At 43.0% G+C, this 57,671-nt stretch carries 47 protein-coding genes (1 of these 47 running past the window's edge); 36 read left to right on the forward strand and 11 right to left on the reverse strand.

Features of this window, described 5'->3' with window-relative positions:
* The first annotated feature begins 162 nt into the window (after window positions 1–162).
* From MHH60_RS12530 to MHH60_RS12555, 6 genes are all read left to right on the forward strand, one after another.
* On the forward strand, window positions 163–1,122 hold the full coding sequence (locus tag MHH60_RS12530; RefSeq protein WP_076130774.1) for an ABC transporter permease: 960 nt from the start codon (window positions 163–165) through the stop codon (window positions 1,120–1,122).
* Between the two features lie 17 nt (window positions 1,123–1,139).
* Complete coding sequence (locus MHH60_RS12535; protein ID WP_036685756.1) at window positions 1,140–2,036, forward strand: carbohydrate ABC transporter permease; 897 nt, start codon at window positions 1,140–1,142, stop codon at window positions 2,034–2,036.
* Window positions 2,037–2,127: 91 nt separating this feature from the next.
* Window positions 2,128–3,963: an ABC transporter substrate-binding protein gene (locus MHH60_RS12540; RefSeq protein ID WP_076134268.1), complete on the forward strand. Its 1,836-nt coding sequence runs from the start codon at window positions 2,128–2,130 to the stop codon at window positions 3,961–3,963.
* Between the two features lie 134 nt (window positions 3,964–4,097).
* Window positions 4,098–5,843, forward strand: coding sequence for a sensor histidine kinase (locus MHH60_RS12545; RefSeq protein WP_076134269.1), 1,746 nt, complete (start codon window positions 4,098–4,100; stop codon window positions 5,841–5,843).
* The gene (locus MHH60_RS12550; RefSeq protein WP_076134271.1) at window positions 5,836–7,242 is read left to right on the forward strand and encodes a response regulator transcription factor; all 1,407 of its coding nucleotides are present in this window, start codon (window positions 5,836–5,838) and stop codon (window positions 7,240–7,242) included. The genes MHH60_RS12545 and MHH60_RS12550 overlap by 8 nt, the downstream gene beginning before the upstream one ends.
* Window positions 7,239–8,906 (forward strand): extracellular solute-binding protein, encoded by a 1,668-nt coding sequence (locus MHH60_RS12555; protein WP_076134272.1) that lies wholly within the window; start codon window positions 7,239–7,241, stop codon window positions 8,904–8,906. The genes MHH60_RS12550 and MHH60_RS12555 overlap by 4 nt, the downstream gene beginning before the upstream one ends.
* A gap of 54 nt (window positions 8,907–8,960) precedes the next feature.
* Here the strand turns inward: MHH60_RS12555 and MHH60_RS12560 are convergent, their stop codons facing one another.
* Window positions 8,961–9,380, reverse strand: coding sequence for a MarR family winged helix-turn-helix transcriptional regulator (locus MHH60_RS12560; protein WP_076130769.1), 420 nt, complete (start codon window positions 9,378–9,380; stop codon window positions 8,961–8,963).
* Between the two features lie 164 nt (window positions 9,381–9,544).
* On the opposite strand from MHH60_RS12560, the gene MHH60_RS12565 reads away from it, so the two are divergent.
* On the forward strand, window positions 9,545–11,005 hold the full coding sequence (locus MHH60_RS12565) for an MFS transporter (RefSeq protein ID WP_076134274.1): 1,461 nt from the start codon (window positions 9,545–9,547) through the stop codon (window positions 11,003–11,005).
* 33 nt (window positions 11,006–11,038) lie between these two features.
* Here the strand turns inward: MHH60_RS12565 and MHH60_RS12570 are convergent, their stop codons facing one another.
* Window positions 11,039–12,106, reverse strand: coding sequence for a glycosyltransferase WbsX family protein (locus MHH60_RS12570; RefSeq protein ID WP_076134275.1), 1,068 nt, complete (start codon window positions 12,104–12,106; stop codon window positions 11,039–11,041).
* A 12-nt stretch (window positions 12,107–12,118) separates the two neighbouring features.
* On the reverse strand, window positions 12,119–13,156 hold the full coding sequence (locus tag MHH60_RS12575; RefSeq protein ID WP_076134276.1) for a glycosyltransferase family protein: 1,038 nt from the start codon (window positions 13,154–13,156) through the stop codon (window positions 12,119–12,121).
* 207 nt (window positions 13,157–13,363) lie between these two features.
* Here MHH60_RS12575 and MHH60_RS12580 point away from each other — a divergent pair, with 207 nt between their 5' ends.
* Window positions 13,364–13,774, forward strand: a complete 411-nt coding sequence (locus MHH60_RS12580; RefSeq protein ID WP_232061415.1) for a hypothetical protein — start codon at window positions 13,364–13,366, stop codon at window positions 13,772–13,774.
* Window positions 13,775–13,864: 90 nt separating this feature from the next.
* Here the strand turns inward: MHH60_RS12580 and MHH60_RS12585 are convergent, their stop codons facing one another.
* Window positions 13,865–15,220: a PFL family protein gene (locus MHH60_RS12585; protein WP_248548616.1), complete on the reverse strand. Its 1,356-nt coding sequence runs from the start codon at window positions 15,218–15,220 to the stop codon at window positions 13,865–13,867.
* A 17-nt stretch (window positions 15,221–15,237) separates the two neighbouring features.
* Window positions 15,238–15,507 (reverse strand): ACT domain-containing protein, encoded by a 270-nt coding sequence (locus MHH60_RS12590; protein ID WP_036685776.1) that lies wholly within the window; start codon window positions 15,505–15,507, stop codon window positions 15,238–15,240.
* 218 nt (window positions 15,508–15,725) lie between these two features.
* Here MHH60_RS12590 and MHH60_RS12595 point away from each other — a divergent pair, with 218 nt between their 5' ends.
* The 5 genes from MHH60_RS12595 to cysI all read left to right on the forward strand — a co-directional run bounded on the left by MHH60_RS12595 (window position 15,726) and on the right by cysI (window position 24,899).
* Window positions 15,726–17,357, forward strand: a complete 1,632-nt coding sequence (locus MHH60_RS12595) for a diguanylate cyclase (protein WP_076134278.1) — start codon at window positions 15,726–15,728, stop codon at window positions 17,355–17,357.
* A 61-nt stretch (window positions 17,358–17,418) separates the two neighbouring features.
* The gene (locus MHH60_RS12600; RefSeq protein ID WP_076134279.1) at window positions 17,419–17,799 is read left to right on the forward strand and encodes a response regulator; all 381 of its coding nucleotides are present in this window, start codon (window positions 17,419–17,421) and stop codon (window positions 17,797–17,799) included.
* Complete coding sequence (locus MHH60_RS12605) at window positions 17,777–21,037, forward strand: ATP-binding protein (protein ID WP_076134280.1); 3,261 nt, start codon at window positions 17,777–17,779, stop codon at window positions 21,035–21,037. The genes MHH60_RS12600 and MHH60_RS12605 overlap by 23 nt, the downstream gene beginning before the upstream one ends.
* 234 nt (window positions 21,038–21,271) lie before the next feature.
* Window positions 21,272–23,128 carry an assimilatory sulfite reductase (NADPH) flavoprotein subunit gene (locus MHH60_RS12610; protein WP_076134459.1) on the forward strand — a complete coding sequence of 619 codons (1,857 nt, stop codon included), beginning with the start codon at window positions 21,272–21,274 and terminating at the stop codon, window positions 23,126–23,128.
* Between the two features lie 46 nt (window positions 23,129–23,174).
* Window positions 23,175–24,899, forward strand: coding sequence for an assimilatory sulfite reductase (NADPH) hemoprotein subunit (gene cysI, locus MHH60_RS12615; protein ID WP_076130761.1), 1,725 nt, complete (start codon window positions 23,175–23,177; stop codon window positions 24,897–24,899).
* A gap of 1,326 nt (window positions 24,900–26,225) precedes the next feature.
* On the opposite strand, the gene MHH60_RS12620 is transcribed toward cysI, so the two are convergent.
* Window positions 26,226–27,827, reverse strand: a complete 1,602-nt coding sequence (locus tag MHH60_RS12620) for a cellulase family glycosylhydrolase (protein ID WP_341161137.1) — start codon at window positions 27,825–27,827, stop codon at window positions 26,226–26,228.
* A 398-nt stretch (window positions 27,828–28,225) separates the two neighbouring features.
* Here MHH60_RS12620 and map point away from each other — a divergent pair, with 398 nt between their 5' ends.
* Window positions 28,226–28,972: a type I methionyl aminopeptidase gene (gene map / locus MHH60_RS12625; RefSeq protein ID WP_036685786.1), complete on the forward strand. Its 747-nt coding sequence runs from the start codon at window positions 28,226–28,228 to the stop codon at window positions 28,970–28,972.
* A 54-nt stretch (window positions 28,973–29,026) separates the two neighbouring features.
* On the opposite strand, the gene MHH60_RS12630 is transcribed toward map, so the two are convergent.
* Window positions 29,027–29,431, reverse strand: coding sequence for a CBS domain-containing protein (locus MHH60_RS12630; RefSeq protein ID WP_038572361.1), 405 nt, complete (start codon window positions 29,429–29,431; stop codon window positions 29,027–29,029).
* 178 nt (window positions 29,432–29,609) lie between these two features.
* Between MHH60_RS12630 and MHH60_RS12635 the strand changes: the two genes are divergently transcribed.
* The 6 genes from MHH60_RS12635 (at window position 29,610) to MHH60_RS12660 (ending at window position 35,543) form a co-directional block, all read left to right on the forward strand.
* Window positions 29,610–31,718 (forward strand): methyl-accepting chemotaxis protein, encoded by a 2,109-nt coding sequence (locus tag MHH60_RS12635; protein WP_076134282.1) that lies wholly within the window; start codon window positions 29,610–29,612, stop codon window positions 31,716–31,718.
* A 683-nt stretch (window positions 31,719–32,401) separates the two neighbouring features.
* The gene (locus tag MHH60_RS12640) at window positions 32,402–32,602 is read left to right on the forward strand and encodes a cold-shock protein (RefSeq protein WP_036685790.1); all 201 of its coding nucleotides are present in this window, start codon (window positions 32,402–32,404) and stop codon (window positions 32,600–32,602) included.
* Between the two features lie 64 nt (window positions 32,603–32,666).
* Entirely contained in the window at window positions 32,667–32,894 is a 228-nt protein-coding gene (locus tag MHH60_RS12645) for a hypothetical protein (RefSeq protein ID WP_038572358.1), read from the forward strand.
* Between the two features lie 207 nt (window positions 32,895–33,101).
* A complete protein-coding gene (locus MHH60_RS12650) occupies window positions 33,102–33,911 on the forward strand; it encodes a GNAT family N-acetyltransferase (RefSeq protein WP_076134283.1) in 810 nt (269 codons plus the stop codon).
* An 8-nt stretch (window positions 33,912–33,919) separates the two neighbouring features.
* Window positions 33,920–35,023, forward strand: coding sequence for an LCP family protein (locus MHH60_RS12655; protein ID WP_081388918.1), 1,104 nt, complete (start codon window positions 33,920–33,922; stop codon window positions 35,021–35,023).
* Between the two features lie 37 nt (window positions 35,024–35,060).
* On the forward strand, window positions 35,061–35,543 hold the full coding sequence (locus MHH60_RS12660; protein ID WP_341041329.1) for a DinB family protein: 483 nt from the start codon (window positions 35,061–35,063) through the stop codon (window positions 35,541–35,543).
* On the opposite strand, the gene MHH60_RS12665 is transcribed toward MHH60_RS12660, so the two are convergent.
* A complete protein-coding gene (locus MHH60_RS12665; RefSeq protein WP_036685800.1) occupies window positions 35,540–35,749 on the reverse strand; it encodes a hypothetical protein in 210 nt (69 codons plus the stop codon). The two genes, MHH60_RS12660 and MHH60_RS12665, sit on opposite strands and share 4 nt — an antisense overlap.
* A 280-nt stretch (window positions 35,750–36,029) precedes the next feature.
* On the opposite strand from MHH60_RS12665, the gene MHH60_RS12670 reads away from it, so the two are divergent.
* Complete coding sequence (locus MHH60_RS12670) at window positions 36,030–36,389, forward strand: hypothetical protein (protein WP_076134285.1); 360 nt, start codon at window positions 36,030–36,032, stop codon at window positions 36,387–36,389.
* Window positions 36,390–36,432: 43 nt separating this feature from the next.
* On the opposite strand, the gene MHH60_RS12675 is transcribed toward MHH60_RS12670, so the two are convergent.
* On the reverse strand, window positions 36,433–37,698 hold the full coding sequence (locus MHH60_RS12675) for a serine hydrolase domain-containing protein (RefSeq protein WP_076134286.1): 1,266 nt from the start codon (window positions 37,696–37,698) through the stop codon (window positions 36,433–36,435).
* Between the two features lie 66 nt (window positions 37,699–37,764).
* Between MHH60_RS12675 and MHH60_RS12680 the strand changes: the two genes are divergently transcribed.
* From MHH60_RS12680 to MHH60_RS12695, 4 genes are all read left to right on the forward strand, one after another.
* A complete protein-coding gene (locus MHH60_RS12680; protein WP_076134287.1) occupies window positions 37,765–38,448 on the forward strand; it encodes a response regulator transcription factor in 684 nt (227 codons plus the stop codon).
* 2 nt (window positions 38,449–38,450) lie between these two features.
* Entirely contained in the window at window positions 38,451–39,725 is a 1,275-nt protein-coding gene (locus MHH60_RS12685) for a HAMP domain-containing sensor histidine kinase (RefSeq protein WP_076134288.1), read from the forward strand.
* A 159-nt stretch (window positions 39,726–39,884) separates the two neighbouring features.
* Window positions 39,885–40,658, forward strand: coding sequence for an ABC transporter ATP-binding protein (locus tag MHH60_RS12690; protein WP_076134289.1), 774 nt, complete (start codon window positions 39,885–39,887; stop codon window positions 40,656–40,658).
* Window positions 40,659–40,660: 2 nt separating this feature from the next.
* Entirely contained in the window at window positions 40,661–43,003 is a 2,343-nt protein-coding gene (locus MHH60_RS12695) for an ABC transporter permease (protein ID WP_076134290.1), read from the forward strand.
* Window positions 43,004–43,064: 61 nt separating this feature from the next.
* Here MHH60_RS12695 and MHH60_RS12700 read toward each other — a convergent pair whose 3' ends face one another.
* Window positions 43,065–43,493 (reverse strand): VOC family protein, encoded by a 429-nt coding sequence (locus tag MHH60_RS12700; RefSeq protein WP_076134291.1) that lies wholly within the window; start codon window positions 43,491–43,493, stop codon window positions 43,065–43,067.
* Window positions 43,494–43,900: 407 nt separating this feature from the next.
* Between MHH60_RS12700 and MHH60_RS12705 the strand changes: the two genes are divergently transcribed.
* Window positions 43,901–46,594, forward strand: a complete 2,694-nt coding sequence (locus MHH60_RS12705) for a glycoside hydrolase family 6 protein (protein ID WP_076134292.1) — start codon at window positions 43,901–43,903, stop codon at window positions 46,592–46,594.
* A 58-nt stretch (window positions 46,595–46,652) separates the two neighbouring features.
* Here the strand turns inward: MHH60_RS12705 and MHH60_RS12710 are convergent, their stop codons facing one another.
* Window positions 46,653–47,048 (reverse strand): DUF2871 domain-containing protein, encoded by a 396-nt coding sequence (locus MHH60_RS12710; protein ID WP_076129897.1) that lies wholly within the window; start codon window positions 47,046–47,048, stop codon window positions 46,653–46,655.
* Between the two features lie 186 nt (window positions 47,049–47,234).
* Between MHH60_RS12710 and MHH60_RS12715 the strand changes: the two genes are divergently transcribed.
* The 10 genes from MHH60_RS12715 to MHH60_RS12760 all read left to right on the forward strand — a co-directional run.
* Window positions 47,235–47,789 (forward strand): GNAT family N-acetyltransferase, encoded by a 555-nt coding sequence (locus MHH60_RS12715; protein ID WP_076134293.1) that lies wholly within the window; start codon window positions 47,235–47,237, stop codon window positions 47,787–47,789.
* Window positions 47,790–47,935: 146 nt separating this feature from the next.
* Window positions 47,936–48,598 carry an MgtC/SapB family protein gene (locus MHH60_RS12720; protein WP_094903188.1) on the forward strand — a complete coding sequence of 221 codons (663 nt, stop codon included), beginning with the start codon at window positions 47,936–47,938 and terminating at the stop codon, window positions 48,596–48,598.
* A 460-nt stretch (window positions 48,599–49,058) separates the two neighbouring features.
* A complete protein-coding gene (locus MHH60_RS12725; protein WP_256715079.1) occupies window positions 49,059–50,222 on the forward strand; it encodes an ROK family transcriptional regulator in 1,164 nt (387 codons plus the stop codon).
* Between the two features lie 28 nt (window positions 50,223–50,250).
* Window positions 50,251–51,255: an asparaginase gene (locus MHH60_RS12730; protein ID WP_076134295.1), complete on the forward strand. Its 1,005-nt coding sequence runs from the start codon at window positions 50,251–50,253 to the stop codon at window positions 51,253–51,255.
* An 88-nt stretch (window positions 51,256–51,343) separates the two neighbouring features.
* Window positions 51,344–52,948 (forward strand): glutathione ABC transporter substrate-binding protein, encoded by a 1,605-nt coding sequence (locus tag MHH60_RS12735; protein WP_076134296.1) that lies wholly within the window; start codon window positions 51,344–51,346, stop codon window positions 52,946–52,948.
* Between the two features lie 112 nt (window positions 52,949–53,060).
* On the forward strand, window positions 53,061–53,984 hold the full coding sequence (locus MHH60_RS12740) for an ABC transporter permease subunit (RefSeq protein ID WP_036689023.1): 924 nt from the start codon (window positions 53,061–53,063) through the stop codon (window positions 53,982–53,984).
* A gap of 66 nt (window positions 53,985–54,050) precedes the next feature.
* Entirely contained in the window at window positions 54,051–54,962 is a 912-nt protein-coding gene (locus MHH60_RS12745; protein ID WP_076134297.1) for an ABC transporter permease, read from the forward strand.
* A 13-nt stretch (window positions 54,963–54,975) separates the two neighbouring features.
* Window positions 54,976–55,977 (forward strand): ABC transporter ATP-binding protein, encoded by a 1,002-nt coding sequence (locus MHH60_RS12750; RefSeq protein WP_076129893.1) that lies wholly within the window; start codon window positions 54,976–54,978, stop codon window positions 55,975–55,977.
* Window positions 55,974–56,966, forward strand: coding sequence for an ABC transporter ATP-binding protein (locus MHH60_RS12755; RefSeq protein WP_111504797.1), 993 nt, complete (start codon window positions 55,974–55,976; stop codon window positions 56,964–56,966). Before MHH60_RS12750 ends, MHH60_RS12755 begins: the two co-directional genes overlap by 4 nt.
* Before the next feature lie 41 nt (window positions 56,967–57,007).
* A protein-coding gene (locus tag MHH60_RS12760; RefSeq protein ID WP_076134299.1) for a leucyl aminopeptidase family protein crosses the window boundary here: on the forward strand, window positions 57,008–57,671 show its beginning. It continues 776 nt past the right edge of the window; only the first 664 of its 1,440 coding nucleotides appear in the window; it begins with the start codon at window positions 57,008–57,010; its stop codon lies beyond the right edge, outside the window.

A 57,671-nucleotide genomic window follows, 5' to 3' on the forward strand; every position in this document is an offset into this window, starting at 1 on the left:
GACCCACAGCGATTAGGTAGAAAATGGTCGAAATATATGCGAATTTGGTTCACAAGCATCAGACGGTTCTCCAGTGAGGCCGTTCTGTGTTCTATCTCGTCATACGTAAAGGTTCTGATACTATGAAAACGTAATCAAAATCTGGGTATAGGAGATTCCGACATGGGGGTACCTTCTGGTGAATTACTTCCCAGCGTCGATCCGGTTCATCGATCCCGCTGGAAGATGAAGAACAAACATAAATTGTTCTTCATGGCTTTTCCGTTTCTTGTTGTCACCTTTATTTTCTATTATCTGCCGATCAGCGGATGGATTTATGCATTTTATGATTTCATTCCCGGAATACCGTTGTCTGACACGCCATATGTCGGGTTGAAATGGTTCAAGACGATTGTATCCAATCCAACACAGACCGCAGAGGTTGTGCGCGTGCTGAAGAACACTCTTGCCATGAGTTCACTTGGACTAATTACCTCGATATTTCCAGTGATCTTTGCGATTTTTCTGACCGAGATTAAGTCAGGTTGGTATCGCAAGATGGTGCAGACGCTAACCACGATTCCGAACTTTATCAGCTGGATTCTGGTATATGCATTGGCTTTCTCGTTGTTCTCCGTTGATAACGGGGTCATCACACACATTTTAGTGCAGCTTGGAATCGTTGATGAGGGTTATAACTTTTTAGCCTCCAGCTCGAATATTTGGGTCACGATGATCATTTGGTATTGGTGGAAATCGTTAGGCTGGGGTGCCATTCTCTATCTTGCTGCAATCGCAGGCATTGATCAGGAGTTGTATGAAGCCGTAGAGGTGGATGGTGCAAGCCGGTTCCGTAAAATCTGGCATATTACCATTCCGGGTCTTATCCCAACCTTCTTTGTCCTACTGCTGCTCTCCATAGGTAACCTGGTCAATAACGGGATGGAGCAGTACTTTGCCTTTCAAAATGCGATGAATAAAGATTCCATAGAAGTGCTGGATCTTTATGTATACAATATTGCGTTCGCTAACAACTTTCCGTTTGCCACAGCTGTCAGTATGCTGAAGTCGGTCGTCAGTGTAATTCTACTGTTCGCGGCAAACACATTATCCAAGATGGTGCGTGACGAATCTATCATTTAAGGCAGGGGTGATCCCATTTGAGAAAGAAAAAACTAACTTCTGGAGAATTAATCTTTCAAATTATTATCTACACACTCTTTGGATTGTTCACCCTGTCATGCATTTATCCATTCTACTATTTGTTCATTAATACGATCAGTTCGAATGATCTTAGCGCAGCAGGGTATATCAAATTTTATCCAAGGCAGATCCATTTTGATAATTATAGTAAGGTTCTAAGAATCAGTGGTTTAGGTCATGCGGCGACAGTCTCTATTTATAGAACAGTTGTAGGTACTTTGCTCACCGTTGGATCTTCGGCATTCCTTGGGTACTTGTTCACCAAAAAGGAGATGTGGGGCCGGAGTATTTGGTACCGCAGTGTTGTAGTTACGATGTATTTCAGCGCAGGGCTGATCCCATGGTATATCACCATGCATAACTTGCATCTGACTAATAACTACCTGGCTTATATTTTGCCAACCATTATTACTCCTTTTAATATCATTTTGGTCAAAACCTTCGTCGAGGCTATTCCGCCCTCACTTGAGGAGTCGGCGTCAATGGATGGAGCAGGGTACTTCCGGGTGTTCTGGAGTATCATTGTTCCTCTTACAACGCCTATCTTGGCTACGATTACGATTTTCTCAGCGGTGAATCAGTGGAATGCCTTTATTGATACGGCATTTCTGATGACAGATACGAAATACTTTACGCTCCAGTTCTTATTATGGCGTTATTTGAACGAATCCAGCTCACTCGCAGCCTTAATACGTAATTCGCCAGATATGGCCGCTAGTGCAGCGAATATGCAGACTCCAACCTCTGTGCGGATGACTGTAACGATGATCGTCGTATTGCCGATTTTGATCGTGTATCCGTTCTTCCAACGCTTTTTTGTCAAAGGAATTATGATCGGTGCGGTTAAAGGCTGATGGGTGGCCACTTTGGACCAGAACTGGGTTTTCCTCTGCTATAAGCAGAGTTGAACTATAAGTGAAGAGATGAAAGGGAGGGTATAAAGCAATGAGATTAAGAAGAGCATCGCTTGTCATGCTATCCGTAATCCTGGTCTTCGTTCTTGCAGCATGTGGCGGGGGGAATAATTCGGCTAACTCGGGCAAAAACACGAGCACAGAGAAACCTACGTCGGCTGCCACGAATGCCCCGGCGGAAGAGACAGCAGCACCGGATGACGGAGCGCTTGATCATTCCAAGCCGCTGAAGCTGACTGTATTCTCAACAACCGCTAACTATGTCGGTCCACAGACCGGATGGTTTGCAAAAATCATCAAGGATAAGTTCAACATCGAAATGGACATTGTAGCTTCAAACCTGACTGGTGGAGATACCAAAATCTCTGCAATGATGGCTTCCGGAGATCTTGGAGATATCATCATTTTCGGTGACGACAAGAACCACTATCCAAACGCCATCAAAGGAAAGCTGCTCTTGGACTGGACACAGGACGGTCTTTTGGACAATTACGGAAAAGACATTTCCAGCACTTTTCCAAAAGCTATTGAGAAAGCAAAGGTAGCTTTTGGCGGTGGATCATCAGTCTTTGGTATGGGGAACAGCGTAGCTTCTAACCCATCCGGACCTTCTGAAGGAAAAGATATGACTTGGGGTCCAGATCTGCGCTTTGATCTTTACCAACAAATTGGAGCGCCAGAAATTACAAAGATTGAAGATTATCTGCCTGTGCTGAAAAAAATGCAAGAGCTCGAGCCTAAGAACGAACAAGGCAAAAAAACCTATGCTTTCTCGATGTGGTCTGATTGGGATGGCAACTATAAAATGACATTGGCTAAACAGTTCGCAAACATGATGGGCTATGACGAAATTCCTGATACTGCTGTGTATGTTAAGGCAGATGAAGAAAAGTATTATGACTTCTTATCTGAAGATAGCTGGTACATGAAATCTCTCAAACTGTATTTTGAAGCTAACCAAATGGGTCTGGTTGATCCGGACTCTATGACGCAAAAATTTGACGATGTTGTAGCAAAATACAAAGATGGTCGTCTATTGTTCTCTTGGTTCCCATGGCTTGGAGCTGCTAACTACAATACACCAGAAAGAACAGCCGAAGGTAAAGGTTTTGCGCTGGTTCCGTTCAAAGATGAATTGATGTATTCCACAGGCTTCAATGTTTACGGTGGTAACGGTATTATTGCAATCGGCGCAAAAGCTAAGGAACCTGCTAGAATAATGGAATTCATTAACTGGATGTACACACCGGAAGGTGCAATGATTTCTGCAGGAAGTGGAACAGCAGTACCTAACGGACCTCAAGGTCTGACTTGGGATATTGATGCAAACGGCAAACCTGCAGTGACTGATTTTGGTTGGAAAGCTTATACTGATCAACAGAATACTCAAGTTCCTGCTGAATACGGCGGGGGTGACTACTACTATGGCTCCAATCAAATGAACTTCTCGTTTGTGGTTCCGGCGATGGTGAATCCAGAGAATAGTGAGCCATTCGATCATAATCTGTGGACAACAACCCTAGAGCGTAACCCTTCCAAGCTTGATAGTGACTGGAGAGCGAAAATGGGCGTTCTGACTCCTAAGGAGTATTTTGAGAAAAACAATCTATTGGCTGTAGCACCACAAGGTTTCACTGGCAAAGAGCCATTAACCATGGATAAAACAGTGGAACAAAAGAATAAACAAATCGGTACGGTTATTCAACAGATTTCCTGGAAAATGGTCTTTGCTAAAGATCAAGCGGAATACGATAAGTTGAATAAAGAAATGCATGATAAGGTAAATGGTCTTGGGTATTCCGAAGTTATGGATTTCTCGATTAAAAAGGCTGAGGAATTGTTCGAGGCCCGTAAAAGCGTTAAATAAACACGGCTAGTAACTATAAAATAAGGCGGGGCGGCGTGGAGGCTGTTCTGCCTTATTCTATTCAATTAAGGATAAATGTGGTATTCTCACATTAATATAAAACGCTTTCAGATAGAAAGAAGAGGATAATCCAGATGGTAAGAGTACCCCTGCGGAGTCATACTCCAGCTGTCAAATCCTTACGCAATACCTTATTTATCTATCTAGTAATCGGAACACTACTTCCGCTTCTCTTAGTAGGATTCGTAACCTACACCTCTATTTACTCCATCCTTTCAGGTAAAATTGGCAACGGGATCAGCGCTAGTCTAAGGCAGGAAGCCTCAAGCCTGGAGAATGCCATCGACAATATGGATTTTGCCTCCAAACAGTTTGCTTTGGACGGTCAGATTGTGCAGGAGATGTCCTCATTTATTCAGGAAAAACAAATTTTTCGCAAATCGCAAATGATGAATTCCATCAACCAGAAGATCAATCTAGTCAATTTTACGAACCCTTATATTGGACTTACAGCCTACATTATGCCGGACAGCGATGATCCCGTTCTGTTCACCAACATGAGCGCACGCAGAAATTTTGATATCAGTACATTGCCGTCCTTTATGCGATATAACGGGGCTGACTATTATGGACCACATCCCACTATGTACGCTGTTGGTGATAATCTCGTGTTCTCGGAGCAGCGGATTGTCCGTGTGCCGGGCCAGCATAAGCTATATATTTATTTGGAGACAAATTATAGTTTGTTTCGCAAAATCTTTAATCAGGAGTCCTACGGGATGAAAGTAAATCATCTGCTGGTCAATCAGCAAGGTAATAGTACAAAAGTGATCGATGGCAAACTTCCGCTAAGTATTATTAAAGCTGCGGGAAGCAACTCCAATCTCACCCATGAAACGCTAAGCGGATATCATCTGTTTCGTTACGCGAGTCCTCAGGGCTGGAAACTTATTGCCGTTGTGAAAAAATCCGAATTCAACAGTGAAATTTATTCTTGGTTTTTTAAAATGATCTTACTTGCCTTTTCCACCCTTCTTTTTGCCGGATTTCTGGCTTGGATCATCTGGAGGAAAATTTATGGTCCGTTGCGTAAGGTCAACCTTGAAATCAACCGAATGGCGGAAAATGTTACCGCTCCGGTAGCCTATACGAATGTAGAAGAATTTGATTTCGTGCTTACCAACTTTCAGCAGATGAAAAAACAGGTGAATGAGCTGATTGTTGCGGTTGCCCATAATGAGAAACAGAAAAGCCAATTTGAGATTGAGAAGTTGCTCAGCCAGATCAATCCTCATTTTTTGCATAATACCTTAAATACGGTACAGTGGATGGCCCGGCTAAACGGCCAGAAGGAGATCGACAAGCTGGTCACTCTTCTTGTAAAGGTGCTGCATTATAATCTGGGCAAGCAAAGCATCATTGTTACCATTGGCGAGGAAATTGAAGCGATTCGAAATTATATGGAGCTGCAGCGTATCCGTTATGATTATGAATTTGAATTTAACGTTGAAGCTGATGAGGATGTATTGTCTGTGGCTGTCCCGAGATTTTTACTTCAGCCTCTGGTGGAGAACTCGATTTATCATGGATTAAGCGATAATGGCAAGGTAGATGTTGAGATAACGAAACATGGTGAAGGAGAAGTTCAGTTATGTGTAAAAGATAACGGCGCTGGGATGGATGCAGATACATTAGATCAGCTTTTGTCTGATGATGGAGCGAAAAAACGGGGACTTGGAATTGGTTTTTCATATGTGAACCGGATGCTTAGAACCTATTATGGAGAACAAATGAAGCTAGAGATGTTTAGTAAGCCAGGAGAAGGTACGGTTGTATCCATTGTGATTCCGAGGAAAGGTAAGGAGGACTTCGATGATTAAGGCTGTAGTTGTCGATGACGAGAGACTCGTGCGGAAAGGCTTCATATCCCTGATCGATTGGTCATCCTTAGGGATTGTTATAGTTGGGGAGGCAGGTGATGGTAAATCTGCTTTGGAGCTGCTTCAACAGCAGGAAGTAGATTTATTATTTGTGGATTTGACCATGCCGGGTATTTCAGGCTTCGAGCTCATTAAAATGGTTAGACAACGTTTCGCAGGTATTCGCTGTGTTGTCCTTACTTGTCATCATGAATTTGACTATGTTCAGGAGGCTATGCGTTTAGGAGCCGTTGACTATATTGTAAAAACACTGCTTGAGATGGAAAATGCAGATGAAACTATCAGACGTCTTGTTGATCGCATTAAATGGGAGGACAATACTCGGGATGCTCTGGTTCGTGGGGAAAGTAAACGTATGGCTGCTGATAAGGCTCTGCTGTATTTGCCACTAAATCCTCAGTGCAATGAAGAAGAATTATTTCAGCTGTCCAGCGTGAAAAATAATCCGCTTATTACTTTTCATGAGATGTGGATGTCACCCTTATTGCATCGTTTCTCAATAGATGAGAGCAAACGTGAACTAAAGATCCAGCTATCCGGACGATGGCAGACCGCGCTGATCAGTGGATTGAGAGATCAACCGTTACAGGAATTAGAGGAACAGCTCACTGCGAAATTACGCCGTATTCTATTTTATCATCCAGAACCTGAGGATTTGACCTCATTGAAATATGAAGACATAAAGAAGGAACCAGGGGCTCCCTATTCAAAACAAGAGGCGGATAATTTGCTGGAGCAAGTACAGAATTTGAAGTGGACAATTGATGGAAAGGAGTGGGAGAAATTTGTAGCAAACATACTTCAGCAGAAACCCTGTTCTGATCAGTTTCTGGCGTTTGCACACTCTCTAATACAAAGCTGGAGTTCTTTACTATTAAAGCCTGAAGATGCTGCTCAACTGGAAAAGGACATTTCCCATAATCTGAACTGGTGCCATTGGAAGAACTGGCTGCGGCGATTTTCTGATCATGTGGGACGAAGAATGCTGGAGCTTGGATTAACTAAAGAGGTTATGTCCTGTCTTATTCGTGCAGTTCGTTATATGCAGAGCCATGCAGGTGACAAAATCAATCAGAGCGACGTAGCAGCCGTCATTAATATGAGCCGTGGTTATTTCAGCCAATGTTTCGCTCGTTTTGCCGGAGAGACATTTGGTGAATGTTTACGGGGAATGCGGCTGGAGCTTGCTAAATCACTGCTGCTGGAGACTACACTTCCGGTCTGTGAGATTGCCTCGCGGTCCGGTTTTGAGGATGATCGTTATTTCAGCAGATTGTTCAGAGAACGTATTGGTAAATTACCAAGTGAATTCCGTGCGGAGGGGAAAAACCAAATATGAAATTTTGGAAATCTATCCTCCTAGTGTTTATGGTCATCGGAATGACATCATGTCGTGACAATATCGGTACTGTAGATTCGGTTGCAAGCCCTCAGGCAGGAGATGAAGATACTTCTATCGCTTATAGCAAATACGAGGATCCGATTGTGATTCGAGTGGGATTTAAGGTTCCCGACTCGCGACTTAATACAGGTGACAGCAATGATAACAATCCAATCACCCGTTATTTAGAGAGTATTACGAATATCAAAGTGGTTCACTCGTGGGAAGCGAAGGGTGAGGATGCTTTTACGCAAAAGGTACAGCTTGCCATTGATAGCAACGATTTGCCTGATGCCATGGTTGTGGATCGGGATCAACTGAAGAAATTAATTGATAATGATATGATTGAAGATTTGACAGAGACTTATAAAATATATGGTTCTGAACTTATCAAGGATATGTACAATTCTACAAAGGGTGAGGCATTAGAGGACGCTTCCCGCGATGGTAAATTATATGGATTACCGAATGTAGCTATTGATGCAGACTCTCCCGTGCTGCTCTGGGTACGTCAGGATTGGCTGGAGAAGCTGGAGCTGCGGCCTCCACAAACTTTTGAAGACATCGAGAAAATTGCCAAAGCTTTTATTGAAAAAGACCCTGATGGAAATGGAAAAAGAGATACTGTCGGTCTAAGCGGCTATAAAAATATCGTATATGGAACTAAACCATTAGTTAATGGTCTGGATGCTGTGTTTAGTGCATTTCACGCTTTCCCCACGAATTGGATTAAGGATAACAACGGCAATATCGTGTATGGCTCCATTACACCAGAGACCAAACAAGCGCTTGCTAAACTTGCTGATTGGTATAAACGCGGGTTGCTGGATCCGGACTTTGCACTCTATAAGGAAACTCAGGAGCCAATTATTACAGGTAAATCCGGAATGTTTTTTGGTCCTTGGTGGATGCCTTATTATCCTTTGTCAGAGGCAGTAGCTTTGGATACGAAGGCAGAATGGAGAGCATATGCAGCTCCAGTTGACGACTCCGGTAAGTTTGTCGCTCATTTGGCGCCGGTAACAGATCGATATCTTGTTGTGCGTAAAGGGTTTGAACATCCTGAGGCTGTCATCAAGCAATTAAACGTGTTTACAAGACTCGAAAGAAGACAGGACCCTAATCAAGAGGAGGTAAAAAAGCTGGGTGATTTCTCTGCGCAGACAGGCATTCAGCTGCGTGCTTATTATCCGTTCGATCTTCTGATAGATTATAGGGATGCGATTGAGAAACATTATGCTGATATCCAGCAGGCTTTGCACGGAAAGATAGACCCGGATACATTAAATTCTGATACCCGGCTCATTTATGATCAATGGGTAGCGGAGACAGAGCAGCCCAAAAAAGATCTTGAAGGCTGGAAAGCAGCGAATGCGTATAAATACGGAGTAGCTGTGTTAACCTCAACTGCTATAGAGGGAGTGCGTGGGGTCTTTTATGGGAACACCAGACTAATGAAGACCAAATGGCCGGATCTGCAGAATCTGGAGAATGAGACGTTCTTAAATATCATCGTGGGTGATTCACCGCTTAGTGATTTTGATGCGTTTGTAGCTAAATGGAAGAGTATGGGCGGGGAAGAGATTACGGAAGAAGTTACTGAGCTTGTAAAGCAAAAGTAAACGTGGGATGCCTCAACAGCCAAGTGGCTTTGGGACATCCTTTTTTCTTGTGTTCTATTCTTCGTTTTTGCTGATCTTTTGCAGCAGGAAATGTAGTTGCTCTACTTCTTCATCGGTTAAATGGCCAACAAGGCTTTTATTAAATTCATCTAAGATGGACTGTAAAACTGGGAAGAAATCAATGGCTTTCGGGGTAGGATATAGAAGGTGAGAGCGTCGATCATTAGGATCGTCTTTGCGCTCGATATATCCCGAATTCTCTAATTGCTTCACAGAACGTGCTGTAGTTGCTTTATCGAACTTCAATTCGGCAGTTAACTGATCCTGAGTAATGCCTGGCCGAGAAAGAATCAATTTAAGAAAACTATGCTGTCCACCACTACCGATTCCATAGGGGACAAATTGCTTAACCAGTTTCTTTTGATTTTGACGGTGAAGATGGGAAATTAGCTTCCCGATAGGCTCTCTTGCCAATATAGACACCTCTTTGGGTTATATGTTCGCTCATTTGTTGCCTTGAAATAAAGTGTACAATAAAGTCGTTGCGCACGCAACTAAATTGTTGTACACTGGGTATGGCGAGTTTGGTTGCGTGCGCAACTAAACAGTGATTATTAATATTTAATGAGGTGTTAGTTATGAGTTCTGTAAGTGCAACCTACCAGGAGGATAAAGAAATTCAGAAGAAGCGCTGGATGATCTTAATTGTTCTGAATATTTTTACGTTTATGTCCACCCTTGATGGTAGTATTGTCAATATTGCTCTGCCTGAGCTATCCAAACAACTGAAGCTGCCCATGGCGCAAATCGAATGGGTAACAACAGGTTATTTAATGGCGATCTGTGCGGCGATCCTTTTCTTCGGCAAGCTTGGAGATATCGTAGGAAAGATTCGAATTTTTAAGATTGGCACGATTATATTTGTTATTGGATCTATGCTGTGTGGGCTTAGCGTAAGCTTACCAGCCTTAATTGCTTCGCGTGTTATTCAAGCCTTAGGTGCTTCGATGACCATGGCGAACAGTCAGGGAATTGTAACGGATATCTTTCCTGCCACGGAGCGTGGTAAAGCCCTTGGTTTCATTGGTACATTCGTGTCTCTGGGAAGTATAGCCGGTCCAAGTCTAGGCGGGATTATGGTTTCCACCTTAGGCTGGGAGTATATCTTTTGGGTAAACGTCCCTATTGGCCTGATCGCTATATTTTTTGGCTGGAAGGTATTGCCTAAGGATTTAACGAGAGTGAAATCTTCGATTGATGTGCCGGGCAGTTTACTGTTCGCTGTCTTTATTATTACTTTGTTCGCAGGATTATTACTAGGTCAACAGCTTGGATATGGTAACAGCTTAATTGTTACATCAATAATTGTTGCTGTAGTCAGCTTCGTTGCTTTCATATGGATGGAGCTTCGCAGAAAAGAACCGCTGTTGCAACTGTCATTATTTAAGAATCCGTTGTTTTCTTTAAGTATCTTATGTGGTTTTCTCGTATTTACAGCGAATTTCTGCTTCAATATTATCGCGCCGTTTTATGCACAGAACATGCTTAATTTATCGCCATTCTATGCAGGTTTCTTGTTGATGCTGTTGCCGATATGCATGGTAGTCGTGGCTCCAATGAGTGGTGCGCTATCGGATAAAATAGGCTCGGAATTTTTGACTTTTGCAGGGCTGGTGGTCATGGTTATCGCGCAGTTCGGATTAGCTCAGCTTCATGTAGGAAGCTCTGTTGTGCTGGTAGGTGTGTGGATCGCTATGCTGGGTATAGGAAGTGGTCTATTTCAATCGCCGAACAATTCGCTTGTCATGTCTAAGGTACCAAGAACACAGCTTGGTTCTGCGGGTAGTGTCAATTCGTTAGTTCGTAATGTTGGTATGGTTGTCGGCATAACAATTGCTACTACAATTCTTTTTCAAGTGATGAGCACTAGAGCAGGTTATCGGGTGACAGGGTTAGTTCCCGGTCGGCCAGAGTTATTTATCGAGGGTATGCATGTAGTGTTTGTAACCTCGGCATCGATATGTTTAGTGGCTGCTTTATTAACTGGCTGGAGATTGGTGAGTGCAAGAAGCGCCAGAGTGCAGTCATCGGAAAGATAACATAGAATGAAAAAGATCCTTCTGGCGCTACGGCTAAGAAGGATCTTCTTTGTGATGAAATTGCAGGGCTTCCTTAACGGCCTGCAAGTATTGATATTGATAACGCACATCCGGTTCTAGGTAGGCACCTTCAGCCCATTCATTCCAGGCATTGATATAAATATATTCACTTTTGAACATTTTTTTGGCGCGCTCAATTTGTCGTGAAAGGTATTGGCCGAATTTTTGCGGATTAGCGCCTAAGGTGCTTTGTCCGGCAGCGCCTTTACGTGGTGTGTTATCCCAGTTGACAAAGGCTCCCGGATATATGATTTCTCCGTCCCTATGGGGTGTACGCTCCAACATGGATTCCCATAACTCGTCATAATCAATTACGATATGCTTCTGATCCTCCACCTGCTTTGAGCTCCATAAATGCTTAACCCCGCCATGTGCGAATGTGTAATGCGGCTCAAATTCCAGACTGGCATCGAATCCTTGCTCTTTCTTTAGGGGGAAACCGCCCAGTGTCCGGACCAGATGAAGTCCTTTAAGTCCGTTCTGCAGAGCCAATTCGCGCCAATATTGAAGCATTTCTTCACAGTGCGGGATACTAGCAGATCGATAAATGATAAAGACAGGCTTATCCTCCACCCGGATATATCGATCATCTTTGAAGGCTTCCAGCAAAGCATAAAAGTGCATTCGCCAATCGCGTTCTTCTCCGTATTCCTGTGGCATCAGGACATCCTCTTCGGTGCCATCCCAGCTACGTGTCCAGGGTTCGTTAGCCCAAGAAAGGCAAAAGGGGAAGTCAGGCTCTTTGCTCGCAAGAATCTGTTGAACCGGTTGTTCCAGTAGTCGCCTGCCATTAAACCAATAGTGATAATAACAAAAACCGTAAATGCCATGAGCCTTTGCAGTCTCCACCTGCCACTGTTTCACTTTAGGTTCCGTTAAATCATAGTAATTATTATTTAATGGCTTCTTGGGTTGATCATGTTCAGGATAAAGAGCTGTAGCCTTCCTGACATTTGTCCATTCTGTAAAACCCTCACCCCACCAGGAATCGTTCTCAGAGATCTGATGAAACTGAGGCAATAAAAAAGCAATGCATTTCAAGTCAGGTCCCCCCTATGGTTCCTTGAATATTTTTCTCAGCAGCAACTTTCCTTGCTGAATATAGGAATGGTTATACTTTAGTTCCTTTAAAGCACGAGAGGCAAAGATTCTTCTTTCTTCACTATGTGAAAAATAGTGCTTAAAGCTATCGGAGAGCTCTTTGAAGTTCTGGAAACGAATGAGATCTTCTTCTGCAATTCGGTAATTATGAAGATGGGGATGATCCTCCACTAACTGAAATACACCGCAAGCGGTAACCTCCATAATCTGCTGCACAGAACCAGTGCAATTGATGACGATTTTTGCTCCATTATAATAGCTGGACATCTCTTTACTATGGGTGATATCAATGAAATTTCTGGGGGGTTCCCAACCACGCCCGGCGATCATTACCTTAAGGCCTTGAAATAGGTCTGAATACGCCAAGGTGTAAAGCATACTATCGATTTGAAAATCGCCGAGAATGAGTACGTCACTCTGATAACAGTTCTCCACACGTCTTGGATAATAGAGATCCGTATCCGCAGCATATGGGAGATAGCTGGAATGTTTGCCCCATAAACCTTGATAATAGATTAGATTAGCAATGTTCTGTGTAAAAATATAATCGAATAACAATGCCAGATTACGTTCTGTTGGAGTAAGACAAGCAGCATCTGCCATCCATACCGCTTTGGGAACGTTGGAAGCCTTCAGAGCAGGGAGGTTCTCCTCCGGAAATAGAGTCTCCGATCCTAGAGCTAATATTAGATCAGGTTGAAAATGGGCTAAATATTCCTCCAGATTATGCTGGAATTTAATAGCAAGTACTTCTTTGACCAAATGCCTTAGATGATCCTTAAAAAGTCGTACATTAGGCATTTTATCACTTGCCACTGTAGGAACCAGCAGCAATATTCTTAATTGCTTGAGTTCCCGTTGCAGAGGTTCCGCTCTATAAGAGTTCATCTCTAGGATGAGGTTATGGTGTTGCAATGGATTAACTTGGCTGATGGTGACTTCGTGACTTGAAGGCCTTTCAGGAGTGAGCCTATTAGCTGTCTTCTTCATAATTCCTCCTGTATTCTGTGGAGCCAGTCGTCCGCTCTAGCACCGAGTCTTGCTAATCATTATATGTGTAGGGGGTTATTTTGACTTTAGGTATAAGACCATTAATCAGAGTCTCGAAGATAAAAAGCGGATTTAGTGAAAGCTGTATATCTATCTATGACAGAGCTGGCTTGTTTAACATAAGATATACTATAAAACCTGAAAGGGATGATCGCCTTGCCAACCTTCGATAACGTTCTAGTTACAGGAAGTCAGACCATTCAAAATGATCTGCACGTTAATGGAAATGAGACTATCGATTCGAATCTGCATTTGAATGGTAGTCAGACTATAATGGGAAGCCTAAATGTGAACGGCAGCGAATCCATACTCGGACATCTGGGGGTAACCGGTGAAATTAGCGGGGCAGGCACCATCAGAGCTGCAACCCGGTTGATTGCTACGAACCAAGCAACATTGCCACCAGGCGCTCCTACCAGTCTGCAACAGGTTCGATACTTTTCTGTAGGTGCTGTAGGTCAGACTGGTCTCGTGCTGAAGGGCACGGATGGAAATGATTATGTATTATTTATCGATTTGACCGGCGGAACACCTAATATCGGTATCCAACGGGCTTAATCAAGAGAAACAAACATTCTCAGCATCAGATTAATAAAAAAACAGCAAGTCTCCTAAGTGCAAATAGGGACTTGCTGTTTGAGGTTTCTATTAATTCTTAAAGCTATGAATTGGAGCTGGGATTCGTCCGCCACGATTAACGAAGTTTGCGCAGTTGAAGCCGTTTACTGCCATAACTGGTGCATATCCGAGCAGACCGCCAAATTCGACCATTTCACCAACGTCCTTGCCGATTACTGGAATCACGCGAACCGCAGTGGTTTTGTTATTCACCATGCCGATAGCCGCTTCATCGGCGATGATGCCGGAAATAGTCTCCTTGGTGGTGCTTCCTGGGATAGCTATCATATCCAGTCCTACGGAACACACACAGGTCATAGCTTCCAGCTTCTCTAGTGTAAGGGCACCCCGCTGAACCGCTTGAATCATGCCGTGATCTTCACTGACCGGAATAAAGGCTCCACTAAGCCCACCTACATAGGAGGAGGCCATTACGCCACCTTTTTTAACATTGTCATTTAGGATCGCCAGAGCAGCGGTTGTTCCCGGAGCGCCAGCTTCCTCCAGACCCATGACTTGAAAGATTTCGGCAATGGAATCACCGATTTCTGGAGTAGGAGCTAAGGATAGATCGATAATCCCAAAAGGAACATTCATCCGTTTGGAAGCCTCTTGAGCAACTAGCTGACCGACACGTGTGACTTTGAAGGCTGTCCGTTTAATGGTTTCACATAAGGTTTCAAAATCCTGCCCTCTAACCTCTTCAAGCGCACGTTTGATTACACCAGGACCGCTGACGCCAACGTTGATGACACATTCCCGCTCTCCAACCCCGTGAAATGCTCCGGCCATAAAAGGGTTGTCCTCAACTGCATTACAGAAGACTACCAGCTTGGCGCAGCCGATGGAATCCCGATCCTTGGTACGTTCCGCAGTTTGGATAATGATGTCGCCCATTAATTTCACAGCGTCCATGTTGATTCCACTTCTGGAGGAACCGACATTGACCGAGGAGCAGACTCGTTCAGTGACTGCCAATGCTTCAGGAATACTGTCAATCAAAATACGATCGCCTTTGGTGCAGCCTTTTTGTACAAGTGCAGAGAAGCCGCCGATAAAGTTAACGCCTACCTCTTTTGCAGCCTTGTCCAGGATTTCAGCAACAGGTACATAGGTATCTGTCTTCACCGCACCAGCGGCAATAGCGATGGGTGTGACAGAGATCCGTTTGTTAACAATAGGAACCCCAAATTGTCTTTCCAGATCTTCACCCGTCTTTACGAGCTTTTCAGCGGATCTGGTGATTTTGTCATATACATTTTGATTAAAGGTGCGCATATCCGTGTGGGCACAATCCATGAGGCTGATCCCCATCGTTATGGTACGCACATCCAGATTCATTTCACGAATCATCTTATTCGTTTCTTGTACTTCCACTAGTGATATCATGGTCAGCCATCCTCCTAGATTCGGTGCATAATATTAAAAATATCCTCATGCTGAAGCTTGATTTCCACGCCAATCGATTCGCCAAGCAAATGTAATTCCTCTACAATATTCTCAAAAGCTTTAGTTGAGCTAGAAATGTCTACAATCATCATCATGTTAAAATAATCTTGAACAATCGTCTGCGAAATATCCAGAATGTTCAAATTGTGTTCGGCTAGATATGTACATACTTTAGCAATAATCCCTACTTTATCTTTTCCCAATACAGTAATAATTCCCTTCATGAATACAGCCTCCCTTTGTATTTATTGATTTCACCGTGTATACGGAAATGAACCATTCCAACTATTATTGCAAATGATGAAACAAGCTTCAACCAAAGGTTTTTTGTCAGTTTGATTAAATATTTATTTTGACAGCTGAAATTATAGAAAATTCATTTGACAGCCTATAAAAAATGTGATGAACTGAGAGTTTGATATGATAGTCTGAAGGAGTAAATATGACTACACAAAAATATAAAGACATGGTTGAGCAAAGAACGAAGATGACCCTCCAGGAATGGACGGAACAGGCGGAAGTGAAGGAAAAGGACATTTATCGTTTTTTGCATAATTTAAAAGGCACTGCTGGAACTGTCGGATTACCAGATGTCGAACAATTTGCCGAGGATACGCTGCCCTATTTCATGGAAAGCAGTCTTAAGAGTTGGTCGGTCGAGGAATGGGGGGATTATTTATATCCACTGATTCCATTGTTTAATGTCCATTCATTGGCAGCTTCAAGCTCTGTTAAAGCATTGGATAAAAAGGGACCCGCTGAGACGCTCACGCAGAATGATATTCTTCTTATCGATGACGATGTAGAGCTAGTTGCTTATCTGAAAGAGTCATTGGAGAAGCAGAATTACTATGTAAGCATTGCCTTATCTGCTGAACGGGGACTCAAAATCTTTTATGAAACAAAACCAGATCTCATTCTGCTGGATATTCTTTTACCGGATAAAAGCGGGATTGAGGTGTTGAACCAAATTATCGGCAAGGCCAAAAAAGAACGAATTCCCATTATCATTATTAGCGGGGAGTACTCCAAAGCGACGCAAATGCAGGCGTATTCGTTAGGTGTGATGGATTTTTTACCGAAGCCTGTAGATATTGATTTATTTCTGGTATTGATCAAAAATCGCTTTCAGCTCAAGAGAGAATGGCAGGAGTCCATCATCGTGGATGATTTGACCGGCGCATTCAATCGCAAACACTTTAATCAAGTTATGAAGCAGCTGATTGGTGATTTTAAGCGGACCAACCGCGTATTTTCGTTAGCGCTGATTGATTTGGATTATTTTAAAAACGTTAATGATACATATGGTCACCTAATCGGAGACGAAGTTCTGCAGGGCTTTTCAGAGCTTGTGAAGAATTCCATCCGTCTGGAGGATACCTTTTGCCGTTATGGGGGAGAAGAGTTTGCAGTGTTCTTACCTCACACGGATGCGGAATCTGCAATGTTGGTTATACAGCGTATTCAAGAGCGGTTTGCGGCGACTGACTTTTTTGCAAAAAATGAAATCTTTCATGTGACTATCTCTAGCGGGATTTCTGAGGTAACAGATGCCGAGAATATAGCCGATAAATTGATTGAGGAAGCAGATCAGGCTCTTTATGCCAGTAAGCATGCTGGAAGGAATCAGACAACGCTTTATTCGGATCATTTATCCACTACTAAAAAGCATTCGGTTCTGAATGTGATTGTTGTAGATGATGATACGCTAATTCGGAGAATTGTGACAAGTCAGTTCGCCATTTGGGAGCCGGATAATATTGCTGAGGTGAAGGTCAGCAGCTATGCGAATGGGCTTGATTTCCTGCAATCGGATTGGTATGCCGTGGATGAGAAGTATATTATTTTGCTGGATGGTGTGATGCCTGATCTGGATGGAGTAGAAGTTCTGGAAAGAATCCGCAAAACGTATCCGGAAGTAAATATATTAGTGATCATGTTGACGGGAAGAAATAATCAGGCGGATATTGTACATGCCCTGCAGATGGGTGCCGATGATTATGTAGTGAAACCGGTCCATATGCCTGAGTTATTGTCGAGGATAGAGCGGTTGGCTCATAGATTTTTGTTCTAATTGGGTTCTGAAAATGTTGTGAGCACCAGGAGAGATCTAAAGCGGAGGGAACTAGGCAGCTATGCAAAAGGTAATGGTAGTGGATGATGAAGAAGTATTAAGAATGTTAATCGTAGACACCTTAGAAGATTTGGAAGACGTGGAGATCCACACTGCCGAGAACGGATTAGAGGCGCTTTCAAAATTGTCACAGGATTATTATGATTTGGTGATATTGGATTATATGATGCCTGAAATGACAGGGATTGAAGTCCTAGGCCAACTGGATGATGAGAAAAAGAAGGCTACAGCTATTTTAATGTTAACAGCCAAAGCCCAAGATGTAGACCGTCTTCGAGCGGTAGATGCAGGCGCACGTTATTTTATGCCGAAACCTTTTAGTCCGATGGAACTCTTACAGATTGTGGAGGGGATCCTAAGTGACAAAGGGAAGCAGCTCTAATCACAGTATCAAAAATAGGTATTTTCGTATCATCGCCTTGGTTTTTTCGCTAATCATTATTATGGGATCTGTATTTTTGTTTTTCATAAACAATGAGCAGAACAAATTAAGTAGAGACCGTGAAAATCTGCAGAATAAGGCGGACACGATTAACGAATTGGCGACTGCATTAAATGAGGTTTTTTTCCGAGCGAGGGGATTCAGCGCACTTAAGAGTGACAATGAATTAGAGCTCTTAAACTTAGGACTTGTTAACTTTGATAAGATTCTGGATACCTATTCTAATCTCAGTTTATCTCCGGAAGAAGCCTTGTTTAGGGATGGTTTGAAAGCATTTTATGTTCAGTACAAAACTAAAGTTTTGCCGGAAGCGATTCGGTTTGTCGAAGCAGATGATTATGTGTCTTTGAGAGCTCTATCCGCAGATGGGAACACGAAATCAGTGAATGATTTTTTAACGTATACAAAAGAGTACAAGCAACGATCCGATGCCGCATTAAATACTATGGCTATGGATTACATCAAACGTGCCAATGAATTTACCTTTATCGCATTTTTTTTCAGCACGATTATTCTGCTAATCTTCACCTTTATGATCTGGCGGATTCTGAAGAACCTAATAGATCCTATTCTGAAGCTGGAAGGGGCAACCCATTCTCTGGCTGCAGGAGAAGAAATTCTTCTGGGCAAACTTAAGAATCAAGATGAAATTGGCCGACTTTATGATGCTTTTCTTAATATGGCTAGAAGTATTCAAGATAAAGAAGAAGAATTGATGATGCAGAATGAAGAGCTGCATGCGCAGCAGGATGAACTTCAGGATCAGCAATATAGGCTGCAGCGCTCGCTTAGTGAAATTGAGAGTATGATGAAAGCCTTGGATCAATCGTCTGCCGTCGGAATTCTTACTGCTAAAGGTGTCTTTACCTACGCGAATGATAATTTAAGTGGATATACCCGCTATAAAAAGTCTGAGATTATCGGTTACACCTATAAGTTATTTGAACTTTATAATATCTCTGATGAGGGTTATCAGAAAATCTTTAACAAATTAAATACAGGCGGAGTGTGGAACAATGAGCTGCAGATTCTGGCCAAAGACGGATTGCCCATCTGGCTGCATCTGACGATTGTGCCGTACCTGAATGAAGAGGGTGTGATTTATCAATACATCCTTATTGCGAACGATATCACCTCAATGAAGAGCGTGCAGCAGGAACTAGCCGAAACGTTAAAAAATACGGAACAGACCAAGATGATGCTAGAGCTAAATAATCAGCTGAATCATGATATTACTTATACTTTGGATAAGCATGAATTTGCCGATAAGTTTATTGCGTTTATGCATCGCCTGTATGCCTTTGATTCGAGTTTCTTCTTGCTTGTGAAAGATAATATCGCGGCTGTGAAAGGTATTCCGCAAGAGAATGTGGAGCGTTATCTTGATCATGAGAATAATGAGATGTTATATCGCTTGCAAGCGGAAAAAACGTACCTAATCAAGCGTCTGGCCACACAATCAGAGCAAGGGATTTCTGCAAGTGAGGTTTATGTTTATGACTTCTACACTACTGTTGTGAACGCAGAGGATGAGATTCTTGCAGTGTTCTGTGGCAGCCGGGTTGGTCATTCCTTCAGCAAAGAAGAGATTAATGAGGTTCAAGGGATGATGAACCGCGTAGCGCTGGCGATTGAACGTTTATTCATGTATGAAGAGATTGAACATGGCCGAAAGCTGAATCGGGACATCGTAAATAATGTGAACGAGGGTATACAATTTGTGAATACAGAAGGTATGCTCCTGCAGATGAATAAAGCGTTGAGTAACATTTTTAATTATGAGTGGACAGAAGGAACTTTGATTCCCCGACAGAAATGGTTGGATTATTTCATTGAGCACTCGAATGAGAATCATGAACTGCGGATGTTTTTTGAAAAAGCGATTGCTGAGGATGCTCTGGAATCCAGCAGCATGCAATACTCCATTGGAACTGAATCGATGAAGCATATTGATGTGTATGCGATCCCTGTATTCCGTCGCGAGCTGCGTATTGGTACATTGTTTGTCTACAGAGATATCACTAGAGAATATGAGCTGGACCTTATGAAATCTGATCTTGTCAGTACGGTAAGTCATGAGCTAAGAACACCGCTATCGAGTGTACTTGGTTTCACAGAACTGTTATTGTCTAAGACCATGAAGCCTGAGAAGCAGCTTAAATATCTGGAGACGATTCATAAAGAAGCTAAACGACTGACGGAGCTCATTAATGATTTTCTTGATTTGCAGAGAATGGAGTCAGGTAAGCAGCAATATATCACGGAGCACTTGAATCTCAGTGAAATTGTATTAGGTGTAATTGATCAATATAAACTGAGCAGTACCCATCATGTACTCCTAGTGGATGAGGCTTTAAATGCGGATGTTGATGTGGACAAGGATAAGATTGTCCAAGTTCTGACGAATCTGTTAAGTAATGCGATTAAATTCTCGCCTGATAACAATGAAGTTAAAGTACTGCTGCATAACGAGTCGGATAGAATTATTGTACGTATCCAGGATAATGGTCTTGGCATTCCTAAGGATCAAATAGGACAGCTATTCCAAAAATTCAGAAGAGTGGATAATAGCGCCTCTAAAAGAATTGGAGGAACAGGACTCGGGCTTGCCATCTGTAAGGAGATTATTGAGAAGCAAAAGGGAAATATCGGTATAGATTCCGTTGAAGGAGAGGGCACTACCGTCTGGTTTAGCCTCCCTATCCTCCATGCGGAAGCGAGCCGGCAACAGGATGAGCTTAATAAATGGAGCACCGATAAAGAGCTTAAGCCTAATGTAATGATCGTTGAAGATGATTACAGTCTTTCATTGCTTTTATCAGAAGAGCTTAAAGGGAAAGGCTTCCGAGTTACCCATCATTACCATCCACAGCAAGCTTTTGATCAGGCCTTGAAAACCCCATTTGTGGCGATTGTGGTAGATTTGATGTTGGGTGAAGAGCTGGATGGCTGGGATTTGATCCGAATGCTTAAAGAAGATCCAAGAACTGAAAATATACCTATCGTTATTTCTTCTGCTCTGGATCAATCGGATAAGAACCAATTAAACGATGTAATTCAAAAATATTTAACTAAACCTTATCCGCCCGGCGAGCTGTCGAATACGCTTGAGGAGATAGTGAAGATTAAGACGGGGATCGGCGAGGTGTTATTTCCCGAAAGTAAGCAAAAATTATAGCTTTTATTTATCACAATATTTTATAAATAGTATCACTTTTTATAATGAAACCGATCAAAACAGGTTAAATCATACTGTTTTGATCGGTTTTTACGTACTTTATAGATACTTTTTCAATAAATTACAATTATTAGGGTAAATCGACATCATTGATCGTTTACAATTATTGTGATAGCCTGATTTCATGAGGTACGGATCATCAGAAGATTTCATGTTTAGGAGAGGTGGATATTGTTGCAACTACAGGTAACGAACAGTCCTTTTAACGAGAGCCAAGTCGAGCTACTCAATCGTCTTCTACCATCCTTAACGGAGACACAGCAAATATGGCTTAGTGGTTATTTGTCAGCCATGGGCCTTACTACTGCATCATCGGCAGGTGCCGAGGTTCAATTAGTACAATCAAATACGATAGGAAATGTGGAAGGTAGTGCCGTTAGTCAACCTGTAGCTTCACGGGAAGTGACTGTGTTGTTTGGGTCCCAGACAGGGAACTGCCAACGGCTGGCTGGGAGCTTGTCCCGCAAGCTGGAGGAGCAAGGATTTCAGGTCACACTTACTGCGATGAACAGCTTTAAGCCCAATGCGCTTAAGAAGGTTGAGAACCTCCTATTGCTGGTCAGTACACACGGTGAAGGCGAGCCGCCAGATAATGCACGGATGTTCCATGAATTTCTCTATAGCAAAAGAGCTCCTCAATTAGAGAATCTGAAGTTCTCAGTGCTGGCACTGGGGGATACCTCCTATGAATTCTTTTGTCAGACCGGCAAGGACTTCGATCAGCGGCTTGAGGAACTTGGCGGCAAGCGGTTAAGTCCACGTGTGGATTGCGATCTTGATTATGATGATTCGGTTACCGAGTGGTTTGAAGGTGTGATTGGTGCCTTGAATGCACATTTAAATGCTCCGGCCATTGCGGCAAAAGCGGTTCAAGCTGCGGAAGACGCAGATTCTCAGGAGCCTTTGTATACCCGCAACAATCCTTTTAAAGCGGAAGTATTGGAGAATCTAAATCTGAACGGACGTGGTTCCGACCGGGAGACCCGCCATTTGGAGCTATCCCTAGAAGGCTCGAACATACAATTTGAACCAGGGGATGCGCTGGGTGTCTATCCGGAGAATCATCCTGAATTGGTAGACGCTATTATTCATACTATGGGCTGGAATCCTAATGATATTGTTCCATTTAATAAAAAAGGGGAAGACGGCACCTTACGTGAGGCCCTTCTTCACCACTATGAAATCACTGTATTGACCAAACCGTTACTTGAACAAGCGGCGAAGGTATCTTCTTCTAACCAATTAAGTGATCTATTGTCGCCAGAACGCGCGCAACAGCTTAAGGAATATATTCAAGGCCGCGATCTGCTCGATTTGGTTCAGGACTTCTCTCCCTGGGAGGGTTCGGCCAGTAGTTTTGTGACTATTTTGCGCAAGCTTCCGGCACGACTCTATTCAATTGCCAGCAGCTATAAAGCTAATCCAGATGAGGTTCATTTAACGGTTAGAGCTGTACGTTATGAGGCATATGGCCGTGAGCGTTATGGGGTCTGCTCGGTACATTGTGCTGAAAGAGTCCAGCCGGGAGATACGTTGCCCATCTACATTCAACATAATCCGAACTTTAAGCTTCCGACGAATCCTGATGCGCCGATCATTATGATTGGACCGGGCACAGGTGTTGCACCCTTCCGCTCTTTCCTGGAGGAACGTGGCGAGCTTGGGGCGGAAGGTAAATCATGGCTGTTCTACGGAGATCGGCATTTTGTGACGGACTTCCTCTATCAGACGGACTGGCAGAGAATGCTTAAAGACGGCTTGTTAACTAAGCTGGATGTTGCTTTCTCCCGTGATACCGAAGAGAAAGTATATGTTCAGCATCGCATTCTGGAAAAGAGCCGCGAGGTCTACGAATGGCTGCAAGCGGGAGCTCATATTTACATTTGCGGAGACGAGAAGCATATGGCACATGATGTTCATTCTGCTCTGATTACTGTCATCCAGCATGAGGGTGGTCTGAGTCCTGAAGAAGCGGGAGCTTATTTGGATAATATGCAGCAGGCGCAGCGCTACCAACGTGATGTTTACTAAGCGATAGAGTGAAGTTATCGAATGACTTCGGGGGGAGATAACAACAATGGCAAACAATGAAAAGGTTAAGCCGATCGGCGGACCTCCAAGCGATGTTGAGCACATTAAGCAAGAGAGTAACTATCTGCGGGGCGCGCTTGTTGAGACATTAAGCAATCCGATTACCGGAGGTTTGCCGGAAGATGATAATCGGCTGCTGAAATTTCACGGAAGCTATATGCAGGACGATCGGGATTTACGCAACGAGCGCGAACGGCAAAAGCTGGAGCCTGCATTCCAGTTCATGCTTCGTGTAGTTGCCCCAGGCGGGGTAGCGACACCAGAGCAGTGGCTAGTGATGGATGATCTGGCACAAAAATACGGCAATGGAACCTTACGTTTGACTACCAGACAGGCGTTTCAAATGCATGGGGTACTCAAATGGAATCTTAAGAAAACCATTCGCAGCATTAATGATACGCTGATGACGACGCTGGCAGCTTGCGGCGATGTTAACCGTAACGTAATGAGCAATCCGAATCCTTACCAGTCGGAGGTGCATGCAGAGGTCTACGAATGGGCGCGCAAAGTAAGTGATCACTTATCACCACGTACGCCTGCTTACCATGAAATCTGGTTGGACGGTGAGAAGGTAGTAGATAGCTTAGGCGAACGTGCGGAAGTAGAACCGATCTATGGTCCGGTATATTTACCGCGTAAATTCAAGATTGGCCTAGCGGTGCCACCTTCTAATGATGTGGATGTATTCTCGCAAGATCTGGGTTTTATCGCTATTCTGGAAAATGAGAAGCTAGTCGGCTTCAACGTTTCTGTCGGCGGCGGTATGGGGATGACTCATGGCGATACCAGTACTTATCCTCAGTTGGGACGTATAATTGGTTTTTGCCGTCCGGAACAGTTGATTGATGTGGCAGAAAAGACCGTAACGATCCAGCGGGATTATGGCAATCGCTCTGTCCGCAAAAATGCACGGTTCAAATATACGATTGACCGCCACGGTCTGGAATGGTTCGTAGACGAACTGCATGAAAGACTCGGATGGCAGCTTGAAGCAGCACGTGATTATCATTTTGATCACAACGGAGACCGTTACGGCTGGGTGAAGGGTACCAACGGAAAATGGAACCTGACACTTTATATTCAAAGCGGACGGATTCATGACCAAGAAGGATACACCTTGATGACTGGCTTGCGGGAGATTGCTAAAATTCATACTGGAGATTTCCGGCTAACGCCGAATCAGAATCTAACGATTGCCAACGTCACTACTGCCAAAAAACGCAAAGTAGCTGAGCTGGCTAAACAGCATGGACTAACAGATGGAGCACATCTTTCTGCATTGCGGCGCAGCTCCATGTCCTGTGTAGCACTGCCAACCTGCGGACTTGCGATGGCTGAAGCGGAACGCTACCTGCCTTCATTGATAGATAAGCTGGAGCTTGTTATAGATAAAGCTGGTTTGCGTGACGAGGAAATTGTGATCCGAATGACCGGCTGCCCTAATGGATGTGCTAGACCGGCGCTGGGTGAAATCTCGTTTATCGGCAAGGCTCCTGGCAGATACAATATGTATTTAGGAGCAGGCTTTACGGGTGATCGCCTCAATAAAATGTATAAAGAAAACATAGATGAGAAAGAGATCCTAGAGACGCTTGAACCTATTCTTCACCGATATGCCAAAGAACGTCAACAAGGCGAGCATTTTGGAGATTTCGTGATCCGTGCAGATTATGTTAAAGCCGTTACCTCTGGGCTTAATTTCCATGACTAAATGAAAGTAGATTTAAAAATGTCCCGGGGCCAGTTGGATGGCTGCCGGGATTTTTGTGGTTTGGGTGTAGTTAGATGCGCAAGGGGCGTGTCGTACACAAAATGCTCCAGAGGTAAAGAACGGTAGACAAGAGTAAATGAGCAGCAGATAAGCAGCAGATAAGCGCATACGAGTAGTGGATGAGTAGCAGATGATCGCAGATGAGCAGTAGATGTTCGATAGTAGAGTAGTAGATGAGCAGCAGATGAGCAGCAGATGAGCGCTGACGAGCGACAGTAGACTAACATGGTGACGGACTCAGGAGCCCTTATTTCCTGAAATCTTGCCAATTTGCAGAGTATTCGGACTCCAGCGCCGTAACGGTATAAAAAGAGATATAAATAGACCCTTTTCAGAGGAATAGTGTCTCTCCAGTCCGAAAGTTGCTCAAAACGGCTTAAATCGCACAAATAGCATCATCTGAGTCCGAAAATCACAACAAAGCGCTCAAAAGGTAAAGAACGGCAGATGAGCAGTAGATGAGCGCGACGAGCGGCAGTAGACTAACAAGGTGACGGACTCAGGAGCCCTTATTTCCTGAAATCTTGCCTAATTGCAGAGTGTTCGGACACCAGCGCCGTTAAGGGTATGAAAAGAGGCAGAAATAGGCCTTTTTCAGAGGAATAAGGTCTCTCCAGTCCGAAAGTTATTCAAAACGGCTTAAATTGCACAAATAGCGTCATCTGAGTCCGAAAATCACGACAAAGCACTCAAAAGGTAAAGAACGGCAGATGAGCGCAGACAAGCGGCAGTAGACTAACATTAGAGTAGTGAAAGAGTCATATTAGATAGTGGGACAGTGTGATATTAGCGCATTAGGAACAATTGTAGAGTAATACGCAGAACAGCAGGAGCAATAGTGAAGTAACGCAGAACAGCCAAATAAAAGTGAAGCAACCGACTAGCGGAACAATAGACGAGCGACAGTAGACAAACATCAGAGTGGTGAAAGGGTCGAATTAAATCGATAGTAAAATAACATTAGATGGTGACAGAGTAAAATTAGATTAGATCAGTAGGAGCAATAGTGGAGTAGTACGCAGAACAGCCAAACAAAAGAGCAGCAACCGACTAGCGGAACAATAGACGAGCAGCAGTAAACTAACATCAAAGTAGTAACAGTTCAGCAGCAGACTAACAGCAGTAGATCACCGTTGACTGACAAATCTAGCAGCAGCCTTTATTTGATCTACAATAATCTAGTAAGAGCCCAACATTTGCGCTACAACAGATCCCATTTAAAAACCAGCAAGTCTCCAATTCCGGGAGGCTCGCTGGTTTATGTTTTTAAGGAGCGATACCGGAGATCAGTACATCGTTTTGATACAGGGTTACTTTGTTCCAAGTGCTGAAGGAAACTTTGGTTGGATCGAACGAATAGTCATTTGCTTCATTGAAGTTAGACCAGTCGCTTTTGTGCACGCGTAATTGGATTTCTCCTGACTGCCCACCGGCAGGTATGGAGCCCGCGCTAGCATTGAAAGTAAGCTCAACGTAAGAGTCGGCGTTCGTCCCACTTGTGGACCCGAGGGAAACCGATATATTAGAAGCACCGACCTGTGCCCAATCGATCACACCATTGAGGGAGGCACTTCCATCTTTAGTAAAGTAATAACGAATTTTCAGTCCATTTAAATTGACTGCCGTTGTTCCATTGTTATAGATGTTGAAGTAGGGCTTGATTGAGTTATCTGTAGCATTGGTATCTGCAGCACGGTAGTAAAGTGCCAGATTACTGGTTGGCGAGCCGGTAGGAGTGGCTGTTGGTGTTGGTGTAGCTGTAGGTGTAGGTGTAGGTGTAGGTGTAGGTGTAGGTGTAGGTGTAGGTGTAGGTGTAGGTGTAGGTGTAGTGCCACCATCCGGCACAGGTTGGTAACCAGGTGTTGTGTAAATTTTATTAAGCACAGAGGTTGCTAAGGTTCCGTTTGCTCCATTAACGACTGTATTTCCCCAGTTGCTGAGTGTTCCTGCTGGACCGCTGGCTAGATCCAGATATTCAACGCCTCCGCCATTACCATACCAGGACCAGGCGAGCCAGCCCACCTTTTTTTCCTTAGTGTAGCTCATAATGGTGGCTTCATCGACATCTCCACCCGTGTGCTTGTCACCGAATTCGCCGATAATTACAGGGGCTCCAATAGCCAAGGCACTATCGATATTACTCTTAACTGTAGCAGCATTACCTCCAGCATATTCGTACATATGAATAGAGAAAATGGTATTTTTTAAAGTATCTGAATTAAATACAGCCTGACCACTAGTGAAAATAGATTGTGGGTATTGACCCCATCCCGCTGCATCTACAACTAAAGTGTTCTTAATGCCCGCATTTCTTAACGCAGGAATTGCCGCTTGGTATCCACTAGCCCATGTTGCAGTGTTCCAAGAACCGTACCATTCATTAGCAATATTCACAATGACACGATCTTCTTTACCGATCAAAGCATCCTTGATGCTGATCCAATAGTTTACTGCAGCATTAAGGTCAGAGGTGTTGTCTGAGCCCGTAGCATCATGCACTTCTAGCATGGCAATCATTTTATACTGATCACAAAGCTTTAGAATATTTTGGACATCAGCTAAAGTATCGAGAGACCACTTGCTGCCATTAGAAAGTACAATTCTGACGGTATTGGAGCCAGTCGCTGCGATGGCCGGTATTGCAGTAGCCAGATCGTTTTTGTACCAAGTGTGTGCATGATTCACCCCACGCATTACAAAAGGACTGCCAGTAGCATCGTATAAAGTGGTACCGCTTACATAAAAACCTTTAACAGAAGTGTTTGCTGCCGCTACCTGCTGTTGAGGTAAAGATATAGAAAGAGTAAGGATACTAATTAATACTAACAAACTGATTTTCCGGAACGAAAAATGCTTTCTGAATTTCATCAACATTTCCTCCTTAATCAAATAGGGTTGCTTCTTTGATTATGCGTATCCTCCAGGTGGTTGCAGTAAATGCACTCAATTACAGGCATGTATCACCTCCTCAGTTATTTTGAATATAACATATAAAGGAATTTTTAGGAATAATAAATAATTTAACGATAACAATAATTTTATTTTTCAATAAATAAATGAGTGAAATTGCCAATAAAGCACTCGCCTTTAATCTAACATTCTCATAAAAAAAATGATTTTTTTAGATTCAGGAAGGAAAATATAAATTTTTTCGCCTAATGATTTGGATTTCTCGCGATTTTCTTTCATAATATAAAGGGTAAACTAAATACAAAAGAAGAACCGTTGCCCGAGAGCGATGTGTTCTGTACAGAAGAGGCGATATTATGATTATCATGAAAACGATGGAAGAGATCGAAAAAATGCGTGCGGCGGGAAAAATTCTCGCTGAATGTCATCGTCAAATTGCGCAAATTTTGCAGCCTGGTATTACGACCTGGGAAATTGATGAATTTGCAGAAAAATTTATATTGTCTCAAGGAGCTACTCCTGAGCAAAAAGGATATAATGGGTACCCGTACGCAACCTGTGCATCTGTAAATGATGTAATATGCCACGGATTTCCGAAAAAAGAGCCGCTAAAAGACGGGGATATCGTAACCATTGACATGGTTGTTAACTTAAACGGCTGGTTGGCAGATTCGGCCTGGTCTTACGGGATTGGCAATATTAGTGAACAGGCGACCAAACTTCTAGACACTACTAAGGAATCGTTATTCCGTGGAATCGAGCAGGCGGTTGCAGGCAACCGTATCGGGGATGTTGCGCATGCCATCCAAGTTTATGCAGAGTCTAACGGATTTTCTGTAGTACGTGATTTTATTGGCCACGGGATCGGTTCAGAAATGCATGAAGCTCCGGAAGTGCCTCACTATGGTCCAGCAGGGAGAGGGCCTCGTCTTAAAGAGGGGATGGTATTTACCATTGAGCCCATGCTGAACACAGGCAGTTACAGAACAAAAATTGATGCGGATGGTTGGACTGCGCGTACCATTGACGGTGGATTGTCAGCACAATATGAGCATACTTTGGCGATTACCCCACAAGGAACGATTATCCTGACTGAACTATAATTTTGGTGAAAAATAAAATGACCAGTCTCCGTATTGGAGATTGGTCATTTTTTATTAATCCGTAATGTTGCGAGTGTAATATTCAATGATATCTTTTCTCCTAATAATTCCAACAAATACACCCTCATTATCAATCACAGGAACGAAATTCTGATCCGCAGCGAGCGTCAGCATATCCTCCATTTCTGCATTAATGAGAACACTTTCGTTATGAACATGCTTTTGGATGTCGCTTACTGGAACTTCCCCTATATTGTCAAAGGTTAAATCTGCTGTGTTTTTCAGCTTCCACAATAGATCACCCTCCGAAAGTGTTCCTACATATTTTCCTTCATTATCAATAATAGGGATAGCTGTGTAATGGTGCTGTTCTAATTGTTCTAAGGCTTCCAGCATGGATAGTGAGTTAGTGATATAGGCGACTTGATCTTTTGGCAACAAAAAAGAGGATATTTCCATTGGCATGAACTCCTTTGTATTATGTTATTTTTTGATTAGGCTACTTTTATTTAAACATACTTTTGGAATGGATAGAATTTTAAATTTTCATCCCTTGAATTATAGGTAATAAGTCCTATTGAATAGAGGTCGTATTTTGTCGATTAAAGATATATTATCCTAGAGTGGAGTTGTTCAGATGGCATTGTATCGAAGGCTTTCATTAACGTTTAAGTTTGTTATGGTGGTAAGTTTAGTAATTATTGTGATCTTTTTCTTTAGTTTAGTCGCAAACCTGGCTAATCTGCGTAGTGTGAGCATATCCAACGGTGAACTTCAGGCAGAGGTCGCAGGAAAAAGTTATGCGGAGACCATTCAGAATAGAATGATAGACATTCAGTCGACGGGTGAAGCGCTTGCTGAAGTACTACTTGAATCAAGAGAACGTCAAACCTTGGACCGTGAAGATGTTGTTTCTACAATGAAAACTATGCTTGAGCACAGACCAGAAATTTTTGGGATGAGTATATTATGGGAACCCAATGCTTTTGATCAGAACGATCAGGCTAATATAAATAAGATGCCATATGATGATGGTACGGGGCGTTTTATTCCTTATGTCTTTAGAAATCAAGGTGCAATAAAGGTTGAACCCTTAAAGAATTATGATGTAGAGGGTGCGGGTGATTATTACCTTTTACCAAAAAAAGAGAAAAAACCGGTCTATATTGAACCCTATTCCTATGAGACAACTGGTGGAGCTATAGAGATGATTTCGGTCATGCTGCCAATTTTGGATAAAACGGGTGTATTTCTGGGAACTGTAGGGTTCGATGTTTCGTTAACCCAATTGCAGGAAGAAGCCGTTAATTATAAACCTCTGGGAGGTTATGTTTCTTTAATCACTGGTAATGGCAAATATGCAGCCAACCCAAATGATCCTCAAAGTGTACTCAAAGAATTTGGTGATACAGAAGATAAAACAGTACTGTGGAAGCGTGTGAAGAATGGGGAGGCCAAACTGGGATACACGATAAATTCTAAGGGAGAAGACGTGCTGCGGACTTTTGTTCCGATACCAATGCCTGGAAGTGACCAGGTCTGGTACACACAGACAGCGATCTCTAAGGATGTTATCATGGCTGATTATGAACAAGCTAAAACAGAATTTTTTATCATTATGATTATTGGGATTTTGATTTTAGCTGTTATTGTTGGTCTTCAACTATGGTTGATGGTAGTTAAACCGCTTCGCTTGTTATCTGAGAAACTGCAGCTGATGTCTCAGGGTGATTTGACTCAAACCCTGCAGGTTCGAAATGATGATGAATTCGGCAAAATGGCTACACATTTTAATCATATGACCCATAAGCTTCGAGAAATGTTTGGACTTGTCGCTGATTTATCAATGTCCGTGGGAGCTACCTCTGAAGAGCTGACAGCTAACGCTGAGCAGACTGGGAAAGCTGCTGAACAAATTGCTGTGGCAATTGGACGAGTAGCCGAAGGAGCGCAGCTGCAGAATGATTATGCGGGTGATTCTTCAATGGCGATGAGCGAGCTGAATGTTGGAGTGCAACGGATCGCTGACTCTTCGTCATCGGTATCTGCATCTGCAGATGAAGTTACCGATCAGACGAAAAAGGGCAGTGCGCAGCTGCAAATGGCAGTGAACCAAATGTCAGAGTTAAAGCTGTCTGTGGATGAGACGAGTCTGGCGATCGAACGTTTAGGTGAACGCTCTGCTCAGATCAGCGGGATTATCGGCTTGATTTCGAACATAAGTAAACAGACCAATCTGTTGGCACTAAATGCGGCTATTGAGGCGTCCAGAGTGGGTGAACATGGCCGAGGTTTTGCTGTAGTGGCCTCAGAAATTCGCATGCTGGCAGATCAGACTAAAAAAGCTGCCGAACAAGTTACTGCTTTGGTTGAAGATGTGGTGCAAGATACTAATCAAGCTTCACAAGCAATGGCTGTCGGCAATGAAAAAGTAATTCTTGGTGTGCAGAGTGTATCTGATAGTGATCTTTTATTTACGTCGATTCTGACAGAGATGACACAGGTAACCGACCAGATCCAAGAGGTGTCAGCAGCGGCACAGCAGATGACCGCGGGTACGGAGCAAATTTCAGTTACGGTTAAACAATTAGCCGATCTTGCTTCGGAAGCTTCCTCTGACTCCCAAAGTGTAGCAGCAGCCTCTGAGGAGCAGCTTGCTTCTATGGAAGAGATCTCAGCCTCGTCGGAGTCACTCAGCTCAATGGTGCAAGACCTGTTGGATAAATTATCTTACTTTAAAATTTAATTTCCCTTTTCAAATTTTAGAAAAGGGCTGTCCTCTAAGCTATGAAAATGACTGCTGTGTCGAAAGCAAATGCTTTGTCACTGGAAAATACGCTTAGTAACCTACTAACGGACACAGTGGTCCTTAAACGTAGGATTATCCGATATGGGGAATGTTATCGGACTCCAGTGCAGCTATTGGCCCGAAAAATGCTTAATATGAGCCTCTTTCCAAGGTATAGCGTCACTGGAGTCCGAAATCTAGCTGTAATGGATAAAAACATGTGAATAACGTCTACTGAGTCCGAAAATCCCGTAGGATAATGAATGTGTAGTCGTAGCAGGCCGCGAATGACCAAAAAACGCCGAACAGCGATTCTTCGATAACAGAAGAATCGCTGTTTTGTTGATTTTAGGATATTGAAAGTGAGGAGGTCAGTCTCCGCTCGTAGAATCACTTATGGCACAGCTCCTTCTTACCTCCCATTTTCTTCATAATGCAGTAGAGTATCTATTTGGTGTTAGCTGTGTTATAATCAATCTATCGAAAGTATTTACCTGGCGAATTCACATAGCGTAGAGGGTTATTCTTTAGACGTTAATAACCTTGTACCATATGTGAATTTTTATTTTTTTAGAGATTTTGCAAGAGATTTTTTGAGGATAAGAATAACATGTAAATAAAAATAAGGTGGTAATTATATTATGCAAACAGGAACAGTGAAATGGTTTAACGCAGACAAAGGTTTTGGTTTTATCGAGGTTGAAGGTGGAGAAGATGTATTCGTACATTTCAGCGCAATTACTGGTGACGGATTCAAGTCCCTGGATGAAGGACAACGTGTGGAATTTAACGTAGTTCAAGGCAATCGTGGTCAACAAGCGGAGAATGTTGTAAAACTGTAAGTAGTAAAATGAATCCCCAAACGTATCGTTTGGGGATTTTTTTATAGAAAGGTGGCGGATGTAAATGCAGGTGTTTGAAGACTGGAATTTAAAAGTTAAGAAAACCTTTAACGCTACAAGTAACAAGGAAGTATTGACGGTGTCTGAAGCGGGAAGCTTGCTCGGGCTGTCTAAAGACCAAATGAAAAGTTATGTAGATCAGCATAAGTTGACTAAAGTTCCGATCATGAGAAGTGTCGTCAGATATCTTTTACTGAAGAGTGAGATCGATATGATTGTGAAAAAAACCTAAGATCAGCATTAATAAATAGGGTAGACCAATCCTTGATAGGATATGGTCTTTTTTTGTCTCACAAATTTCTTATAAATAGAAACTTATCGACCCTAAGATCGTCTATAATAATGGGATATTTTAGGTAACGGTGTCATCCAGTAAAAAATATCCTCACATACTGGTGGTTATCTATCAAAACATTACGTGATATCTAAGGAGAAAATTATGAAACGACTAGAGAGTAAAGACTATTACAAAGCTATTGAGCCTTTAGGAAAAGTGAAAATAAATACGATGTTTGCTGAGTCAGTGGTGCAGCAAGTCATACCTGGCAGCGTATATGTTGACGATATCGTTAACCCGCGTGCTTTTTACATTGCACACCCTTGTGGAATGTCTTTATTAATTGGAGAGTCGGATAATGAAGAGTTTAAGCGCGATCTTTTTGATTACATAACCAATAAAAATATGATTCGGCATCATCAAGAATTTCTGCAGGCTGATCCAGCGGGAGGCTGGCCGGAAGTTATCGCTCATTGGAGTGAACAGGAAATGCTCCATAGAAATACAAGGGTCAACTTCAGCTTTAACCGCGAGCGATATCTGAACCAGAAAGCTTCTTATCTTAACCAAGATCTTGAAGTGGTGCGAATGAACAAAGAACGGTTTTTGGCGGCAACAGGAGGTGTCAATCCTAAGGCGTTTTGGAGGAATGAAGAGCAATTTCTTGCCGAGGGGCTGGGCTTCAATATTCTTGACGCTGGGGAAATTGCCTCTACGGCATTTTCGGGTTTTGTTAATGAGCATCAACTGGAAATAGGCATAGAAACCTCAGAAGCACATCGGGGTAAGGGCTATGCCTACGCTGTCTGTTCAGCCTTAATCGAATACTGTCTAGAACATCAGCTTGAGCCGGTGTGGGCGTGTCGTCTGGATAACGAGGGTTCTTTCAACTTAGCGCATAGATTAGGCTTTGAGACAACCTACATGATTCCCTATTACCGGCTGGTAGAATCCGTCATCAGGAAGGGTTAAGGATCCGAATGAAAAATAAACAGACTACCCATTCAGCTTCTTCATTTTCTTTAAGTAGAATTGAGAAAAAAAAGGTGAAGAAGAAAACTAAGACCAGCAAGAAAAAAAAGATCTGGCTATTTACGCTTGCTATCGTACTTATTGCTGGGCTAGGATCTTATGTTTTTCGTAAAGAACTGCTGATTTTCGGATTTAATAACGTTGTGGCTCCGACTATTGAACACACGCTTGATGGATCATACGTTCCTTTAGAAAATAATGAAAACGCTGAAGCTCCCGGATTACAACCAATGGCGAATAACAAGGATCGTCCATTTTCTATCCTCTTACTGGGTACTGATCAGCGGGGAAAAGAGAACGGCCTTTCTGATTCGATTATATATACTGTGATCCGGCCAGTTGATCATAAAGTATTGTTCGTGTCGATCCCTCGTGATTCCTATGCAGAAATTATTGGAGCGGAAAAGGTTAAAGGAGCTAGGAAAGAAACCAAGATTAATGCAGCTCATTCCTATGGCGGTCCTCAGATGAGTGTAGACACCGTTAAAAATTTATTAAACGCGCCTATCGAATATTACGCTACTATTAATTTCAACGGCCTTGTGGGCGTTACAGATGCTCTAGGGGGTGTTGAACTTCCGATTACCAAGGTGATTGAGAACAAGAGCCCGGATCATGAGAAATTAAGAATTGAACCGAACAAACCGATTTATTCTGGCGCTGAAGCATTAATGTATGTAAGATACCGGGAGGATTCTGATTTTAAACGAACGGAGCGGCAGCGGATCTTTTTGAAATCTGCGCTTGAACGGATGAAGAGAGTAGATAATATCCTTAATATACAGAAAATCATCGAAATAGCAGGAAGTAATTTCCAAACCAATATGAAGTCAGACTTTATTCTTGATTTGGCGAAAAGAGTAATTCTTGAAGGGGGTACTCCTGAGATCACAAGCCATATGTTGCAGGGTGAAGGCAGACGGAAGGATCAATGGTATTACATGCTTGACGAAAATGATGTGAAGCGTACCCATGAGTTGATTGAGATTTGGCTGAATCCTGACTCTACTGATACGGATCTGGCCGCAGCTTCTGCGGATGACGCAGCATAGATGTTGTGACTGAATTATTTTATTTTTCATGTGGAGGTTGATCTCTCTGGCTGCAAGAACAAATGAGCAAATGTTACTCGAATTTAAGTCCCTCATCCCATTCGTAGAATCTTTAGGGGAAGTGTCAGACAAATATTGGAATCAGCCTATTGCAGCTGGTAAATGGACTGTAAAGGATATCATCTGTCATCTCATGTTATGGGATAAATATTTTTATGAAGGTGCGATTAAGAAAATAATTCTCCGGGAACCGATCACAACCAAGCATTTGGATTTTAACAAGTTTAATGCTAATGCTGTAGAATATGCTAAATTATTATCTGAACAAACATTAATTGAACAATTTGTACGTTATAGAACTAAAATCATAGATGCAGCTGCAGGCTTAACGGAAGATGAATTCAATCAGGAATATAAGGATGGAGACCGCAAAAAATTCAGCGTTCGCAAGTACCTGAGAAGTTTTATCCCACATGATAAGCATCATAAAAAACAGATTGAGCAGTTCTTAAAACCTTAAACCTTGGCGCGATTTTGAACTAACTTCATGGATTGGCGTATGAGGATAGGACCAAACATGCTTCCGGCAGAGGCGGCAATTAAGGAATGGAAGGGGAATTTTATAGCAAAATAAAAGACCCATCCAGCAACAATATCAATAAGGATGAACTTCTTGATCTCGGATAATGGAATGGTCACGAAGACAATGGATTGTTTGTTTCTCACAGCAATGACCTCCTAATTTTAAGAAAACATCTTATAAATCCACTGTTCATTCTATTTTGGAACTAAGATGTCCCATTCCGTCTAAATCTACAATCGAATCGTAAAAAAAGGAAGTATGCCTTGCGGATCTTTTTCGCAAAGTGTACTTCCTTTTTTGTATGTGAGGATATTATCTGACTAATATTTGGCAGGGTATGGAAAGTCACAGAAGATATATTCAATCACTAGTACAATGTAAGCGTTATCTTTTTGTGAAAATATATCCTAAAGGAGCTAAGCTATGAGAGTGAAGAGACTATCTTTTAACCAGCTTGTGTTTATCTGTTTAGGTTTTCAATACTTGTTAATGCGTTTGTTCTCTGCCGGCGAGGCGATCGTTATCACATCGATAGAGCTAGTAATATATATTGTTTATACTGTCGCCACCCTTGTCGGATTGTTTATCCGGAGCAGACGAATTGATAGTGAAGCTGTATCCGGGTTGTCGTCGTTATTTTTCAGCGTGTTATGGACGGTGTCTTTGTTCTCACAATTTCGGAAAGAAAGTTATCCAAATGCTTTAACAATCATTAATTCGCTGGGGGTATCTGCAGCGGTAATCGTGATGCTCACGCAATTTATAATTTTGGCCAAGGCTTAGGCCTTAGCTGAAAAAAGGCAGGTGCCCAGTAGCTATTTTATGGCTATTGCGGCACTTGTTTGTTTTTTTTCATCCCCAGAAATGAAAGCTCACCCTGTTCATTCCGTTTAAATTCAAATTTACTGTCATGCTTGGTATGATGGAATCTTGTTTCTGAGATAGGGTAGAACGGTGTAACCTCTTCATCATTCCAGACAAAATAATAGTCCTGGCCCCTACGCTCCACGCTCGCTTTGCAGCCAAATCCCTCATAGGTCCCCATATATTCAGCATACATGCTATCATCAAGTGGAAAAGCTTGCGGGAATATCGGAATTTCGGCGGGCTCACCGAATACTAATCCAGATAGAGATTCCGTTAACTTGGTAATGGGGACACAATCATAATTGGTCAACATGATGACGGTTGTCTGCTCTTCTGGATATCTGTGCATTTCACTTCGGAAGCCGCGGTAAGCGCCACCATGATTCATTCTTTTGCGATCATAACGTTCGTCTAAGAACCAACCAAATCGATATTTGAGATTACTTGAATGAAAAGCCATCTCCAGAGTATCGTGGGATACTAATTGATCGGAGTATAAAGCTTGATCCCACAGGAAAAGATCAGCAGCCGTCGAATACATGGCACCTGCTGACAAAATAGAACTCATATTTATGTATTCTCCCTGAGTATACTCTCCCCATGAGGAATGATAAGGTGAGGCTAATTTTGAAATGATTTGCTGATTGTTATAAACTCCTGTATTTACCATGCCAAGAGGCTGTAATATAAAAGTAGTGATATAATCTTCAAATGTCATGCCAGTAATCTTTTCAATGATCATTCCTAATAAATAATAACCCGAATTATTATAGGAAAACGATGTGCCAGGCATAAATGCAGGTGGTTGACTCACAAATAGCTGTAACATCTCCAGTGGAGTCAGCTTCAGCTTATTTAATTTTTGATTATATTCGGGTAGAGAAGTGTAGTTGGCTATACCCGAGGTATGTCCCAGCAGATGAAGGATGGTCATCCCCTCGAATGCATGCTGTTCAGGAAGATATTTTAGGATCGGATCTTCCAGTCGCAGACGTTTTTGTTCTTTTAGCATCAGAATCGCCATGCCAGTGAATGACTTGGTTAACGACCAGATTCGAAATTTGGTATCTATAGCGTTCGGAACCTGATGTTCAAGATTCGCATATCCATATGCTTTTTGTAGCTTGATTTCTCCATGCTGAGCTATCAAGACTGTGCCGCTCAATGGCCAGCTTAGTTCGTATTTATCTAAAAATTGCTCCAGACGCTGGGATTGTTTATCCACAGGTAACCCCTCCTTAAAGGCATATTCTAACATAATACTAAATTCTGTTGAAGCGGAGAGAAATCCATGAGATATGATTGTTTAATTATTGATGATGAAACTGAACTTGCGGAGACCACCTGCGAATATTTTAATTTGTTCGATGTTCAAACCGCGTTTGTTACAAGCGCAGATGCCTGCCGGAGCTTTTTGCGTGAGCATCAGGTCTCAATGTTATTGCTTGATATTAATTTAGGCGGTGAATCCGGCTTCCAGTTATGCAAAGAGCTGCGTCAGACGATGGGGATTCCCATCTTGTTTATTAGTGCCCGCTCCAGTGAAGATGATGTATTGATTGCTCTTGATATCGGAGGAGATGACTATATTCATAAGCCGTATACCCTGAGAGTGCTGCTAGCAAAAGTGAAGGCGGTGCTTAAACGCCACAATAACGAAGTTATAGCTGAGGCAGCTAGCCTCCAAGCCGGGCCTATCCAGATAGACCCCGAACTTAGGAGGGCAAGCCTTAATGGCGTAGCTCTCAAGCTGAAAACGATGGAATATAAATTGCTCAGCTATTTGATTCAGCAGAAAAATAGGGTAATCCCCAAAGAAGAGTTATTTACAGAGGTATGGGGAGATGTTTTTGCGGGGGATGGCACCTTAAATGTACATATCCGTCATCTACGCGAGAAAATTGAGCAGAATCCTAATGATCCTCAGTACATCCGTACAGTATGGGGCATCGGTTATGCTTTTGAGGACAAATAGTTATGACAAAAAAACTGCTGTTGGCCCTTCTGCTTACTATATTTGCCGCAAGTTTAACGCTCACATTCCTAATTCTTAATTTGCAGGTGGAGACAGGAACAGATAGAGTGGCTATCAATACCATTGTGAAACTCACGGAACAGAACTGGGACAAGCTTGATCCGAAGCTATACAAGGAAAGTCCATATGAATTTGCCATTATCGATACCGCGGGAGTACTTAAATATCAGACAGGAAATGCGATTTCCGTTACCGTTAACGAAGCCATCAACAATCGGGATACTCTAGTGGACGTTTTTGTTCAGGATAAGATGGTGGGTAAGGTGATTATTAATAATGATTACCGTGCGATTTTTATACATATGAAAAAACAATTTATACAAGTTTCTATTGTGATGCTGCTTCTGCTTTCGGCTCTAGGCATCCTCTATATTTGGTTCCTGAATCGATCGGTTCTCCGTCCGTTTCGCAAAATGCAGCTATTCGCGAAGCATATCGCCAGAGGTGATCTGGAAGTGCCGCTGGAGATGGATCGTAACCATCTGTTTGGTGCTTTTACCGAAAGCTTTGATATGATGCGGGAAGAGCTTGCAGCGGCTAGACACAGCGAATATTTGGCGAATAAAAGTAAAAAGGAACTGGTTGCTAGTCTCAGTCATGACATTAAAACACCAGTTGCTTCTTTAAAGGCGATCACGGAACTGATGTTATTAAGCGCAAGGGATGAGAAGACTAGCAGACAGCTTAACACTTTGTACTCCAAAGCAGATCAGATTGATCGTCTGGTGACCGATATGTTCCATTCGACCTTGGAGGAACTAAATGAACTTAAAGTCAGCTTAACGGAGGAGCAAAGCCACCTGCTGATCCAAATTATAAATAATGTAAATTTCTATGAACGGATTTCAACAGCCTCTGTGCCTGACTGTATCATTACGGTGGACCCCTTGCGGCTGCAGCAGGTGATCGATAATGTTGTGAATAATTCCTACAAATATGCCTACACAGACACACCCATAGATATTAAGTTCGAGATCACGGATCATTATCTGGAGGTAGATATTCTGGACTATGGCCCCGGGGTTCCTGAAGAGGAGCTGCCTTTAGTATTCAATAAATTTTTTCGGGGCGGTCTGGCCGTGAGCCAGAATGGTGCGGGTCTAGGCCTGTACATTTCCCGTTATATGATGCAAAAAATGCAAGGCGACATTCTGTGCTCCAATCGGGAGGACGGATTTACAGTCAAACTGCTAATTCCTTTAGCAGGACAGAATTAAGAATTAGCTAAGGATTGCACAAAGACATGTTAAGAACATTTAACGTACGATAAGGTTGCAATTACGAATGAGCTTGTGATTGCAGCCATTATATTTTGCGTGGAGCTATGATTTTTTTTAGCGCAATTAATGAGCATGAATGTAAATGGAGTGTTCAACATGAGCGAAGTGAATAATAAAGTGCTGATGCAGACTAATAAGCTTGGAAAAACCTTCTCCCATGGAGGAACTCAGCAGCATGTTTTGAAAAATCTGGATCTGACCTTATATCATGGTGATTTTACGATTATCATGGGCAGCTCTGGTTCTGGTAAATCAACACTGCTGTATGCCATTTCGGGTATGGATAAGCCAACGCTTGGAGAGGTTCTATTTGAAGGTCAGGATATCACAGCCATGAGTAATGATCAGCTTGCGATATTCCGGCGGAAGAATTGTGGGTTTGTGTTTCAGCAGATTCATCTGCTGGATACGATGAGTGTCCTCGACAATGTATTATCAAGTGCTTTTCTTGTACAAAAGGATAGAGCAGGGGCTGTAAAAAAAGCCAAAAAGCTACTCTCAGACGTAGGTCTGGATGACTCTGTCTGGGGCAAGTTTCCGGCGCAAATCTCAGGTGGCGAAGCTCAGCGGGCGGGTATTATCCGGGCATTGATCAACAGTCCAAAAGCGGTTTTCGCCGATGAGCCGACGGGTGCGTTAAATAGTTCAGCAGGAATAGGTGTACTGCGCGTCCTTACTGAGGTGAATAGGCAAGGGCAAAGTATAATTATGGTTACTCATGATCTTAAAACCGCGTTGCGTGGAAATCGGATATTGTATTTGCAGGATGGAGTCATCGTGGGAGATTTGCGTCTTACCCCTTATAGCGAAGATAACGGACCTGAACGGCAGCAGCAATTACAGTCCTTTCTAACCGAATTGGGGTGGTAGGGATGAGTAGCTTAATAGGAAAATTAGCTTGGTCTAATATTCGTAAAAGAAAAAGTGCCACGGTTACGCTCTTCATTCTTATCATGATAGCTGTGCTGCTGCTGAACATTGGCCTTACGGTCAGTTTGAAGCTCAATTCCTTCCAGCAAGAAAAAATGACTGAATTAAGGACTCCAGAATTAAGTGCATTTTTCCCGAAAGATGATTATCTAGAAGGATATGAGGAGCTTGTGGATAGTTATTCATATACAGATTCCTGGGAGAATGAAGCAGCAATTCTGTTAGCAGACGCTAAAATGAAGTACGGACAAACGGACACTACGGTAGCTTTTATAATTCTTAACATGGATACACCACGGACCAAGGGACTGTTCAAGACAACGACTCCGCTAGGATCTAAGGATGCGAATATGATCTATCTGCCTTATTTGTTCCATGTTGGATCGGGGTATAACCTGGGGGATACTTTTACTTTTGTATACGATAATAACTCATTTTCTTATACCATAGGTGGCTTTATTGAGGAGCCATTGTTAGGGACGTTAACTAATGGAGCTTTAAAAGTTTTTTTGACTGATGAAGGTTATAAACAGTTGGAGGAACGTCTTGGAACTGAAGCTCAATACAGCTTTCTATCAGCAGATTTAACCGATCCTTCAAAGGGTGTAAAGCTGGAACAAATGCTTAGTGAGCGGATTTTTGCCTCAGGAAGTACGGATCAATTTCAAGTCATGCGGGCAGAGGTTGGTCTCGAAGGGAACCGTGTTTTTGTTAATCTTTTAGCAGCCATTCTAATTGTGTTTGCACTGATTATGGTTCTAATCTCGCTGATTGTCATCAGGTTTCAAATATTGGGGCATATTGAAGACAATTTAACGAACATCGGTATTTTAAAAGCTAACGGTTATACTTCATGGCAGATTAAAAATGCGCTTCTGCTACAGTTCACCTCAGTTTCCATCATTGCAGCTATACCGGGAGGCGGGTTATCTGGGCTGGTTATGCCGTTGGTAGGGAATATGATTTCGTCTTCAATCGGACTTCTGTGGCCAATATCCTTTGAAGGGGTCAGTGCAGTGCTTAGTTTGGTTATTGTCTCTGGACTAGTGCTACTTGTTACCTATCTGTCGAGCCGGCGAATTCGGAACATTACTCCGATTACAGCTCTGCAGAGCGGAATCCTCACTCACAATTTCAAGCGGAACCCAATTCCACTCGAAACATCCCGAATGAATCTGCAATTCAGCTTAAGCCTTAAAGCTCTAGCAAGGCAGGCGAAACAAAATATGATGATCGTATTGATCGTTGCCGGATTAACCTTTTCTAGTATTTTTTGCTCTATATTGAATTTTAACTTTAAGGGAGATACCTCCGCCGTTATAGAATTGTTAGGTATAGAACATAGCGATTTCATGTTGTTACCTAAGAGCGGAGATCTCCAGCAGGGGATGTTTGCAGACTTAGAAGCCATGCCAGAGGTCAAAAAATTGACCGTATTGGATAGTATGGTCGCTTCGATTAAAGATACCAGCTTTATGCTCCGGGTATCTGACGATTATACCAAGCTGGAGACACAAACCATATACAAAGGGCGAGAGCCTATTTATGATAATGAAATTGCCATTTCCGGTGTTATTGCAAAATTGGAAAATACAGAAATAGGCGACGAGGTCCCGATTACGTTTAATGGTGTGACGGAGAATTATTTGGTCACTGGTTTAAGCCAGCAGATTAGCCAACTTGGAATGGTGGCAAGCATGACCGGCGATGGAATGAGAAGACTTCAACCGGAGTACACCGCTCAATCCATAAATGTGTATCTGAAAGAGGGAGAAAGTTCCAATGCCTTTACGAAGGATCTGGAAACACGCTTCCCTAAGCAATGGAACATTACTAATGTTCGAGAAACGTTTGATAATACGCTCAGTACATTCACTGCCGCAGTATCTTCTATGACTGCAGTCATTACTGTGGTGACGATTATAGTAGTCAGTCTGATTTTGTATTTAGTGATTAAGACTTTGATTCTGAAGCGGAAGCGTGAGTTCGGCATTCTTAAAGGAATGGGTTATACCACTTTTAATCTGATGACGCAGATTACCTTTAGTCTTTTTCCGGTGATTGTGGTTGGAGTAGCTTTGGGGAGCATAGGGGGGTATTTTTTCTCAGACTCAGCGTTTGTACTATTGCTCTCGAGTTTAGGGATTTATAATGTCCAACTGGCGGTTAGTTTGCCTCAAGTATTGCTATTGTGTGCAGCCATTCTAGTAGTCGCTTATGCGGTGTCTATGCTTGTTGCCCGGCGAATTCGGAAGGTTAGTGTGTACGATCTGATTATGGACTAATTTAAGCGGAAAACAAAAAAACAACGAGCAGGAGGTTAGTTACTCCATGCCCGTTGTTTTTTTACATATTCATTCGTCCGTCATCATAATTGAATTGCCAGTCGATGCCGAATTTATCTTTTAGACTACCATAACAAGAGCTCCAGAAGGTTTCTTGCAGTTCCATAACTATTTTACCGCCCTCTTGAAGCTTATCGAAATATTTCTTTATGTTATCTATATCCTTACTAACTACGGAAAGACTAATATTGTTTCCTTCGATAAAAGGCATGCCTGGAAAAACATCAGAAAACATTACATTACTGCCTTCAATATTCAAACGGGTGTGCATAACCAAATCTTTAGCTTCCTCAGGAAGAGTGAAATTGGGATCGGGTGGTGTTTCACCAAAGGTCATGATTTGTGGACGTTCAGTGCCAAACACCTCTGCGTAAAACTCTGCTGCGTCACGACAATTCCCATTAAAATTAAGATAAACATCGATAGACATTTTTTTCACTCCTTAAAGGTTTGTTAGCATTACCTCGAAAATACTTAAAATTCAAAATACCTTGTTACTTCCACATTGTATCATTTACCAGTTTATAAACAAATATTCTTATAGTCTCATTATTAAACTTTTATTTCTTCTACTATCTTCTAATTAAAAATAGGATATGGTAGTATTCAAGAAAAGGGATAATTTTCTATAAATTAAATAAAATTATATTTATGTTAAATAATTAGGATATTTAGGCTCTTGTTAGATCTTTAACACGGAGAGGAGGTGATGGTGAGTGCGGGTAAGGCATAGAGGAGGTGACCATTCTTTAAAGGAGTGAATACTGCAATTGTAGCATCGCGTGGCTATTAATAAATTATTTACGAATTTATTTAATTGTCGAAAGGAGAATAATAATGACAAAAGCACTAAGGAAGCAAATCTTGTTATTGCTTACGATCATGGCTTTAGTTATCACCGGATATGCTCCTTCTACCACGTATGCCAGTGAGGCACATGTTGACAATCCGTTTGTAGGAGCTACAGCATATGTTAATCCTGATTATGCCGCACTGATTGATACCTCTATTGCTCAGGTTACCGATAGTACTTTAGTTTCTAAGATGGAGACGATTAAAAAATATCCGACAGCCGTATGGCTGGATCGAATTGCTGCAATTTATGGCGGGACAGAAAACGGAGGCAGAAAAAGTCTTGAGGAAACATTAGATTCCGTTCTCGCGCAAAAGCAACCGAACACGCCGATTACAGCCACATTCGTAATTTATGATATGCCTGGGCGGGATTGCCACGCTTTGGCCTCCAATGGCGAGCTGCCACTGACAGCAGCGGGTTTGACCACCTACAAATCAGATTATGTTGACGTAATCGCCAGTATTTTTGCAAAGCCCAAATATAGTGACATTCGAATAGTGACTATCGTAGAGCCGGATTCGCTTCCTAATCTAGTTACCAATCTCAGCACACCACAGTGTGCTCAAGCTAACTCCACGAATATTTACCGTGATGCTACACGTTACACTTTAAATGCTCTCCATGCCATTCCAAATGTGTATACTTACATGGATATTGGTCACTCTGGCTGGCTCGGATGGGATACTAACCGTGGCCCCGCTATCGACCTCTTTACTTCGGTTGTGTCAGGCACTACAGCTGGACTTGCTAGTGTCGATGGATTCATTACGAATACAGCCAATACCACTCCACTAGTAGAACCTAATCTTCCAGATCCGAATCTTACGATAGGCAGCCAGCAGCTTCGTTCTGCAAGTTATTATGAATGGAATCCGTATTTTGATGAAGCTGATTTCACAGCAGCTTTGTATTCAGGTTTTGTAGCAAAAGGTTGGCCGTCCACGATCGGCTTCCTTATTGATACTTCCCGTAACGGGTGGGGAGGACCTAATCGTCCGACTAGTGCAAGCGGAACAACCGTTAACGCTTATGCGGATTCCGGTCGGATTGATAAACGTCTCCATCGCGGCAATTGGTGTAATGCCAGCGGTGCCGGAATTGGAGAAGTTCCACAAGCAGCACCCGCAGGTTATGCAGCCTCACATTTGGATGCATTCGTCTGGGTGAAACCACCGGGAGAATCTGACGGCTCCAGCAGTGCTATTCCAAATAATGAAGGCAAGGGCTTTGACAGAATGTGTGATCCGACTTATACCAGCTCAAGCGGCACACTGACCGGTGCATTACCTAATGCGCCTGTATCAGGCCACTGGTTCCATGATCAATTTGTTCAGCTGGTACAAAATGCTTACCCTGTAATTCCTCTGAGTAACGGAGGGGGCACTGTAGTTCCAGCGGCACCTACTAACTTGGTAGCAACAGCGGGAGATGCAAAAGTAAGCCTGAGCTGGACGGCATCCAGCAGTGCGACTAGTTACACTGTGAAACGAGCGACGACAAGCGGAGGGCCGTACACCACTGTAGCAACCGGGCTAACGGCAACAAGCTACACCAACACCGCCCTAACGAACGGAACAACCTATCATTATGTTGTAAGCGCAACCAATAGTGCGGGAGAGAGTATGAATTCGGGACAAGCGAGTGCGACCCCAGCGGCGGTGGCGACAGTTCCAGTGGCACCAACCAACTTGGTAGCGACTGCAGGAGATGCGAAAGTAAGCCTGAGCTGGAGCGCATCCAGTGGTGCGACTAGCTACACTGTGAAAAGTGCAACCACAAGCGGAGGGCCGTACACCACTGTAGCGACAGGGCTAACGGCAACGAGCTACACCAACACGGGCTTAACGAACGGAACAGCCTATTACTATGTTGTAAGCGCAACCAATAGTGTAGGAGAGAGTGTGAATTCGGGACAAGCAAGTGCGACCCCAGCAGCGGTGGCAACTGTTCCGGTGGCACCAACTAACTTGGTAGCGACAGCAGGAGATGCGAAAGTAAGCCTGAGCTGGAGCGCATCCAGTGGTGCGACTAGTTACACTGTGAAAAGTGCAACCACAAGCGGAGGGCCGTATACCACTGTAGCGACAGGGCTAACGGCAACGAGCTACACCAACACAGGCTTAACGAACGGAACAGCCTATTACTACGTTGTAAGCGCAACCAACAGTGTAGGAGAAAGTGTGAATTCGGCACAAGCAAGTGCTATTCCACAAGCTCCAGCAGCAACTAGTCTGACGTTGCAGTATCGGGCGGGAGATACTAATGCGACAGACAATCAGATCAAACCTTATTTTAATATTAAAAATAACGGCACAACCGCAGTGAACTTAAGCGATCTTAAAATCCGTTATTATTTCACTAAAGATAGTAATCAGACGTTAAACAGCGCAATTGACTGGGCACAAGTTGGCAACAATAATATTCAAGTAGCCTTTGCAGACTACACAGGCACGAATGCAGACACTTACGTTGAGCTTTCGTTTACTTCTGCAGCTGGTGCTATTCCAGCTGGAGGCCAGTCCGGAGATATTCAGCTCAGAATATATAAATCCGATTGGACTAATTTTAACGAAGCCAATGACTACTCCTTTGATGCTACTAAAACTGCTTATACTAACTGGGATAAAGTGACGCTTTATCAAAGTGATGCTCTCGTATGGGGGATTGCTCCGTAACGGAGAGCAGGGGATATTTAAAAGAGCCGCTGGAGTGATCCTGGCGGCTCTTTCTGTATTATTTAATTCGTTTACCGAGTAGCACAAGCAGCCAGATGATTCCAGCCCCAACAATGGCGTGACCAAGACCCGCAATATGGGGCAGGAAGCTAATATCACTGCCGTTAATTTGCAGCATTCCACGTGTAGCCATTGCACCAATCGTGATTAAAAGACCAATGTTATAGACAATGTACCATGCACCAAAGGATTTAGCTTCATGGATATTAAATAACTTGTCTAAGATCATAGCAATAATAAAGAAAAAGAATCCTAAGACTAGAATGTGAGTGTGAAGTGCAACTAATATAGTATCTCCTGTGAAATCATTCATTTTAGTAATCTCGCGATAGGCCACTCCGGCTATCAAACCAAGAATTGCATAGAAAAAAGACGTGTAATACAATTTTTTCATCAGAATATCTCCTTTGTAGTTATCGTTATGATTGAAGTGTATCAAGCGATTAAGAACGCAATATGAACAAATGATTACAAGGTGAAAAAAATCACTAGTTTATAAAATACATTATATCCTAAAGGAAGTTTCACTTTCCACGACGAACTGTACTACTAGAGAAATGAGAGGAGACTTAAGTAAAATATGAACGATAACGTTGAAGAATTTCCTGTGCTCGAAACAGACCGCTTTATTTTGAGAAGAATTACAATGGATGATGCTAAAGAAATATATGATTATTTTTCAAAAGATGAAGTGACCCAGTATTATGATCTGGATAGCTTTACCGATATACAGCAAGCGATCAACCTTATCGAAAGATGGGATGAACGTTTCAAAGGCAAACAAAGCATTCGCTGGGGAATAGCCAGGCGTGAGGATAATATAATGATTGGTTCATGTGGATATCATAACTGGGCGCACAGAAATTTCAAAGCAGAGATTGGGTATGAATTATCTCCACTTTATTGGCGGCAGGGTGTGATGACGGAAGTTCTGACAGCTATTCTTGCGTATGGTTTTGAGCATATGAAGCTCCATCGAATTGAGGCGTTTTATGATCCGGCTAATATTGCCTCCAAGAAGTCGCTTTTGAAAGCGGGCTTTAAGTATGAGGGGTTGTTACGCGAATCTTTTTTTGAAAAAGGTAGATTTGTAGATGCGGAGATTTGCTCTTTGTTAGCTTCCGATACGAACTAAGAAGTGTAAAATTAATAAAAGCAAGTTAACCATAATGCGAGAGGACGTATTATGGTTTTTTGTTTGTGATACAATAAATAGATTATCGAATTTATCCTACGTGGTACTAATCCAACATACATATCATGATGAAAGAAGGTGAAGGTATGGAGTTTGAGTATTTGCTTCGTGTAATTGGCGCGGGAATTTGTGGCGTATTAGTTGGATATGAACGCAAAAGCCGGATGAAAGAAGCTGGAGTTAGAACACATTTTGTTGTAGCCTTAGGTGCCGCACTCATGATGGTCATCTCCAAATATGGGTTTCAGGACCAAGCGGATTGGCCAAATCTTTCTCTTGATCCCGCTCGGATAGCTGCTCAGGTAGTAAGCGGAGTAGGTTTTTTGGGAGCAGGAATGATTTTCATGCAAAGACACACAGTCAAAGGGCTCACTACTGCTGCAGGGATTTGGGCAACAGCCGGAGTGGGCATGGCTATAGGGTCTGGTCTTTATATTCTTGGTGTAGGAGCAACGATAATCATTTTACTTGGGCAAAAGATCTTACACAGTCGTAATAGCTGGCTGGCCGCACCAAAAACCCAACAGCTCGTTATAAGTCTAGCTAACACAGAAGGCGCTATGGGCCGAATTCAAGAGTTGCTTAAAGAACACAAAATCGCAGTTCTAAGTTTTCATGCTGAAAATAACAGTGTAGAATCCGAATTAAACGTAGAAATCGTTGTAAGATTGCCTGAATCATTTAATCCAGTGCAATTGCTATCGATGATCCAAGAGGACGCAGCGGTTAAGACCGTTGAGTTTCAATGATTTTTTAACACCCTCGTTGTAACGAACTCACTTCGCATCAAAAGTTACCTCCTTTTTGAGAGCGTCCTTTTGATGCGAGTGTTACCTTCAATTTACCATCGATTCACACACCTCACATTAATCCAAACAAAATACTTCTTTCAGTCTTTCTATCCCCATTAATAGGTTCAAGATTCAAATTAAATGCTAATTCATGAGTCTGTGTGTTATGTCTGTGTTACATATTTAGTGGTTTTTGTGTCGGTTATCTTTCGTTAACCGCTTACATTTATTTTTAAATAAAAAATATGTCATTTATATTGACACATAATCCATGAGCCTTTATTATTAATCCCATCACTGGAGAAACTAAATTAAAATTTAAATCAAAGAATACATTATCAGCGCTTTATTTGCAAATATTTTCTTGTTTTTGTGGTTTATTAATCCAATTAATGCACTGGAGAAAATAATTAGGAGAATGCCCGTGAAAAAGCACGATCAGGATTTTATGAAGCGACAAAATCGTTTAACGGTTTTCGAAATTATAAAAAATCAACAACCGATTTCTCGCGCTTCTATTGCTAAACAGACTGGTATGAGTCCTACGACTGTAAGTCGAATTGTCGGAGAGTTGACGGAGGAAGGATATTTACTCGATTCAGAGCAGGTATCATCAGGATTAGGTCGGAAATCAACGTTAATAGGTATGATGGACGCTTCTGTATTATCGGTTGGCGTAGAACTGGATCGCAGTCTTATGTCTATTGGAATTGTGGACTTACAAGGACAGCTTATCTGCAGTAGTCAATTTCCCCGTACACCAGACGAAAGCCCGGATCGAACGCTGGAACGGATTTATGAAGCCATTGAACAATTGTTCCAGCAGCATGTGATTGACAGAACACGCATCGTGGGTATTGGCGTTGGACTTCCCGGCATTGTGAATAACGAAGAAGGAATTGTTGTCTTCTCTGTTCAGCTAGGATGGAAAAATGTTCCGTTAGCCAAACGCTTGAAAGAGCTGACGGGTTTTGAAATCGCTGTGGACAATGAGCTGAAAGTAAGGGCTCTTGCTGAACATCTTAAAGGAGCCGCAGTTGGCTCCAGCCGTACGGCATTATTGGGTTTCGGGCAAGGCGTGGGTTCTGCGATGATTCTCGAGGGAGAGATTTATCGAGGAGTGATGAACAGTGCGGGTGAAATTGGGCATACGACAGTGGATCCTAACGGAATGATGTGTGAGTGCGGCAAAGCGGGCTGTTTACAGACCTATATAAATATCAGTTCTTTATTATCAGAAGCTAATCGGATTCGCCCGATCCGTACAATTGAGGAGTTATTCGCAGCAAAACATGCAGAAGAACAATGGGCGATTCACTTGATCGACCGTGCACTCATGTATATGGCCATCACCATTAATAATGTCGTATGCATGTATAACCCCGACAGCGTGATTTTAAGTGGAGAACTCGTGGACAAATTCCCGGATATATACGAAGAAGTTGAGCAGTTGTATCTCTCGCGCTTTACATGGGAGCCGCTTCGGGGTTCCTTTACGATTCATCGCTCGTTGCTGAATGAGAAGGGTGTAATTATCGGATCGGGACTTTTATCGCAGAATCGATTTTTCGCCTTAGATTAAATTAACTACTGCTGGGGAGGTTGTACAGATGGGATTTACAACATTGGTAGAAGAATATCGTGGAGGCCTGCTGGAGAATGTGCATTATGGTGCAGTAAGTGTAGTTGATGAGAAGGGCAGCATTTTGTACAAAGCAGGTGATCCGGAGCATATGACTTATCTTCGCTCTGCTGCTAAGCCATTCCAAGCTTTGCCGGTAATGAAACGCCGGATCGATGAAGTATATGGTTTGACAAGTAAAGAAGCCTCGCTGTTTACCGCTTCACACCGGGGTGAAGCCTTCCATATTGAAGCGCTTGAAGCTCTTTTTCAGAAAATGGGATTAAAAGAAGAGTCACTTCATTGCTGCTCTACATACCCGCTGAATGAAGAAGCCAAAGCAGAACGTCACCGGGCAAATGAGCCAACTCGTAAAATCTTTCATAACTGCTCAGGCAAACATGCAGGGTTAATGGGCCTTAGCAAATATATGGGTTGGGATATAAACACTTATTACGATCCTAACCATCCTGTACAACAGGAGATTCTTGAGATGATGGCTTATATTGCTGAAGTTCCCAAAGCGTCCATCCCGCAAGGTATTGATGGCTGTGGACTTCCTATCTTCGCACTTCCGCTTCATAAAATCGCTTATTCCTATCTAAAGCTAGCGTGTCCCGATTTGATTGAGGATACGGATATACGTAAGGCAGCCGCTGCCATTGCAAAACTTATGAACGATAACCCAGTTATGATTGCCGACACGAAATTTGTATGCTCAGAGCTCCTGAAGGATGATAATCTGACGGCTAAAGGTGGAGCAAAAGGGGTATATGGTATCGGACTCCGTAAGGAACGAATGGGTATATCACTGAAAGTATCCGACGGATCAGAACAAGTCTGGCCATGTATTATCGCATCGATTCTAGAACGTATTGGTTACAGCAATCAAGACACAATTGATCGCCTATATGCACTCGTGCCTAACACGATTGTTAATGATGGCGGTACTGTAGTCGGCGAACGCCGTGCTGTATTTCAATGGGAGATCTAGAGCATAAGGTCAAGAATAATCTTCAAGTTTGGTGATTAATCGGACTAGAAGCTTTTCTAATACATCGTTTGAATAGGGGAGTGTAAAAATGAAAGCAAAAGGAAAAGTATGGTCAATGTTCATGCTGCTGCTTATTACAGTAGTAGTGACTGCAGGGTGCGGCAACAAAGCGAGCAACGAGGGACAAAAAGGCAATACTGCTGGTGGAACTGAAACTAGCACCCCAACTACAAAGAATGATAAAGACATTGTAATTGCCATCAATTCTAACTTTATTACGCTGGACCCTCATAACGCAAGCGATACGCATTCAATCAGCGCTGCCAGAACGATGTACGAAGGTCTGATGGGTTTTGATGAGAATATGAACGTGGTTCCTGTTCTTGCCGCAAGCCATTCCATAAGTGAAGACGGGTTGGTCTACACGTTCACGCTGCAAGAGAATGTTAAATTCCAAGACGGTACTGACTTTAATGCTGAAGCGGTTAAAGTAAACATCGCCCGTATTCAAGATGAGAAGAACAATCTGAGACTGCGCAAAAGCTTCGCAAAGGTAGCGAAAGTGGAGACTCCTGATGCTAAAACTGTGGTTATTACACTCAGCGAGCCGTACAACGCATTTTTAAATAAAGTAGCTATGGCACCTATTATTAGTCCGAAAGCTTTAGAAGAAAATGGCACCGATATTTCGAAAAATCCTGTAGGAACGGGACCATTTAAGTTCAAAGAATGGGTGCAAGGCGACCGCTTGGTTGTCGTTAAGAACCCTGATTACTGGCAAGCGGGGTTGCCAAAAGTGGATAGTGTGACCTTTAGACCTGTACCAGAGAATGGATCACGGATAGCCATGCTAAAAACCGGCGAGGCGGATTTCATTTATCCGATGCCAACGGAGCAAGTATCTGAGGTTGAAGGTCTTGAAGGAATTACTGTAGATACCATCGATTCTACAATCGTCCGTTATGTAACGTTGAATACGATGAAAAAACCTTTCGATGATGTGAAGGTTCGTCAAGCCATTAACTATGCTATCAATAAAGAAGCTTATATCAAAGTTGTGAAATCGGGTCTTGGCGCTAAGCTTGATTCCACGATGTCTTCCAAAACACAATACTATTCCCCGCAAACAGGCTATGACTATGACATTGAAAAAGCTAAACAATTGCTTGCTGAAGCAGGATATCCTGATGGATTCGAAACCGAAATTTGGGGTGAAAATGAATCCGAAACTATGAAGGGTATGCAATTTATTCAGCAACAGCTAGCACTTGTAGGGATTAAGGTAGACGTGAAATCCATGGAAGGCGGCACATTGTCCGACCAAATTAACTCTGCTAAGACGCCAGAAGAAGCAAAAATTCAAATGTGGTATGTCAGCTGGTCTCCGTCTTCAGGTGATGCAGATGGTGCAACCAGAGGGTTGTTCAGTAGTGAAATGTTCCCGCCTGCTGGCTCAAATACAGCCTATTACAAAAATGAAAATGTAGACAAATGGATCGCTGAGGCGAATAAATCAGTTGATCCAGAAGCGGCTAAATCCATCTATGGCAAAATTCAAAAAACAATTTGGGAAGATGCTCCATGGGCATTCATGGGCGTCGACCAAATCATCTCAGGCAAAAGATCGTATCTGGAAGGAGTTAAGGTCTTCCCGGACGGTTCCATTAACGTCCTGAATGCAGAAGTGAAATAATGCCAAATAAACGTTAGATTTAATATCCCAAGAAATGAACGAGGCCGCTTCTGTAATATGGTAGGAAGCGGCCTCACTAAATCATTTGTCGATACTGAAGGGGGCTTATGAGTTGGGTAGATATGCTTTACAAAGACTCCTCGGGGTTATTCCGCTGCTGTTCATTGTATCGGTGCTTGTCTTTTTGTTTATTCACTTAATCCCAGGCGATCCAGCCCGACTTATTGCTGGTAAAGATGCCACGCTTGAAGAGATTCGTGGAATTCAGGAGCAGCTGGGTCTCAATCTGCCTTTGTGGAAGCAATACATAAACTACATGGGTGATCTGCTAAGTGGGAATCTGGGCAATTCGATCCGTTCAGGGATCCCGGTTACTGACATGCTGGAAAGCAGAGTAATGCCTACGTTGTGGCTGACTTTTCTTAGTATGGCCTGGGCTCTAATTATTGGTCTTCTAATTGGCGTGGTTTCAGCCGTTTATCGCAATCGGTGGCCGGATCATTTAGGGACGTTGACAGCCATTTCAGGGATGTCTATTCCTGGATTTTGGTTAGGCTTGGTACTCATTCAAATTTTCTCGGTAGAGCTTGGTTGGTTTCCAACGGGTGGTGTTGATTCCTGGAAGTCCTATATTCTTCCTTCCATTACACTTGGGATGGGGATTATGTCTATGTTGGCCCGTTATTCTAGGTCATCTATGCTGGAGACCCTTCGGGAGGATTATATCCGTACAGGACGTGCAAAAGGCTTACGCGAGTATGTTGTTATCGGCAGGCATGCGCTGCGCAACTCTTTGATTCAGGTGGTTACTGTAGCTGGACTTCAGTTTGGGTTCCTGCTCGGCGGCTCTGTAATGGTCGAGACGGTATTCAGTATTCCGGGTCTTGGCAGGCTGCTAGTAGATTCCATTTTGTTCCGGGATTATACAGTCATTCAAGCCTTACTGCTTCTGTTTGCTACACAATTTATTCTTATCAATCTATTAGTAGATTTATTGTATGGCGTACTTAATCCGAAAATAAGGTTTTCTCAGTAGCTAATGCGACTAAGAAGCAGAATTTCAATAGATTTATAGGGTGAATTTAGGATCAGGAGGGATATCATGAGTGACAATTCGGCGGTGATGGGAGCAAAATCTCCATTACCCGGAGAGGTACTGGCCCCGGAGAAAACAAAAGGCCGTATGGGTGTTTTTTTACGTAAGTTCAGTAGACAAAAGATGCCCCTTGTGGCCGCATTTTTTATTATATTGCTATTCCTAATTGCAATTTTCGGACCATTTCTGACCCCGTATAATCCTGATGAACCAAACTACGATGCTCTTATGGCAGGTCCTTCTGCTGCACATTGGGCCGGGACAGACGAATATGGCCGTGATATTCTAAGCCGTTTGATTGATGGTACTCGCTTAACCTTAGCGGTCAGTCTCAGTTCTGTCTTCATCGCAGGCGTACTTGGAACTATCCTAGGTCTGTTAAGTGGATATTATGGCGGTTGGCTAGATCGGATTATTATGCGTGGCAGTGATGTACTATTTTCATTTCCTGACTTGCTGCTTGCCATTGGAATCGTCGCCATCCTCGGTCCGGGTCTATCCAACGTTGTTATCGCAGTTGCAGTCTTTGGGACTCCGTCGTTCGCCCGGATTATTCGGAGCGTAACGCTGTCTGCGAAAGAAACATTGTTTGTGGAAGCGGCTCGTTCCATGGGAGCGAAGCATCGCCGGATTATTTGGCGTCATATTTTTCCTGAGACCGTGCCCAGTATTATCGTTAATCTATCCATGAAGATTGGCGGAGCGATCTTGGCCGCTGCATCACTAAGCTTTCTTGGAATGGGTGCAAAAACAACGGAGCCCGATTGGGGCGCAATGTTAAGTATGGGACGTGATTATTTAAGCATTGCTCCACATATCGTTTATTTTCCGGGGATAGCCATCTTTTTAACAGTACTTGCATTTAACCTGGTCGGGGACGGACTGCGTGATGCTCTTGATCCCAAAATGAAAAACTAAGGAGGGACAAGACATGACTCAACATTTGCTGGATGTACAAGGGCTGAAAACGGAGTTTAAACGCGGCGATGGAAGTATTACTGCGGTTGCGGGGGTAGACTTTGCTATTAAAAAAGGTGAAGTGCTAGGCCTGGTTGGTGAATCTGGTTGTGGTAAAAGTGTAACCTCATTATCGATCATGCGGTTGCTTAAAGATACGCCGGGCAGAATTTCTGAAGGTTCTGTGCGTTTTGAAGGAAAGGATTTGACGAAGATTTCTGAGAAGGAGATGCGCCAAATCCGGGGAAATGATCTGGCAATGATTTTTCAGGAGCCGATGACCTCTCTTAATCCAGTGCTGCGGATTGGGCTGCAATTAACAGAGCCGATTAGACTGCATTTGGGTTATGGACGCAAGAAGGCTCGTGAGCATGCGATTCATATGTTGCGGCTTGTAGGTATCCCTCGCGCAGAGGAATTAATCGATGAATATCCGCATCAACTATCCGGCGGGATGAGACAGCGGGTTATGATTGCAATGGCCATGTCTTGTCATCCAAAGCTGTTGATTGCCGATGAACCCACGACCGCACTCGATGTAACGATTCAAGCGCAAATTCTTGATCTGATGAAGCAGTTGAAAGATGAACAGGATATGGGAATGCTGCTCATTACCCATGATCTTGGAGTAGTTGCCGAATTATGTGACCGGGTAGTTGTTATGTATGCAGGTCGTGTGGTGGAAGAAGCCTCTGTTCAAGAGCTGTTTGCCAGACCGCAACATCCGTATACCAAGGGATTGATTCAATCGGTACCTAAGCTGCGCCAGAATGTACATCGCTTGGAGTCTATAAAGGGGAATGTGCCAGACCTTTCACAAATGCCTGCCGGCTGTAAGTTTGCGCCACGCTGCGAATTTGCCATGGAGCGTTGTCTGTCGCAAGAACCTGAGCTACTTCCGATTGAGGGGCTAGAGCGCAAAAGCCGTTGTTGGCTTACACAGCAGGAGGACACGGAAGGAGCGGGATGTTTATGAAAGAGACTCCATTAATTGAGGTTAAGGGTTTGAAGAAGTTGTTTTCTGTGAAGAAGGGCTTCTTCGGAACGACTAAATATTTACACGCCGTTGATGGGATTTCATTCGCCATTCGTAAGGGAGAAACGTTCAGCCTTGTAGGTGAAAGTGGCTGTGGGAAATCGACTACGGGCAGGCTAGTGACTCGCTTACTGGAACCCAATCATGGAGAAGTGTGGTTTAAGGGACAAGATATTAGCCATATCTCAGACAACCAAATGCGGCCTCTGCGCAAAGATATGCAGATGGTGTTTCAAGACCCTTATGCTTCACTTAACCCCCGCATGAAGGTGAAGGATCTTGTCGCCGAACCCCTGCTTATTCATACAAAGCTGTCCTCTAAAGAACGGGATAAGCTAGCTTGCGAACTGCTAGAGACCGTTGGATTGAACAGTTTCCACGCCGAGCGATTCGCGTTTGAGTTCAGCGGTGGACAGCGGCAACGGATTGGGATTGCCCGGGCTCTGTCAGTTCGCCCAAGTCTAATTGTGGCGGATGAACCCGTGTCAGCGCTGGATGTATCGATTCAGTCCCAAGTGTTGAATCTGTTACAGGACTTGCAGGAGGAATATGGCCTGACGTATTTATTCATCTCTCATGATCTCAGTGTGGTCGAGCATATTAGTGATCGAATTGGGGTTATGTATCTGGGTTCTCTTGTGGAGACGGCTGATAAGGATACATTGTATGACCGTCCCTTGCATCCTTACACTCAAGCGCTGCTATCTTCAGTTCCCGTACCCGATCCAAGCTTGAAGAAGGAACGCATTATTCTAAAAGGTGATCTTCCAAGTCCCGTTGATCCGCCGACAGGCTGTCGTTTTCATACAAGATGCCCTTCCTGTATGGAAATCTGTAAGCAGCATGTGCCTGTATTCCGGGAAGTTGAACCAGGTCATGAGCTCGCTTGTCATTTGTTTGATGAAGAAATGTTGAAACTAGAACGATAATTTAAAATGTGAGTACACTTTACGGAAAAGAAGGGACAGCTATGAATATCTTGTTCGATTCCGCTAATGGGGCGGATACGCTTATCTACTTAGCCTATGAAGAGGAGCCTTTTCCTCTTCGGCTGGGAGAAGCTCACAAACAGAGTGGCAGTGTGACATGGTTATATGCTCGCTCTGAAGAAGAGTCCGATGTGATAGCTATTGGAATGGGAAAACGCCGGGCTCTTACGCTTGAGAAAGTTCGCCGAGCAGCGGGATCTGCCGCCCGTACAGCCCTAAGAGAAGGACGAAATTCAGCTTCATTTGTGCGTAGGACAGCAGAAAGTAATATTTCCGCTGCGGATGAGCTGCAAGCCTGGATTGAAGGCTGGCTTCTCGGATTATATCGTTTTCAAACCTATCGTGGCGTTACTAAAATAGACATTTCAGTTGATTTGCTGCTCCATACAGCCGATTGGCCTGAACTGACTAAGCTTGAACTGGAAGTTGTACTAAGTACTGGCCGCATGCGCGCTGAAGGAGCAGTGGTTGCTCGCGATCTGGTGAATGAAGTGCCCGGGACTCTAAATCCGGATCGGTTCACAGAATGGATGGTCGAATATTTCGAGCGTGATAACGCAGCAGTGAAAGTTCATGTCTACCGGGGGCAGGAGCTGGTTGACCTACAGATGAATGGGTTGCTGGCGGTTGGAGCAGGCAGTAAAC

Origin of the sequence: Paenibacillus sp. FSL H7-0716 (genome assembly GCF_038002705.1) — a bacterium.
GTDB classification, from domain to species: domain Bacteria; phylum Bacillota; class Bacilli; order Paenibacillales; family Paenibacillaceae; genus Paenibacillus_AQ; species Paenibacillus_AQ odorifer.

What these genes read in the sequence shown, in the direction of transcription:
- MHH60_RS12530 (WP_076130774.1), top strand. Translation starts at nt 163, where the DNA reads ATGGGGGTACCTTCTGGTGAATTACTTCCCAGCGTCGATCCGGTTCAT.
- MHH60_RS12540 (WP_076134268.1), top strand. Translation starts at nt 2,128, where the DNA reads ATGAGATTAAGAAGAGCATCGCTTGTCATGCTATCCGTAATCCTGGTC.
- MHH60_RS12545 (WP_076134269.1), top strand. Translation starts at nt 4,098, where the DNA reads ATGGTAAGAGTACCCCTGCGGAGTCATACTCCAGCTGTCAAATCCTTA.
- MHH60_RS12550 (WP_076134271.1), top strand. Translation starts at nt 5,836, where the DNA reads ATGATTAAGGCTGTAGTTGTCGATGACGAGAGACTCGTGCGGAAAGGC.
- MHH60_RS12555 (WP_076134272.1), top strand. Translation starts at nt 7,239, where the DNA reads ATGAAATTTTGGAAATCTATCCTCCTAGTGTTTATGGTCATCGGAATG.
- MHH60_RS12565 (WP_076134274.1), top strand. Translation starts at nt 9,545, where the DNA reads ATGAGTTCTGTAAGTGCAACCTACCAGGAGGATAAAGAAATTCAGAAG.
- MHH60_RS12575 (WP_076134276.1), bottom strand. Translation starts at nt 13,156, where the DNA reads ATGAAGAAGACAGCTAATAGGCTCACTCCTGAAAGGCCTTCAAGTCAC.
- MHH60_RS12580 (WP_232061415.1), top strand. Translation starts at nt 13,364, where the DNA reads ATGATCGCCTTGCCAACCTTCGATAACGTTCTAGTTACAGGAAGTCAG.
- MHH60_RS12590 (WP_036685776.1), bottom strand. Translation starts at nt 15,507, where the DNA reads ATGAAGGGAATTATTACTGTATTGGGAAAAGATAAAGTAGGGATTATT.
- MHH60_RS12595 (WP_076134278.1), top strand. Translation starts at nt 15,726, where the DNA reads ATGACTACACAAAAATATAAAGACATGGTTGAGCAAAGAACGAAGATG.
- MHH60_RS12600 (WP_076134279.1), top strand. Translation starts at nt 17,419, where the DNA reads ATGCAAAAGGTAATGGTAGTGGATGATGAAGAAGTATTAAGAATGTTA.
- cysI (WP_076130761.1), top strand. Translation starts at nt 23,175, where the DNA reads ATGGCAAACAATGAAAAGGTTAAGCCGATCGGCGGACCTCCAAGCGAT.
- MHH60_RS12620 (WP_341161137.1), bottom strand. Translation starts at nt 27,827, where the DNA reads ATGAAATTCAGAAAGCATTTTTCGTTCCGGAAAATCAGTTTGTTAGTA.
- map (WP_036685786.1), top strand. Translation starts at nt 28,226, where the DNA reads ATGATTATCATGAAAACGATGGAAGAGATCGAAAAAATGCGTGCGGCG.
- MHH60_RS12630 (WP_038572361.1), bottom strand. Translation starts at nt 29,431, where the DNA reads ATGGAAATATCCTCTTTTTTGTTGCCAAAAGATCAAGTCGCCTATATC.
- MHH60_RS12635 (WP_076134282.1), top strand. Translation starts at nt 29,610, where the DNA reads ATGGCATTGTATCGAAGGCTTTCATTAACGTTTAAGTTTGTTATGGTG.
- MHH60_RS12640 (WP_036685790.1), top strand. Translation starts at nt 32,402, where the DNA reads ATGCAAACAGGAACAGTGAAATGGTTTAACGCAGACAAAGGTTTTGGT.
- MHH60_RS12645 (WP_038572358.1), top strand. Translation starts at nt 32,667, where the DNA reads ATGCAGGTGTTTGAAGACTGGAATTTAAAAGTTAAGAAAACCTTTAAC.
- MHH60_RS12650 (WP_076134283.1), top strand. Translation starts at nt 33,102, where the DNA reads ATGAAACGACTAGAGAGTAAAGACTATTACAAAGCTATTGAGCCTTTA.
- MHH60_RS12655 (WP_081388918.1), top strand. Translation starts at nt 33,920, where the DNA reads ATGAAAAATAAACAGACTACCCATTCAGCTTCTTCATTTTCTTTAAGT.
- MHH60_RS12670 (WP_076134285.1), top strand. Translation starts at nt 36,030, where the DNA reads ATGAGAGTGAAGAGACTATCTTTTAACCAGCTTGTGTTTATCTGTTTA.
- MHH60_RS12680 (WP_076134287.1), top strand. Translation starts at nt 37,765, where the DNA reads ATGAGATATGATTGTTTAATTATTGATGATGAAACTGAACTTGCGGAG.
- MHH60_RS12685 (WP_076134288.1), top strand. Translation starts at nt 38,451, where the DNA reads ATGACAAAAAAACTGCTGTTGGCCCTTCTGCTTACTATATTTGCCGCA.
- MHH60_RS12690 (WP_076134289.1), top strand. Translation starts at nt 39,885, where the DNA reads ATGAGCGAAGTGAATAATAAAGTGCTGATGCAGACTAATAAGCTTGGA.
- MHH60_RS12695 (WP_076134290.1), top strand. Translation starts at nt 40,661, where the DNA reads ATGAGTAGCTTAATAGGAAAATTAGCTTGGTCTAATATTCGTAAAAGA.
- MHH60_RS12700 (WP_076134291.1), bottom strand. Translation starts at nt 43,493, where the DNA reads ATGTCTATCGATGTTTATCTTAATTTTAATGGGAATTGTCGTGACGCA.
- MHH60_RS12705 (WP_076134292.1), top strand. Translation starts at nt 43,901, where the DNA reads ATGACAAAAGCACTAAGGAAGCAAATCTTGTTATTGCTTACGATCATG.
- MHH60_RS12710 (WP_076129897.1), bottom strand. Translation starts at nt 47,048, where the DNA reads ATGAAAAAATTGTATTACACGTCTTTTTTCTATGCAATTCTTGGTTTG.
- MHH60_RS12715 (WP_076134293.1), top strand. Translation starts at nt 47,235, where the DNA reads ATGAACGATAACGTTGAAGAATTTCCTGTGCTCGAAACAGACCGCTTT.
- MHH60_RS12720 (WP_094903188.1), top strand. Translation starts at nt 47,936, where the DNA reads ATGGAGTTTGAGTATTTGCTTCGTGTAATTGGCGCGGGAATTTGTGGC.
- MHH60_RS12725 (WP_256715079.1), top strand. Translation starts at nt 49,059, where the DNA reads ATGCCCGTGAAAAAGCACGATCAGGATTTTATGAAGCGACAAAATCGT.
- MHH60_RS12730 (WP_076134295.1), top strand. Translation starts at nt 50,251, where the DNA reads ATGGGATTTACAACATTGGTAGAAGAATATCGTGGAGGCCTGCTGGAG.
- MHH60_RS12735 (WP_076134296.1), top strand. Translation starts at nt 51,344, where the DNA reads ATGAAAGCAAAAGGAAAAGTATGGTCAATGTTCATGCTGCTGCTTATT.
- MHH60_RS12745 (WP_076134297.1), top strand. Translation starts at nt 54,051, where the DNA reads ATGAGTGACAATTCGGCGGTGATGGGAGCAAAATCTCCATTACCCGGA.
- MHH60_RS12750 (WP_076129893.1), top strand. Translation starts at nt 54,976, where the DNA reads ATGACTCAACATTTGCTGGATGTACAAGGGCTGAAAACGGAGTTTAAA.
- MHH60_RS12755 (WP_111504797.1), top strand. Translation starts at nt 55,974, where the DNA reads ATGAAAGAGACTCCATTAATTGAGGTTAAGGGTTTGAAGAAGTTGTTT.